Origin of the sequence: Mesorhizobium sp. M0074 (genome assembly GCF_040322975.1) — a bacterium.
Classification (GTDB): Bacteria; Pseudomonadota; Alphaproteobacteria; order Rhizobiales; family Rhizobiaceae; genus Mesorhizobium.
Genome location: NZ_JAMYUM010000025.1, coordinates 1 through 55,179, shown reverse-complemented (window position 1 = coordinate 55,179; position 55,179 = coordinate 1). Strand labels below are relative to the sequence as shown.

Genomic DNA, 55,179 nt, shown 5'->3' with positions numbered 1-55,179 from the left:
GAGACGGCCAGCTGCTGCGCGCCTTCGCTACGCCGGATGGCTACTGGCGGCTCGCTACCAGCCTGGACCAGGTCGACAAGCAGTTCGTCGACATGCTGGTCACCTATGAGGACAAGCGTTTCTGGGATCATCAAGGCGTCGACGTGCTGGCACTGGCGCGTGCCGCCGGCCAGTTCGCGACCAGCGGCCATATCGTCTCCGGTGGTTCGACGCTGCCGATGCAACTCGCCCGGCTGATCGAACCGCGCGACAGCCGCAGCCTCGGCTCGAAGATCAAGCAGATGCTGCGCGCCCTCCAGATCGAACGGCGGCTTTCCAAGCGCGAGATCCTCGAACGCTATCTGACGCTGGCGCCCTATGGCGGCAATCTCGAAGGTGTGCGCGCGGCTTCGCTTGCCTATTTCGGCAAGGAGCCGAAACGGCTGACGGTCTCGGAGGCGGCCCTGCTCGTCGCTTTGCCGCAATTGCCGGAAAAGCGGCGCCCTGACCGCAACCTCGACGTCGCCCATGCCGCCCGCGACCGCGTCCTGACCCGCATGGTCTCGGCAGGCCTGCTCGGCGAACGTGAGGCCGCGCGTGCCGCGCTCGACGATGTGTCGGGGCTCCGGCGGACCTTGCCGGCGCTCGCTGCCCATGCGGCCTATACGATGCTGTCCAAGGCCATTCCCGGCCAGAAGCTGCAACTGACGATCCGCAAGAGTGTCCAGGAAGGGCTGGAGCAGGTGGCCAAGGATGCGGCCGCCAGGCTCGGCCCTCGCCTCTCGGTGGCCATGGTACTGGCCGATGCCCGTACCGGCGATATTCTTGGTGAGGTCGGCTCTGCCGATTTCTTCGATGCCAGCCGTTCGGGCTGGATCGACATGACCAAGGTCGTTCGCTCGCCTGGCTCGACGCTGAAGCCGTTCATCTACGGCCTCGCCTTCGAACAAGGCCTGGTGGCGCAGGAGATGCTGATCGAGGACAGCCCAGCCGATTTCTCCGGGTATCGGCCGAAGAACTTCGACATGGGCTATCAGGGCGATGTCAGCATCAGGCAGGCGCTGCAATTGTCGCTCAACGTGCCGGCGATCCGCGTGCTCGACGCGGTCGGCCCGGCCCGGCTGATGGCACGCTTTCGCCAGGCCGATGTGACCCCTATCCTGCCCGTCAACGAAGCGCCCGGCCTGGCGATCGGCCTCGGCGGCGTCGGGGTGACCCTGCGCGACCTGGTCCAACTCTATGCCGGCCTTGCCAATGGCGGCAAGGCACACACGCTGCATGACGGCACCGAGCCGGCGAATGCCGAACGCTCGACCACCACCATCCTCGACGGGCAGGCGACCTGGCAGATCACCGACATCCTGTCAGGCGTCAAGCCTCCCCAGGGTGCCGCCCAACGCGGCATCGCCTACAAGACCGGCACCTCCTACGGCTATCGCGACGCCTGGTCGGTCGGCTTCGACGGCCGCTACGTGCTCGGCGTCTGGGTCGGCCGCCCGGACGCCGGCGCTGTGCCCGGCCTGTCCGGCTATGTCTCGGCTGCGCCCATCCTGTTCGAAGGTTTTGTCCGTTCCAGCCTGGCCGCCGTACCGCTGCCGAGCCAGCCATCCGGCGTCCGGCGGCCGACGCGCGTGGAGCGGCCGGTGACGCTGACGCGCTTCGGCGCCGGCGCCGATGGGCTGGTACAGGCGACGCCGACCGAACCTGCGCCAACCATCATCTTTCCGCCCGACGGCGCTCGCGTCGATCTCGGCACTTCCTCGGCCGACCCCTCGCCGCTGGTGCTCAAGCTGCAAGGCGGCCGCGCACCATTCCGCTGGCTGGCCAACGGCAAGCCGCTGGTCGGCATCGACCGGCGGCGCACCGCGACCTGGCAGCCGGACGGCGCCGGCTATTCGACCCTAACCGTGATCGACGCGGCGGGACGCGCGGCCAGTGTGAAGGTTTTCGTCGAGTGAAAGTTTCCCTTGAATAATTTCCGGCAGGTGATTCAGGGGATTGTGTTTTACGTCTTGCTTTCGGCCGCCGGTACTTTCTCGGCGTCTGCTGACGCGCTGCCCGCCAGCTTTGTTCGGCTAGCCGACATCGATCCCAATATCCGGCAGGATATCCGCTATGCCGGCCTCGAAAATTTCCTGCATCGCAAGGTAAGCGGCTACGATGCGCCGATATGCGTCCTCACCAGGCAAGCGGCGCAAGCGCTTTCGGCAGTGCAGAAAGCGATTGCCGCCGAAGGACTGACGCTGGTCGTGTTCGACTGCTATCGCCCTGCGCGGGCTGTCTCCGACATGGGTGACTGGACAAAAACGAGTGGACCACCGGACCCGCAATGGTACCCAAAGGTCAAGCGCAAGGATCTCATCGCCAAGGGCTATATCGGCGAACTGTCCACCCATTCGCGCGGATCGACGGTCGATGTCGCGATCGCGCGAGCCGACCGCAAGAGCGCTCCGAAACCGGCCTGCGGCGCGACCGATGCCGACACGCTCGATTTCGGCACGGGTTTCGACTGTTTCGATCCAGCGAGCGAAACGGCTCACCGACCGATAGCCCGTGAAGCGGCGGCTAACCGCAAAAGACTTGTCGAGGCGATGCGTGCCCGCGGCTTCAAGAATTACGCCCGCGAATGGTGGCACTTCACGCTGGAGAACGAGCCGTTTCCAAAAGAGCGCTTCAACTTTCCCGTTACCGCCGAATAGCCGGCCGAAACCTTCGGGCGCGACGCAGCCATTGCCGAAGAGCTAGCCGTCTCTAGATAATCGCGTCGGGAGCGCGATCATGGTCCATGCGGGAAAATAGTTTCTCGCATCGCCGAAACTAGGCGAAAAATTGCTTCAATAGGCCAAAAAAGGCAACATTGAATGCATCTAAATTCTATCAATTCGGTAGATTTGGCGCGAGTTCAACGGAGGCGGAAATGACCAAACCTCATTTCAGGAAACTGCTCGGCGCACTGGTCGCCACGTCTGTCCAGTTCGGCACGCTCGGTTTCGCGTTTGCCGACACCACCATTCTCAACGTGTCCTATGATCCGACGCGTGAGCTCTACAAGCAATTCGACGAGGCCTTCACCGCCCACTGGAAGGCCGAGACAGGCGAGACGGTCACCGTCCAGCAGTCGCATGGCGGGTCGGGCGCGCAGGCTCGCGCCGTGATCGACGGCCTCGACGCCGACGTGGTGACGCTGGCGCTCGAAGGCGATATCAACGCCATTGTCTCGAAAGCGAAGAGGATCAATCCCGACTGGCGGACGAAATTCGAAAACAATTCGGCGCCCTACACCTCGACCATCATCTTTCTCGTCCGCAAGGGAAACCCCAAGGGCATCCATGACTGGGGCGATCTGGTCAAGGACGACGTCCAGGTGATCACGCCGAATCCCAAGACCTCCGGTGGTGCGCGCTGGAACTATCTCGCCGCCTGGGCCTACGCCAGCGCCAAGGATGGCGGCGACGAGGCCAAGACCAAGGAATTCGTCGGCAATCTCTATGCGCATGTCCCGGTTCTCGACACCGGTGCGCGCGGCGCAACCGTGACCTTCGCGCAAAAAGGGCTGGGCGACGTGCTGCTCGCCTGGGAAAACGAGGCCTATCTGGCGCTCGACGAGTTCGGCGCCGACAATTTCGACATCGTCTACCCGCCGACCTCGATCCTGGCCGAGCCGCCGGTCGCCGTGGTCGACGCTAATGTCGACGCCAAAGGCACGCGGAAAGTTGCCGAAGCTTATCTGAGCTATCTCTATTCCAAGGAAGGCCAGACGCTCATCGCCAAAAACCATTATCGCCCTTCGAAGCCCGAGTTGGTGCCGGCGGAGGACTTGGCCAAGCTGCCTGAGATCAAGCTGATCACCATCGACGACCCGCTTTTTGGCGGCTGGAAGAAGGCACAGCCTTATCATTTCGGCGATGGTGGTATATTCGACCAGATCTACAAACCGGCCCAGTAGCATTTAGATCAGGACGACATGACCACAGCACCCGCCAAGGCGGGGTGGCGATTCAGGCAGCCGAGCGTCATTCCGGGTTTCGGATTGACGCTCGGCTTCTCGCTTGCCTACCTCACCCTCATCATCCTCATCCCCCTGTCCGGGCTGATCTGGCGCTCGGCGGCGCTCGGCTGGACCGACTTCTGGGCGATCGTCACCGACCGCCGCACCATCAACGCGCTTGAAATCAGCTTCGGCACCGCCTTCATTGCCGCCGCCGTCAACGTCGTCTTCGGCACGATCGTCGCGTGGGTGCTGGTGCGCTACAGCTTTCCAGGCCGCCGCATCGCCGATGCCATGGTCGACCTGCCCTTCGCGCTGCCGACGGCGGTTGCCGGCATCGCGCTGACCACGCTTTACGCACCGAATGGCTGGATCGGAAGCCTGCTGACGCCGCTCGGCATTAAGGTCGCGTATACGCCGCTCGGCATCGTCATCGCGCTGGTCTTCATCGGTCTGCCCTTCGTCGTGCGCACCGTGCAGCCGATCATGGAGGAGATCGACAAGGAGGTAGAAGAAGTGGCCGCCACGCTCGGCGCCAATCGCTTCCAGATCATCAGCCGCGTTCTACTACCCGGACTGGCGCCTGCCATCGTCACCGGTTTCGCGCTGGCCTTCGCGCGCGGCGTCGGCGAGTACGGTTCCGTCATCTTTATCGCCGGCAACCTGCCGTTCAAATCCGAGATCGCGCCGCTTCTGATCGTCATCCGGCTGGAGGAATATAATTACGCCGCGGCGACCGCGATAGCGGCGATCATGCTGGCGCTGTCCTTCGTCATGCTGCTGGTCATCAACCTGGTGCAGACCTGGAGCCGCAAGCGCTATGGCTGACCCGGAGATCAAATCCTACGCGCCGCACCATGAAAGCCAGTCGCCGGCGGTGACCGAGAGCCGCACGGCGAGAACCGTGCTGATGATCGTGACCTTTGCCTTCCTCGGCATTTTCCTGCTCCTGCCGCTGATCATCGTCTTCAAGGAAGCTTTCGCCAAAGGTATCGAGGCCTACACACAGGCGCTGAGCGAACCGGACACGCGCTCGGCGATCCGCCTGACGCTTCTGGTCGCGGCGATCTCGGTGCCGCTCAATGTGATTTTCGGCATCTCCGCCGCATGGGCGATCGCCAAGTTCGAGTTCAAGGGCAAGGCGTTCCTGACCACACTCATCGACCTGCCCTTTTCGGTCTCGCCGGTCATTTCCGGCCTGGTCTATGTACTTCTGTTCGGCGCGCAAGGCCTGCTCGGCGCCTGGCTCAAGGCGCATGGCATCGTCATCCTGTTTGCCGTGCCGGGCATCGTGCTGGCCACCGTCTTCGTCACCTTCCCCTTCGTCGCCCGCGAATTGATCCCGCTGATGCAGGAACAGGGCAATGGCGACGAGGAGGCTGCCCTGTCGCTCGGGGCCAATGGCTGGCAGGCGTTCTGGTACGTGACGTTGCCCAACGTCAAATGGGGATTGCTCTACGGCGTGCTGTTGTGCAATGCCCGCGCGATGGGTGAGTTCGGCGCCGTCTCGGTCGTGTCGGGCCACATACGCGGGCTGACCAACACCATGCCGCTGCATGTCGAAATCCTTTATAACGAGTACAATGCCGCCGCCGCCTTTGCCGTCGCTTCGCTGCTTGCCGGCCTGGCGCTCGTCACGCTGGTCTTGAAAACACTTCTCGAGATGCGCTACGGCGCCGAGATCGCCGCGACGCGCGGACACTGACAAATGCATGTCGCCCAAAAGTGTGTAGCGGTTTTTGGACAACGACATGCATAAAACAAAGATTTAATGTCGCCCAAAAGTGGGAACCGGTTTTGGGATAACGGCATGCATCAACTACAAAAGGGATTTGCATGGAAGTTCGCGTTGCCAACGTGCGCAAGGAGTTTGAGCGGTTTCCGGCCCTCCGCGACGTTTCGCTCGACATCAAGTCGGGAGAACTGATCGCCCTGCTGGGACCTTCCGGTTCCGGCAAGACGACGCTGCTCAGGCTGATTGCCGGCTTGGAGCGGCCGACCCGCGGAAAGATCTTCTTCGGCGAAGAGGATGCGTCCCAAAAGTCGATTCAGGAGCGCAATGTCGGCTTCGTCTTCCAGCACTACGCGCTGTTTCGCCATATGACGGTCGCCGACAATATCGGCTTCGGACTCAAGGTCCGGCACGGGCCGTCACGCCCGTCGGCGAAGGAAATTCGCCGCCGCGCCTCGGAACTCCTCAACCTCGTTCAGCTTTCCGGTCTGGAAAAACGCTATCCGGCACAGCTTTCGGGCGGCCAGCGCCAGCGCGTGGCGCTGGCCCGCGCCATGGCGATCGAACCGGCCGTGCTTTTGCTCGACGAGCCGTTCGGCGCGCTCGATGCGCAGGTGCGCCGCGAACTGCGCCGCTGGCTGCGCGACATCCACGACGCCACCGGCCACACCACGGTCTTCGTCACCCATGACCAGGAAGAGGCGCTGGAGCTTGCCGACCGCGTCGTAGTGATGAGCCAGGGCCGCATCGAGCAGGTCGGCACCGCCGACGAAATCTACGACACTCCGAACTCGCCCTTCGTCTACGGCTTCATCGGCGAATCGAGTTCGCTTCCGGTCAAGGTCGAGGACGGCCAGGTCTGGATCGCCGACCGGCCGATCGGGCTTTCCGCGCCGCACGCACCGCAAGGCGAAGCGACGCTGTTCTTTCGCCCGCACGACGTCGATCTGGTGGAAGAATGCAACGGCTGCATCGCCGGCACGGTCGCCGCCGGCCGCCGCGTCGCCGGCACCAGGCGGGTCGAGCTCGAAATCGGCGGCGAACGTCAGCGGGTCGAGATCGAATTGCCCGTCGATCATCCGGCGGCGCAGAAAAGTCGCGTGGCTTTTAGGCCGCGGCGCTGGAAGCTTTTTCCGGCTGCTTGATCCTCTATCAGGCGCTACAACAGCCAGTTCTCGACCTTCAGGCCTTTGATCCGGTTGAACTCCCCGGTGTTGGCGGTCACCAGGGTAGTTCCAAGCGCACGGGCGTGGGCAGCAATAAAAAGGTCATTTTGGCCGATGGTCTGGCCCCTGCCTTCCAGTTCTGCGCGAATCGCGCCGTACTCGGCATCCACCGGCACATCGAGCGGCAAGACGGGAATCTCAGCCAGCAATTCCTCGACCTTCTTGTGCAACTTGGCTGATCTTTTCTTGACGCAGCCATATCGCAGTTCCGACGCGACCACGATGCTGGTACACACGGCGGCGTCTCCCACGCGCAGGACAGCGCTTGCGGCTTTCCCGGCCGGATTTCGGATCATGTCGCTGACAATGATCGTATCCAGCATGAACCGCATCAAAAAAATTCCTCTGATTTGACAGGCATATCCTCGACTTCGGGAAAGTCTTCCTCGGCACCGGGCGGCGCCTCTTTCGCCCATTGCGCGAGCAGCGCCGTGAGGCCAGGTTTGCGGACCGGCTCGATGATCAGGCGGTCGCCTTCACGGCTGATCAAGACCCTTTCGCCGGGAAGTTCGAACTCGACAGGAATGCGTACCGCCTGGCTGCGATTGTTACGAAACAGCTTCGCCTCTTTCGGCGGGGTTGTTGAATGGCGGCGTTGGGGCATGGCGATGGCTCCTTGTATATACCGCTTGTATATGCCAGGCAGCGCCGCGATGCATTCGTCTTGCCACCGCGTTAGCCGGCCGGGAATCTTCGTGCACGCGAACCACGCCGGCACCCCTTCCAAGCTGCGCGGAAGACCCTTCTTGAAAGAAAAAACTAGAAATCGCCCACAACGGGACTACTTTTTCTCGCGATAATGTCGAGGGGCCGCTCTGCGTGCCTCGTCGCGCAAGATGCCTTGCCGCTATGGTCCGGCAATAAGCGTACCGCATTGGAGCCCTGTTTCATGAAGCGATTTTTGCTTGGCGTCGCCACATTGGCCGGCCTCTTCCTCGCATCCTCCCAAGCCTGGTCGGCCGACAGATTGCTGAACGCCTCTTACGATGTCGGCCGCGAACTGTTTGCGCAGGTCAACAAAGCGTTCGTCGCCGGGCACCCCAGTGTGACCATCGATCAGTCGCATGCCGGAACTTCGGCGCAGGCGCGTGCCATCGCCGAAGGCCTCGGCGCCGACGTCGTCACCTTCAACCAGGTCATCGACATCGACTTCCTAGTCAAGAAGGGCCTCATCTCCGCCGACTGGCAGAAGGACTTTCCCGACAACGCCTCGCCTTTCTATTCGCTGCCCTCCTTCCTGGTGCGCGCCGGCAATCCGAAGCACATCAAGGATTGGAGCGATCTCGTGCGCGACGACGTGCAGGTGATCTTCCCCAATCCGAAAACCTCGGGCAATGCGCGCTACACCTATCTTGCGGCCACCGCCTACGCCAAGGAAGCTTTCAAGGACGACGACGCCAAGGTGAAGGAGTTCGTCACCAAGCTGTTCAACAACGTGCCGGTTTTCGACAGCGGCGGGCGCGCCGCGACCACCACTTTCGTGCAGCGCGAAATCGGCGACGTACTCATCACCTTCGAGTCGGAAACGCGCGGCGTCCGCAAGGAGTATGGCGAGGACAAGTTCGAGCAGGTAACGCCTTCGGTCAGCCTGTTGGCGGAATTTCCGGTGGCGATCGTCGACACCGTTGCAGACGAGCATGGCACGCGCGATCTCGCCAAGACCTATCTCGACTTCCTCTATACGCCGGAGGGCCAGGACATCGCCGCCCGCAACGGCCTGCGGGCCCGGGACGCGGCGGTCGCCGCCAAATACAAGGCTGAGTTTCCCGACGTCCGCCTGCTGACGGTGGAGGACGTCTTCGGCGGCTGGGCCAAGGTCCAGGCCGAGCACTTTGCAGCGGGCGGCCTGCTCGACCAGACTTATGGCAGCCGCTGAGGCGATCTTCCAACTTTGACAGAAGCCGGCTTTGCCGGCTTCTCTGCTTTCGCGCCGCGAACGGTGATTTCTGGCACTTTCCGGGCGCATTCCGTCCAAAACGTTACAAAGAATCAACGCGTTTGTGCCTACCGTGAGAACGGACGGCTTGTTTTCGCGAACGGCTTCGCGTGATCAAACCGTCATGATTTGCACACAAACAGCCGCCAGACGCGGGTGGTTGGGGCTTCATGGGTTGACTCGGGGCATGCTTACCAAAAAAGGCAAATACGGCCTCAAGGCCCTCGTGCATCTGTCGGGCCTGCCGGTCGGCCAGCTCGCATTCGTCAACGACATTGCGGTCGCCAATAACATCCCCAAGAAATTCCTGGATGCCATCCTGGGCGAGTTGCGTAACGCCGGCTTCGTCCAGAGCCGCAAGGGCAAGGAAGGCGGTTACCGCCTTGCCCGGCCGGCTTCCGAGATCAAGATCGGCCATGTCGTGCGTGTCCTCGACGGGCCGCTGGCGCCGATCCCCTGCGCCAGCCGCACGCAATACCAGCGCTGCGAGGATTGCGACGAGGCGATCTGCCAGGTTCGGCACATGATGCTGGAGGTCCGGCAGGCGATCGCCGAGGTGCTGGACAACCGCAGCCTCGCGGCCATGCGCGACGCCGACAATGACGATTTCCCAGTCGAACTGACGTCGCAAATCTAGCGCGCGAGCAGGCTCAAGGCAGTCGCGACGGTGTCGGCGACCGGACGCGTGCCATCCAAGGTTATCGCCGCCTCGTCCGCCGCTGGCGCCTCGAGCGTGGCGAACTGGCTGTCGACCAGGCTTGCCGGCATGAAATGACCCTTGCGATTGCCGACGCGCTGTTTTGCTGTTGCCGGGTCGATCTCCAGGTAAACGAAAACGATATCCGGGCAAAAGCCGCGCAGGCGATCGCGGTAGCTGCGCTTCAGCGCCGAGCAGGCGGCGACCACACCTTGCCCGCTTGCGACCGACGCGGCCATCCGCAGGCCGATCGCGTCGAGCCAGCCCTCGCGCAGCGCGTCGGTGAGCGGCTGGCCGCTCGCCATGCGCGCGACGTTTTCGGGCGGATGCAGCCTGTCGCCTTCGATAAAGAGGGCGCCCAATGCCGCTGCAAGCGCTTCGCCGACGACCGACTTGCCGCAGCCGGCAACGCCCATCACCACGATGGCGGGTATCGTTCGAACAGTGCCCGCCCTCACGTCGTTCCCGGTCATGCAGGTCAGCGGCTTGCCGGCGCGCGGCCATAGAGCAGCAGCATGGCGACGATGACGACGCCGTAGATGATCTGCCGTCCCGCCTCCGGCATCTGCATGACAGAGAGAATGGACTGCAAGAGGGTGATCAGGATTACCCCGGCGACGGTGCCGAGATAGGAGCCGCGCCCGCCGAGGATCGAGGTGCCGCCGAGCACCACCGCGGCGATCGACGGCAGCAGATAGGCATCGCCCATCGACTGTGCCGCCTTGGAGGCATAGCCGGCCAACAGCACGCCGCCGAAGGCGGAGAGCCCGCCCGAAACCGCAAAGGCGATCATCACCACGCGCCTTGTATCGATGCCGGAAAGATAGGCGGCACGCTCGCGGTTGCCGATGCCGTAAACGGTGCGGCCGAAGCCGGTGCGGGTCAGCACGAACACCATTGCGGCGCCGATGAGCGCCCAGATGAGGACGGCGTTGGGCACGGCAGGAACGGCAAAGCCGGTCGCCAGATAGCGCATCGCACCGGTCGCCGAATCCTGCGGCGAGAAACCGCCCGTGTAGACCACCATCAGCCCCTGCGCGACGGCGTTGGTGGCAAGCGTGATGATCATCGAGGGAATGCGCAGATAGGCGACGCCGATGCCGTTGACGATGCCGATCAGAACACCGCAGAAGATGCCGAACGGAATGGCAAGCGCCACGCCGACGGTACCGTATGCGGCCGCGGCGCAGGCCATCATGGCGCCGGCAGCCACCGACCAGGGCACCGACAGGTCGATCTGGCCGAGCAGGATGACCAGCATCATGCCGGTCGCAATGACGCCGAGAAACGACGCCACCTTGAGCTGCTGCAAAAGGTATTCAGGCGACAGGAAGCTGCGCGAATAGAGGCTGCCGAGGAACAGCAGCAGCACGATACAGGCGAACGCCGTCAGCACCGCCGGGTCGGCGCGGCGGAGGAATTTCGGCATGCGGCCGGCGAGACCACTCACAGTCGTTTCGCTCACAGGAACCACTCCAGCCGGTTGCGGACCCGAAACAGGGCGAACGCGCCGAGGCTGACCGCGATCAGCAGAATGACGCCCTGGAACAGGGGCTGCCAGAGCGGATCGAAATCGAAGACGAACAGCAGGTCGCCGATGGTGCGGAAGGCAAGCGCGCCGAAGATCGCGCCGATGGCGCTGCCCTTGCCGCCGAACAGCGACACGCCGCCGAGCACGACCGCGGCAATCGAAAACAGCGTATAGGCGTTGCCGCTGGCATAGGCGGCATCACCGGTATAGGTGAAGAACGTCAGGAACAGCCCGCCGATCGCGGCAAGCAGCCCGGCAAGCGCATAGGCGGCGAACTTTCCACGCCGGATCGGCACGCCGGACATGTAGGCCGCCATCTCCGAGGAGCCGGCTGCATAAGCGGCGCGGCCGAGCACCGACCGGCTGAACGGCACCCAGACGACAAGCACGACCGCCAGCAGCGTCACCAGACTCGCCGGCACAATACCAAACAGGCGCCCGGTCAGCGCATCGGCGAGCCCTTCATTGACCGAGCCGCCGGGAAACGGCCGAAGCAGCAGCGCGATGCCGAAATAGACCGCGCCGGTGGCGATGGTGGCGACGATCGGCTGCAGGCGTCCATAGATGACGATCGCACCGTTGATTGCCCCGCACAGCAGCCCGGTGCCGAGCACAGCGAGGACGCCGAAGGCGGTCTCGATGCCGGTGCCGACGACCAGCCACGAGGCCAGGCAGTTGGTCAGCGTGAAGATCATACCGACCGAAAGGTCGATGCCGGCGGTGATCACCACCAGCGTTTGCGCCATGGCGACGAAGGCGAGCAGCACGCCCTTGTTCGAGGCCGTCTGTACGACGTTGGCGGTGAAGCCCGCCGGATGGTTCGAGGTGTAGATGACGAACATGACAACGAAGATGCCGAACGCCAGCAGCGTTCCGCGCTGTTCGGCAAGCCAGTAGCGCCAATCCTTCACGCGTCCGCTCCTTGCCTTGGCATCTCTTCGCGAATGTTGAGCGCGCTGGCGATCAGCGCCCGCTCGGTGATTTCGGCGCCAACCAGTTCGCGCTTGACGGCGCCGTCATAGAGCACCAGCACGCGGTCGCAGCAGCCGATCAGCTCGTCATAGTCGGTCGAATAAAACAGGATCGCCGCGCCCTGGTCGGCAAGCTTGCGCATCAACTGGTAAAGCTCCTGCTTGGTGCCGACATCGATGCCGCGCGTCGGATCGTTGAGCAGGATGATGCGCGGCTGCCGCATCAGCCATTTGGCGATGACCACCTTCTGCTGGTTGCCGCCGGACAGCGCGCCGACCGGAATGTCGAGGCCGGCGGTCTTGATCGCCAGGAGACCGACCATATCGTCGATCAGCCGCTGCTCGGCGGCGCGATCGATGATGCCGGCCCTGGACAGCCGATCAAGGGCGGCAAAGGAGAGGTTTTCGCGCACCGTCATCGGCAGCATCAACCCTTCCGTCTTGCGGTCCTCCGGGATCAACGCCATGCCGATCCGGTCATCGCGCGCGGCGGCCGGACTGGCGATCGCCACCGGCCTGCCGTCGATCAGTATCTGGCCCGACAGGCCGCGCAGTACACCGAAGAAGGCGAGCAGCAATTCGCGCTGGCCCTGGCCGTCGAGGCCGCCAAGCCCGACCACCTCGCCCGCCCCGACCGACAGCGAGACATCGTGCAGCCGATCCGTCCATGACAGGCTGCGCGCCTCGAGAGCCGGCGTTGCCGCAGCAGCCGCCCGCGCGGGCTTGGGCGGAAAGATGTGGCTGTATTCGCGCCCGATCATCAGCTCGACAACTTCATTGTCGCTCTTGGTGCCGGCCGCGTAGCTGGCGACATTGCGGCCATTGCGGAACACAGTGCACTGATCGGCCAGCTCGGCGATCTCATTCATGCGGTGAGAGATATAGAGCAGCGCCAGCCCTTCCGAACGCAGCCGCTTCAACACGGCGAAAACTCTGGCGACGTCAGCCGCGGTCAGCGCCGAGGTCGCCTCGTCGAGGATCAGGATGCGCGGCTTGCGCGCCAGTGCCTTGGCGATCTCGACCATCTGCCTTCTTGAAAGAGGAAGATCCTTGACCAGCGCCAGCGGATGGATATCGGAAGCGCCGGCGCGAGCCAGGGCTTCTTCGGCGATGCGGCGCTGCGCCTTGCGGTCGATCATGCCGAAACGCTTCGGCGGATCGGAAATGACGATGTTGTCGGCAACGCTGAGTTCGGGGACGAGCGACAGCTCCTGGAAGATGCAGACGATGCCGGCCTGGTTGGCGGCGGCCGGCGAAGCGAAGGTAACTTCGCTTCCGTCCAGCATCATGCGGCCCTCGTCGGGCGCAACGACCCCCGCCATGACCTTGATCAGCGTCGATTTGCCGGCGCCGTTCTCGCCGAGAATGGCGTGGATGCTGCCTGGAGTGACCGACAGTTCGGCCTTCTCCAGCGCCCGCACGCCGCCATAGCGCTTGGATATGCCTTCCATGCGGAAGAGCGGAACCGCACCGTCCATCGGCCCTCCCCAGGCGCTTGGCAATCAGGATGTCGAGCGCCGACGCCGCGGGATTCCCGCGGCGTCGGGCTGTCGGAGTTTACTGGTTTTCCTTGCTCTGGCCCATGATTTCCTGCGCCGTGAAATTGATGCCGCAGGTCGGGAAGGAATTGCCGACGAAGAAATTGTCGGACTGATCGGGGAAGAAATCCTGGCCTGCCTTGAAGTTCGGATCCTCGACGATCGCCAGCGGCAGCTTGACCGCTTGCGGCACGACCTGGCCTTCAAGTGCTGCAATCGCCGTCTTGATGGCAACCGCGACCTGAGCCGGGCCGGTGCCGGCCGACGAGCATTTCAGGCCGTCAGCGGCGAACTTGGCGCAGAATTTGCGGAAGCCGTTCTCCGTCTCGCCGCCGAACGGCACGAACGGATGCTTGGCATCGATCATCGCCTGCACGATGCCGGTATCGCCGCCCTGTCCGGTAATGCCGTCGAAGGGGCCGTTGGTGGCAATGGCATCGGCCGTAGCCTTTTGCGCAACGCCGTCATCCCATTTGCCGACGACCTCGGTGACATCCCATTTCTTGCCGGAAGCGTCGAGAACCTCGTGGATGCCGTTATGGCGATCGGTGTCGACGGACGTGCCGGCGACGCCGCGCACTTCCAGCACCTTGCCGCCGTTCGGCACGTGCTTGACCAGCCAGTTGGCCCACAATTCGCCAAGGCCTTTCTGGTCGACATTGACGTTGATGGCATCCTTGGTGTCGAGGATGTTGTCGAAGGCGACCAGCACCACGCCGGCTTCCTTGGCCCGCTTGATGACAGGACCGAATGCGGTCGGGTTCTGGGCGTTGACGACAATCGCGTCATAGCCGGAATCGATGAAATTGTTGATCGCCGAAATCTGGGCCGGCACGTCTTCGCCGGTCGAGACCACCTTGAATTCCTTGAGCTTGGCCGCGACGTCCGGCTGCGCTGCATAGGCCTTTGCCGTCTGCACCATCTGGATGCGCCAAGTGTTGGCGATATAGCCGTTGGCCAGAGCGATGCGGTACGGGCCGTCTTTCTTGGGGAACTTGAAGAACTGCGTATCGGCCGACCAGGGCGCGAAGCAGTCAGGCTCGGCCGATGGCCCCTTGACGATTTCAGGATCGGCGATCGCCGACGAGCTCAGCATGACGAAAGCAGTGGCGGCAACGATACCGCCAACGAGTGACTTGATCATCGATATTCCTCCCAGTTGCAGTTTTGTTTGTTGTTACGCCGATGAATTTGCGCGTTTCCGGCCCGGCACCTCCCGCCGTACCCGTCGCGCGTTCAGGTGGCCGAATGCCGACCCGATCCCCTCCTTTGCTGCCCGGCTAGTCCCACAAAAACTATCATATTATACATAATAAACAAGCATGAGCTGTCGCTTATGTATAATAAACAGCCTCCCATCGTCGGGGCGAAGTATCGCCCGGCGATAACTGGTAGCGCTACCATGACGTAGTGTAAAGCGCCATTGCGTCGAAGCTCGCTTCAGCGCGCCGTGCTCTCACGTCGCTTGAGTTCGAAGCCAAGGTCGACGACCCGCTGCTCTGGCCTGTTGCCTTCGATCGCCGCAAGCGCCATGGCGACCGCCCGCCGGCCGATCTCGTAGCGGTAGGTCCGAACGCTGGTGACCGACGGAAAGGCCACCTCCATCATGTCGAGATCGTTGAAGCCAACGATACCGATCGTCTTCGGCACGGCGATCGAAGCGCGGTGGCATTCGAACAGCACGCCAAGGGCGATATCGTCATTGTTACAGAACACCCCATCGAGGCTCGGCACCTTGGCCAGCGCGTCGCGGAACAATTCGCGGCCGAGGGTGACGCTGGAGGGCACCGGCGTCGTGGTGGTGAGCCTCGGATCGAACAGGCCGGCCGCCTCCATCGCCGCGCGATAGCCGGCAAGCCGCCGCTGCGAACGCGGATCCATGCGCGCACCGATGAAGCCGATCCGGCGATAGCCTGCCTCGATCAGATGTTCCGCAGCCGCCTTGCCGCCCTCGAAATGCGAGAAGCCGACCATCATGTCGACCGGATCGGGCCCGGTCTCCATCACCTGCACCACCGGACAGCCTGCCGTTTCCAGCAGTTTTCGCGACGCCGGCGTCTGGTCGATGCCGGCCACGATCAGCGCCGCTGGGCGTTGCGGGCCAAACACCTGCAGCAGCCGCTCTTCCTCGAGGCCGGAATAGTGGGTGTTGCCGAGCTGAATCCGGAAAGGGCCGTCCGACAGGCTGTCGTAGATGCCGCGCACCACTTCGGCAAAGACGTTGTTGGTAAGCGACGGCACCAGAACGCCAAAGACCTCGGCGCGCGCCGAAGCCAGCGCCCGCGCATTCGGGTCGGGCACATAGCCGAGCTCGTTCACGGCCGACTCGATCTGGCGGCGCAGATCTTCCGAGACACGCCCCGGCTCACGCAGGGCGCGCGATACGGTAATGGCGCCGACGCCGGCCTTGCGGGCGACATCGGCGATGGTCGGGCGGCCGCCGCCGCGGCGCGAGCGCGGCTTGATCACCGTACTCGTCCGGACGCCGGGCAACCGCCCACACGCGACCGTGAAACGATGTTCAGCGTTTTTGAAACTGCTGCCATGCCAAACTGGCCCGTTGCCACACCTTGTCTGGCGTCGCGCAGCCTTCGGCTGTTGTCAAGCGACGGCCGGAGAGACTGTATCCGTACCGCTGTGCTTCAGGCCGCCACAGCAGCGCTGCGCCGGGCCTTCCACAGCAGCAGCAGCATGGCCAAAATATTCAGCAGGTTCCAGGCAATGCCGTTGAGGAACGCGGCGGCATAAGAACCGGTCAGATCGTAGATCCAGCCCGACATCCAGCCGCCGATCGCCATGCCGAAAATGGTCGCCATCATGACGATGCCGACGCGCTGGCCAGCCTCCTTGGCTGGCATATATTCGCGCACGATGATCGCATAACAGGGCACGATGCCGCCTTGCGACAGGCCGAAGACCAGCGAGACGACATAAAGCGAGGCAAGCCCGTCGAACGGGATATAGAACAACAGCGACAGGCATTGCAGCACCGAGCCGATCAGCAGGGTTTTCACGCCGCCGATGCGATCGGCAAGGAAACCCGAGCCAAGCCGGCTGACGACGCCCGCCGCCAGCATGATCGACAGCATATCGGCGCCATGCGCCACGCCGTAGCCGAGATCCATGCAATAGGCGACGATATGGACTTGCGGCATCGACATCGCCACGCAGCAGCCGAGCCCGGCCACGATGAGCAGCGCCTGCAAGGCCGCCGGCGACAGGGAGATCGGCTGGACCACGCGGCTGCCCGGCGATCCCGGAGCCGCCTGGGGCGGTGCGCCGCGCCGGAGCAGCAGGATCAAGGGCACCATGGTGACCAGGCAGACGACGCCGATCGCGGCATAGGTGAAGCGCCAGCCTTCGGTCTGCATGACATAGGGCATCGCCGTCGGCCAGATCGCTCCGGCGAGATAGTTGCCGGACGCGGCAGCCGTCACCGCGACGCCGCGGCGACGGTTAAACCAATGCGAGATATCGGCGATCAAAGGGCCGAAGATCGCCGACGAGCCGACGCCGATCAACAGGCCCTGGACGAGGGTGAACTGCAGGATCGAACTGGTCAACGACGCCAGCAGGAAGCCGGCGCCAAGTGTAATCGCGGCAATCAGCGCCGGGATCCAATACCCCATGCGGTCGATGGCGCGGCCGAACAGCACATTGCCGGCGGCAAAGCCGACCATGGTCGCGGTGTAGGGCATCGAGGCAGCGGCGCGATCGACGCCGAATTCTGCCTGCACGGCAGGCAGCACCACCACCACCGCCCACATGCCGACCCCGCCGATCGTTGCCAGCAGCATCGAGATGCCCAGCCGTATCCAGGCATAGGCACTGTCGATGCCGGAACTTTCTGCCTGGCTTGAGACGATTGGGGTCAAGAGCTTTTCCTGTCCGCAGTTCTTGAATCGGCGGTTCTGACCACTATCGGCGCATTCGCATCGCCGAGCAGCGCCACGACAGGCAAATCCGTGGCTCCAGGGATTCGGGCCGAAGTGGAACAGGGGTGCGCCATAAGGCGTTTTCCGGCAACGACCTAGTGGAAGGAGTTTGCCATGACCGCGCAACGGAAATGGTCCGCCGACGTCACCGAGCACAGTGACGCGCTGGACCTCGAGGAACATATCTTCGAATCCCACGATCCAAGGAAAATCGCCGCCTCGTTGAAGCGATCGGCCGAGCACAGCGACCGACGCAAGGCAGGGCCGTTTCAATCCGCCATGTCGATGCTGAATTTCTACATCAACCGCGCCGGCAAGAACCTGCCGGCGGCGCAGAAGGAAGTGCTGGAGGACGCAAAGGATGAACTGCGCGTCCTTTTTGGCCGCCCAAAGGAAGACTAGAATCGGTCACCATTAATTGGTTCTGCCAAATTCGGCTGAACTGGACCTAGTGACAGGGCCTCTTTGTCGCCAGTCTGCAGGCTCGGCTTGTCTTCCCAAGCCCGCAAAAGCCTGGCGTCATGACGGTCAAGATCGGCATCAATCCCATCACCTGGAGCAATGACGACGTTCCGGCGCTTGGCGGGGATACGTCCTTGGAGACTTGCCTGTCGGAAACGGCGCTGGCCGGCTACCGCGGCACCGAACTCGGCGGCAAATTTCCGCGCCAGGCTGAAGTGCTTGGGCCGCTCCTGTCTTCCTATGGCCTGGAACTCGTTTCCGGCTGGTATGATGGCCGCATTCTCGACCGCACGGTCGACGAGGAATTCGCGGCGATCACCCCACATCTTCAGCTGTTGCGCGACCTTGGCGCCAGGATCGTCGTCTACGCCGACACCTCGCGCGGTCGCCATGACGGCATTTTCGCACCGATCTCCGAGCGTCCGCGCCTCGCCGACAGGGACTGGCCGTCCTATGGCAAGAAACTGACCGCCCTCGCCGACCGCATGGCTGCATTCGGGGTCGGCATGGCCTTCCACCACCACATGGGCACCATCGTCGAGACGGACGATGAAGTCGACAGGCTGATGGCGGCGACGGGCCGAAGCGTCGGCCTTTTGTTCGATACCGGCCACTGCCTGTTTTCGGGCGGCGACCCGCAATCGCTGCTGCAACGGCATCTCGACCGTATCGTGCATTTCCATTGCAAGGACGTTCGCAGGGCGGTGCTGGAACGGGCACGCCGCGAGGACATGAGCTTCATGGCGGCGGTAATGGACGGCATTTTTACCGTGCCCGGCGACGGCTCGGTCGATTTCCTGTCATTGCTGAAACCCCTCGCTGCGCGCGGCTATGAAGGCTGGCTCGTTGTCGAAGCCGAGCAGGATCCGGCCAAGGCGCATCCGCTGACCTATGCCAGCAAAGGCTATTTCTCGCTGCTCGCCACCGCCCGCGAGGCCGGCTTCGAAGTGGCGACTCGGAAGGCAGGCTGACCGGCCCGCATTGCGAGCCGGAGGAACATAATGGGCGCGCGCCTCGATGGGGTTAGCGACGCGAAAGCGCCCGGCGATCCGCGCCGCCTTGCTCCCTGCGCGGCGCGGATCGCAGAATCCCGGCTCTGGATTAAAACCCCGACTTTCAAGCTTGAGGCCGGCCGGAAGCCGTGCCTTGATGCAACCGAGGAGGAGCGACATGGCTTTCGAAGCTGCGCTTGGCATGGAACGGCTTTGCACCATCCGGGAGATTGCCGAGAAGGCGGAACTTGGCGCCGCCACCGTGCATCGCGCGCTGAAGAACAGCCGCGAGATCCGCCCCGAAACCAGGCGACTGGTGCTCGACACTGTCTGCCGGCTCAACGAGGAAAAGATCGCCCGCGCCGCCCGGTCCGTCGGGGGATAGTGCCGTGGCCGACCACATGCGCCTTTCCCTCGACATCATGTCGGTCGACCGCGCTTCGGAAGAACCGATGCATCGTCAGATCTACGGCGCCTTGCGACGCTTCATCCTTGACGGCCAAATCCCGCAGAACACGCTGCTGCCGTCGACGCGCTCGCTGGCCGAAGATCTGAAGGTCGGGCGCAACACGGTCATCGCCGCCTATGACCAGCTCCTTGCCGAAGGTTTTATCGAGGCGCGTGCCGGATCGGGCACCTGGGTGGCGCCGATCCAGCAGAACCGCCCCTTGGCATCCCTGCGCGCCGGACTGGCAGCGCCGCAAAAGCTGTCGCGGCGTGGCCAGACCATCGTCAACGGCCCGCAGCCGCCACGCAATGCCGGCGTCATCAATTTCCATCCCGGCGTGCCTGAAACGGCATCGTTTCCGTTCACCATCTGGTCAAGCCTTCTGGTGCGCAATGCACGCAGCCGCGACGAGAGCCTGCTTGGTTATCTCTCCTTTGCCGGCCACCCCGGCCTGCGTCAGGCCATTGCCTCGACCATCGGCCTGTCGCGCGGCATCAGCTGCACCGCCGACCAGGTGATCATCGTCACCGGTGCGCAGGCAGCGCTCGATCTGGTCTCGCGCGTGCTGATGGACGAAGGCGACCATGTCTGGATGGAGGAGCCCGGCTATCTCGGCGCCAAGAGCGCCTTTCTCGCCAGCGGTGCCAGGCTGGCACCGTTGAAGGTCGACCGGCGCGGCTGGCATCTTGCCGATCCGGAGCTGCCGCCGCCGCGGCTGATCTATGTGACGCCATCCTGCCAATGGCCGTTCGGCACAATCATGCGCATCGAGGAGCGGTTGCAGCTGCTCGACATCGCCGAACGCAACGGCGCCTGGATCGTCGAGGATGACTATGACGGCGAATACCGGTTCCGCGGCCGGCCGGTGCCGGCGCTACGCGGGCTCGATCATGCCGACCGCGTCGTCTATATCGGCAGCTTCGGCAAGACGCTGATTCCGGCGCTGCGCATCGGCTATCTGATCGTGCCGCGCGAATTGTCGGTTCCGTTCGACCGGGCGGTGAGCATCACCGGCCAGTTCGCGCCACTGATCCTGCAGGCAACGGTCAACGACTTCATCACGCAGGGCTATTTCGCCACGCACCTCAAGCGCATGCGCCGGCTCTATGCGCGCCGGCAGGCGAACTTCGTCAAGCTGTGCCAGGAGCATCTGGCCGAATGGCTGACCGTCACGGAAAACGATTCAGGCATGCAACTGCTGGCCAGCTTCGTCAGGCCCTATAAGGACAGCGACGTGGTCGCCGCCGCCGTCAAGGAGGGGCTCGACGTTCAGGGCATCTCCATCAACTACCACTCTACTGAACCCGAGCACGGCCTGCTGCTCGGCTACGCGGCAATGGACGAACGTCAGATCTTGCGCGCCGTTCTGGCGCTGCGCGCCGCGTTCCTAAGATTGGATAGAAGCTAGAGCCAGGCTCTCCATCTCGTTCACCGCGGGGTTGAGTCAATCGCCCGCAGTGATTAGGAATATGGGGCATCGGTCCTTGTTTTTCGGCGTTCGCGCAAAGCGCGCTTCCCAAGGCCGAACCTCCCCGAAAACCAGAAGCATGCCTACCGCCGGTATAGGCGGGCAACGCATTCATCTGAACCATGAGGATTGCCATGAGAACCGCATCCTGTGCCTGTGGGCAACTGAGGATCTCCTGTAACGGAGAGCCGCAGCTGGTCGCACAGTGCCACTGCCTCGACTGCCAGAAACGAACCGGCAGCACATACGGCGTCGCCGCCTTCTTTGCGCGCGACAAGGTAGAAGCCGAAGGCGACGCCAGTACCTACAGGCGATCGGCTCGGAGCGGCCATCACGTCACTTTCCATTTCTGCCCGGGCTGCGGCTCGAGCGTCTTCTGGGAGCCCGAGCGAAAGCCTGAATGGATCGCCGTCGCGGTCGGCTGCTTCGCCGATCCGGCCTTTCCGACGCCAGCGCACGTCGCCTGGGAAGAACGGCGTCACCCCTGGGTTTCCGGTTAGCGACTCCAACCCGCCAGGGCAGCGCTTTATCTTACTGGTTGATCTCGGGTTCAACGAGCTTCGCCAGATTTCGCAGCGACTCCTGCCAGCCGAGATAGCAGGCCTCAACCGGGATGGCGTCTGGAATACCTGTCTGCGTGATATTCACTTCGGTGCCGACCGACACTTTCTTCAATGTCACGGTCACCTCGATCTCGCCGGCCAGGTTGGGGTCGTCGAACCGGTCGATGTAACGCAGTTGCTCATTGGGCACGAGCTCGACATATTCGCCGCCGAACGAGTGGCTGTCGCCGGTGGTGAAGTTGCGGAAGGACATTTTGAACGTACCGCCGACTTTCGCCTCGAAGTGATGAACCGTGCAGGTGAAGCCGTTCGGCGGAAGCCATTTCGCAAGTGCATCCGCTTCGAGGAACGCGCGGTAGACTTTCTCCGGGCTGGTTGTCAGAACGCGGTGCAGCCGTACGGTGCCGGGCATATCGTTAATCCTCCGTGTTGGTGATCGATGCCCCCTAGGACGAGCGGAGCCCGGCCTATCCGACACGGGCCTGCGGATTTTTTGGCGACCGGTTATGCCGGCCGGAATCCTCGGCCGGCCACCGGACAAGGAACTCGACCGCAGGGTAGCAAACCGCGCCGAATCTGGTCTAGTTCACACTGTCGAACTTCTGCAGATCAACCGGTGCCGCCTTGCGCAATTCGATATCATCGAGCGAAGCATTCTCCAGCGCCACCCGCGCCGCCGCGTCGATGTTGTGGATCATGTCCTGAATGTCGGTATCGCTGTGCGCCGGGTTCATGGCGACCATCACGGTGCGGTTGAGGATGTCGAGAGAGTGCTTGCCGAGGTCGTCGGAATAATCCAGCCGCAGGCCCTGGTTCTCGGGCAGTGTGTAAGGATTGAGCGCCGGATGATGCGCGCCTTCATGCATCAGCACCTGGTCCCACTGGGTGAAATTGTGACGGCCGGTCTTGCCGGCAACGACGCTCGGAATGATCTTCGAAAAAGTCTGCGCCGCCTGCTCGCTCGGCAGCAGGTACATCACCTGTGCGGCGCAATCGTCGTCCGCGCTGTTCATCGGCGACGGCGTCAGCCCAAGATTGCTAAGGTGGCGGGTACCGGCCAGCACCGTCTTCTTCTCGGCTCGCATCGCCTCGATGATGCCGTCCAGCCGGTCGAGCTGGACGTTGAGCATCGCCCCCATCAGTTCGGAAGCACGCGCGCCGATGCCGGCGAAGGGTTTGATGCTGTCGCTTCTGCCCTGCCAGTAGAAATGGCAAGGGTCGATGGCGCAGCGCGCCCGCTCCGCCACTTTCGGGTCGCTGGTGGCGATGCCGCCGCCCTCACCCGAGGTCATATTCTTGAAATAGTTGAAGGAATAGGCGCCGGCATGGCCGATCGAACCGAGCTTGCGGCCCTCATAGCCGCCGCCGATGCCTTGGCAGACATCCTCCAGCACCAGCAAGCCGCGCTTGGCAGCAATGTCCATGATCGCATTCATGTTGCAGGCCGCGCCCCACATATGCACCGGGATGACCGCCCTGGTGCGCGGCCCGATGGCATCGCGCAAGGCGATGGGATCGATGGTCAGGCTCTCGTCGATGTCGACGATGACTGGAATGGCCCCTACCGACAGCACCGCGGTCGCGGTCGCCATATAGGTGTGCGCCGGCACCAGCACTTCGTCCCCCGGGCCGATGCCGAGGCCGATCAGGCCGGCGGCGAGCCCATAGGTGCCGCTGGCGGCCAGCGCGAAATGCTCGACGCCAAGATGCTGCGCATAGCGGGCCTCGAAGCGGTCGCATTCGCTGTCCTTGCCGTAACGAAACAGCGCGCCCGAGCGGATCACCCTGGCAATGGCTTCGATTTCCTCTTCGCCGGCGGTGTACATGACAGGCCTCCAGTCACTTGACAGTGTGGGTCACTTGATAATGTGGTCGCTTGATGGTGTGGACAGCTGTAGGCTTGTCGGCACAGTTTGAAAGAACCACTCCGCCGCTATTCGACCAAGCCATCTGCGCCCGGAAGACGGTTCCTATGACTGGTTTTGAACCGTGATTGGGGAAATCGGTAGCTAAGTGTCTCAGCCGGCAGGCAAATCGTACCCATCCGAATTCGCCAAAGTGGCCCTGTCGGAAACCCAGCTTTCGGCGTTCCATTCCGGCCAGTTGGGCAAACGGTTGGTTCCATGAAATACGGGACACACTTTGGAAGACCCTCGAAACCGGCGCGCCGGCGGGAAGGCGGCCGTTCGTGAACGCCGCCGGCTCCAGCAAACGGATCGTGCTCCACGAGGACGATGTCGGCATGTGCCACGGCGCCAACAGCGCCTTCCTCGGATTGAGCGGGCTGGGCGTCTGCAGTTCCGGCGCGGTGATGGTGCCATGCCCGTGGTTCCTCGAAATGGCCGAAAGCGCCGCCGCCAATCCTGGCCTCGACCTTGGCGTCCACCTGACGCTGAACAGCGAGAAGCAGCACTACAAATGGCGGCCCTTGACCGCGCCGTCGCGGGCGGCCGGCTTGACCGACGAGTTCGGCTTCTTCTGGCCGGATGTGGCGACCACGCGCCGCAAGGCGGTGCCGCAGGCGGTCGAGGCCGAGCTTCGCGCCCAGGTCGACACCGCCTATCGCGCCGGCATCGACGTCACCCATCTCGACGCGCATATGGGCGCGGCATTGTCGCCGGAATTTTGCGACATCTACATCAAGCTCGGGCTCGAATATCAGCTGCCCGTGCTGCTGACCAAGACCCTGTCCGCCTATTCCCCCAACGACAATCTGGTCGGCGTCACCGAGGAGGCGTTCCAGCGCGGCGTGGCGCTGGCCCGTGCCGGCGGCTTTGCCATTTTCGACGCCGCCATCCAGACGACCTGGGGCCGGCCGCGTTCCAGGCCGATCGAGCCGGCTTACAAAGCGCTCATCGAGGGCGTGCGCGAGGGCCTGACCTTCTTTTGCCTGCATTGCAACGCGCCCGGTGAACTCGAGCTGATCGAGCCGCGCTCCGCCTATATCCGCACCGAAGAGTACGAGCTGTTCCGCGACCAGGGCTTTCGCGACTGGCTCGCCGCACAGCCGATCGACGTCATCGGCATGAAGCCGTTGCGCGAGGAGCTTCGCGCCGCACTCTCGGCCGGGCGATTATCAACGACAGTCCGCGGCAACAACGCGGGCGAACAGCGATTGGCGTCGGCAAAGGCCCGCAAAGCGGCCACCCGATCCGCGACGTGAGCCGATCGTCGCGGCCGGAAAACGGCGCCAGAGGGATTGGAACTGCAACGACAAATGGGAGAATAAGATGAAAACTCTTCTGAAAGTGGCATTGGGCGCCTTCGTTTCGGCGGGCCTGATGACAGGCATTGCGTATGCTGCGGGGCTCAAGGATCCGAAGGACGTGCGCATCACCTTCGTGGTGCATGGGTCGGCGTCCGATCCCTATTGGTCGGTGGTCAAGCGCGGCGTCGACGACGCGGCCGCCCTTACCGGCGCCAAGGTCGAATATTACGCGCCGCAGGTCTTCGACGTGGTCGAGCAGGCCCGGCTTCTCGACGCCGCCATCGCCACCAAGCCGGACGGTATCGCCGTCTCCATCGCCGACGCCAATGCGCTCGGCAAATCGGTCAAATCCGGGCTTGCCGCCAATATTCCGATGGTGGTTCTGGATTCCGGCGAAAAGGAAGGCGCCGAGCTCGGCACGACGCTCTATGTCGGCACCGTTTCCGAATATGATTCCGGCAAGAAGGCCGGCGAGCGGCTGGCCAAGGAAGGCACGCTCAAGGTCGTCTGCATCAACCACGAGGTCGGCAATGTCAGCCTCGACCAGCGCTGCCAGGGCCTCAATGACGGGCTGAAGCCCTCCGGCGGCGGCACCGAGGTTCTGGCCGTGGCGCCGGATCCGGCCGACATCCAGCGCCGCACCGAGGCTTATCTGTCGGCGCATCCCGACACGCAGGCCGTCTTTGCGCTCGGCGCCACCGCCGCCAACCCGCTGATCCCGATGTTCCGCGACAAGGAACTGTTCGGCAAGCTCAAGCTCTACACATTCGACATCAGCCCGGAGGTTCTCGACTCGGTCGTGGCCGGCGAAATGGGCTTCGGCATGGACGCCCAGCAATATCTGATGGGCTATCTGCCGGTGATCTATCTGGTCGAGCAGGCGACGCACGGCTTCTGGCCGCAGAACAACGCCTATACCGGACCGCTGTTCATAGACTCGCCGGAAAAAGCCAAGGCGATCCTGGCGCTCGCCAAAGAGGGCATCCGCTAGGCAAGCGCTCCGACGGAACGGGAGAATGCGCCGAGCGCTCTCCCGATCCGTTCGAAGATTGCGAATTGAGTGATTGGAGAGCCTAATGGCGGTCGTGGAAGACAAGGCGATACCTCCGGGCGAACTGAAGGCGACCGACCGCTTCGGCATGACGTCGAAGCGGGCCGCCGGCGCCGACGAGCGGCTGGCCAGCACCGGCAAGCTGACCCAGTGGCTGCGCCGGCCGGAAGCCGGTGCCGCCGGTGGGCTGCTTGCGACGATCATCATCTTTGCGCTGCTGCCGGGCGCGGCCAACCTCTATTCGCTGCAGGGATCGATGACTTTCCTGACGCTGTCGGCGGAGCTCGGCATCGTCGCCACCGCGGCAGCACTCCTCATCATCGCCGGCGAGTTCGATCTTTCGGTCGGCTCCATGGTCGGCTTTGCCGGTGTCGTCATCGGGCTGACGGTGAAGTACTGGGGCCTGCCGCTATGGGGTGGCATCGCCTGTGCCTTCGCCGTTGCCATCCTCACCGGCTATCTCAACGGCCTGATCGTGGTGAAGACGCGCCTGCCCTCCTTCATCGTCACGCTCGCCACGCTCTATATCCTGCGCGGACTGTCGATCGGCATCACCCGCGCCGTCACCGGCCGCACCCAGATCCCCTACATACTCGAAGGCGCACCGGACCCGGCGACGGCCGGCATTTTCAACGGCCATCTGCTCACCAGCCTGTTCCGCTGGATGGGCGCGCAAGGCTGGATCGCCACCCGCAGCGACGGCATTCCCTTCGTCGCCGGCATTCCGATGTCGATCGTCTGGTGGCTCGGCCTGACGGCGCTGGCCGGCTACGTGCTCACCCAGACGAAATACGGCAACTGGATCTTCGCCACCGGCGGCGACCTGATCGCAGCCCGCAACGTCGGCGTGCCGGTCGATCGCGTAAAGATCAGCCTGTTCGTCTACACCGCTTGCGCGGCGACACTGCTTGCCACCATCCAGGTGATGGAGGCGGGCTCCGCCGACACCACGCGCGGCCTGCTCAAGGAATTCGAGGCGATCATCGCCGCCGTCATCGGCGGCGTGCTGCTCACAGGCGGTTACGGCACCGTCTATGGCGTGCTGTTCGGCGCGCTGATCTTCGGGCTGGTGCAGATGGGTATCTTCTACACCGGCATCGACACCGACTGGTTCAAGGTCTTCCTCGGCATCGTCATCCTGATGGCCGTGCTGGTCAACAACTACATCAGGCTGAAGGCGCTCGGCCGCGGAGGTGGCAAATGACCGAACCGGCCCAAATGACCGAACCGGCAATGGAACTGCGCGGCGTCAGCGTCAATTTCGGCTCGGTGCGCGCCCTCCAGGACATCGACATCAAGGTCTATCCGGGCGAGGTCCACTGCCTGCTCGGCGATAACGGCGCCGGCAAGTCGACGCTGATCAAGGTTTTGTCCGGCGTCTATCGGCCGAGCAAGGGCGAAATCCTGGTCGACGGCAAGCCGGTCACCTTCCGCAGCCCGCGCGACGCGCAGGAGCTCGGCGTGGCAACGGTGTTCCAGGACCTCGGCATGATCTCGCTGATGTCGATCACCCGTAATTTCTTCCTCGGCCGCGAGCCGACCAAAAGCAGCCTGCCCTTCTCGCGCATCGACAAAGAGCGCGCCAACACCATCGCCAGGCAGGCGATGGCCGATATCGGCATCGACGTGCGCGATCCGACGCAGGCCGTCGGCACGCTGTCGGGCGGCGAGCGCCAGTCGGTGGCGATCGCCCGCGCCGTGCATTTTGGCGCGCGCGTGCTGATCCTCGACGAGCCGACCTCGGCACTCGGCGTCCACCAGGCGGCGATGGTGCTGAAATTCATCATCGAAGCGCGCATGCGGGGCCTGGCCGTCATCTTCATCAGCCACAACATCCACCATGCCTATCCGGTCGGCGACACCTTCACGCTGCTCAACCGCGGCCGCAATCGCGGCACCTACGCCAAGTCCGAGATCTCACGCGACGAGGTCATCTCGATCATGTCGGGCGGCGAGGATCTGAAGGCGGTCGAGGCGGAGATTGCCGGCCTGCTCGCCCAGATCGGCAACCGGCCGCCTGCGGCGCCTTGAGCTGACAATCGGACATTGCGGGGAATGATCCAATGAGCAGGATACGCGTCGGGGTCGTCGGCGCCGGCATGATCTCGCAGGTCGAGCATATTCCCAATCTGCTGCGCCTCGGTGAATTGTTCGAGCTGGTCGGCGTCGCCGATCCCTCCAGGATTTCGCGGCAGTTCGTCACCGACACCCATGGCATTGCCAATTTCGAAACGATCGACCAGCTCTTCGACCAACGCCTCGACGCGGTGGTGATCGGCTCGCCGGACCCGCTACATCACGAACAGGTGCTGGCGACGCTGGCGCGGGGCCTGCATGTCTTTTGCGAAAAGCCGCTCTGCTATTCGCTGGCGGAAATCGCCGAGATCGTCGCCGCGCGCGATGCCGCCAGGAAAATCATGCAAGTCGGCTATATGAAGCGCTTCGATCCGAGCTACCGGCTGGCGCTCGCTTCGCTGCCTGGAACATCGAGCACGCTGCGCGCGGTCTCGGTGGAAGTGAACGATCCCGACGCCTGGCCGTTCATCGCCCATCAGCCCTACAGGCGCGGTACCGATATCCCAAAAGACATGATCGCCGCTGTCGCGGCCAAGCAGAAGCGCCAGGTCGAAGACGCCATCGGTGTTCCCGGGACCGACCTCGCTTTCCGTGGATTTACCGGTGCTTACAGCTCGGCCTTGATTCACGACGTCAATGCCGTCCACGGCCTGCTCGACGCGCTCGGCGTGCCGGACGGCGAGGTCGTCGGCGCGCAGATCTTTGCCAATGGCGACGGCGGCCAGGGCGCCGTCAAGCTGCTGGATGGGCAGGCGCTGTGGACCATGACCCACCTCACCGTGCCCAAGCTCGCCGACTACAAGGAGCGGATCACGCTGTTCTTCGACGATGCCAGCCTCGAGCTCGAATTCCCCTCGCCCTGGCTCAACCATCATCCGACCCGGCTGACGGTGACGACCTCGGACGGTCACACGCTGTCGAAGAAAGATTTGCGTGCCGGTTACGCCGAAGCCTTCGTCGAAGAGATGCGTGGCTTCTGGGCAGCGATCGTCAATGGCGATGCGGTCGTCAACCCAGCCGAACACGCCGCCCGCGACCAGGCGCTGCTGATCGGGCTGACCCGGCGGCATCTCGCGACCGCACCCTTCGACTGAGCACTCCACCTGTAGCCGAACGGCGCTATCTGGACTTGATGACGCTGTCGGTATTGGCCAGCAGCTTGCGCACCGCATTGCGCGCCGCGTCCGGCCGCTGCAGACGGATGCTCTTCTCGATTGCCTCATGCAGCCTCTGCGCATGCTGCAAATCGTCGAGTTCCCGCGTGGTATAAGCAAATAGATGATCGAATGCTGATTCGATCAGCACGCCGAGCGGCACCAGCAGGTCGTTGCCCGAGGCCCGCAGGATGGCGAGATGAAAACGCGTGTCGGCGCGCGTGCGCTCCTGCAGGTTGGTCGCCTCGCCCATCTCGCGGCAGGCCTGGCTGATCTCGGCCATCTGCTCGTCGGTGCGCCGCATGGCGGCAAAAGCGCTGGCCTCCGGCTCGATGATGTGGCGGAACTCCTGCACCGTCCGGAGGAACACCTCGCGGTCCGGCGAGGTCGCATACCAGGCCAGCACGTCGCGATCGAGCAGGTTCCAGCGTTCCTTCGGCTCGACCCAGCTGCCGATTTTGGGACGTGACGACAGCAAGCTCTTCGCCATCAGCATTTTTATGGCTTCGCGCACCGCCGAGCGGCTGACGTCGAAGGTCTCGGACCATTTGGCTTCGTTGGGCAGGATGGTTCCCGGCGGATAATCGCCGCGCACGATCCTCAGCCCGATTTCGTTGGCGAGCGACGCATGCACGCTCGAGCCCGGCATGCGCGCCGCATCGGCCCGGCGGATACCGCTCGTGCGTTCGGCGAACGCCTCGGCCGCTGTCTTTCCCTTATTCGGCTTCGCGTCCTGCATGGCTCCACAAAGTCCGGATTTGGAGGCGTGTCAAGGAGATGAAATCGCCGGCAATATCTCAGCTTGATTTTCCGCATCCGTCGCCTCGCCGACACCGCGCTTTGCCGAGCCTTCACGCCGGGGAGGCACGAACGGCTTCTCCTTGTCCCGACTGAATTCCTCGATCAGGAAATCAAGGAAGACGCGGATTTTCGGGGCGAGATGCTGGCGTGCCGGATAGACCGCGTAGAGCGTGGTTTCGACCTTGTCCCAGTCATCCAGAGCCGATTGCAGCCGGCCTGCTTTCAGGTCGCTTTCGACATAGAGATAAGGGATCAGGCTGACGCCGAAGCCGGCGCGCAGCGCATCGCGCACGGCAAGGCTTGACGAGACCGAATATCGTCCGTCGATGGCGATCCGCTCGGCTCGGCCGTCCTTGCGGAACTCCCATATGTCCGCATGCCCCGAGAGGCTGAACCGGATGCAATTGGCCGCCTTCAAATCGGCGGGCGTTTTGGGCCGGCCATGCTTCTCGAAATAGGACGGAGCTGCGCAAATCACATGCGGCATGATCGCAAGCTTTCGGGCGACCAGGCTGGAATCCTCGAGATTGTCGCTGCCGCGAATGGCAAGGTCAAATCCCTCCCGCACGATATCGACGCGCCTGTCGTCAAGGTGCAGATCGAGCTTCAAATCGGGATAGCGCGATAGAAACGCGGGCATGGCAGCCGAAAGCCGCGTCAACGTGACAGTCATCGGCGCGCTGACCCGCAACGTGCCGCTCGGCGCCGTCTTGATCGGGCCGAGCACCTGGTCGGCCCTGGCCAGCGCATCGAGCCCCTGCGTGACATGCTCCAGGTAGATCCTGCCCTCTTCAGTCAGCGCCATGCGCCGCGTTGTCCGGTTGATGAGCCGCACCCCCAGATCCGCCTCCAGCTCGGCGATATTCTTGCTGATCGCGGGAGGCGAGAGACCGAGCCGCCGTCCGGCTTCGGCAAAACTGTTCAGTTCCGCCACCTGGCGGAAAACCTGCAGCGCAGTCAGGCGATCCATCTCACCATTCTCTTCTAGTAAATAATGTCTTTCAATTATCGCATATTATCGCTCATTGGTAAATTCTCTATCTGCTATCCGAACGACTTTCTCAGTTTCGGAATGACATGATGACCAACCCCGCAATCTCCGTTATCGAGCGACGCATGTCGGCCAACCGGTTCGATGCCTCGCATACATTGACGGATGCCGAGATCGAGGAACTGGCACGTCTCGCAACACGTGCGCCAAGCGCCTACAACCTTCAGAATTGGCGGTTCATCGCCGTGCGGACGCCGGAAGCAAAGGCGCGGTTGCGAAGCGTGGCCCACGGCCAGGTGAAGGTGCAGGAAGCAGCGGTCACCTTCATCATCTGCGGCGTACTCCCCGAGCACGCTGCCCTCAATGCAAGGCTGCGTCCTTTCGTCGAAGCCGGCTTCATGCCGGCGGATATGGCTTCCGGCTGGCAGGAAGGCGCCCGCGCACAATATGCCGATCCTCGGGCGGCCCGCGACGAGGCGGTGCGCTCGGCAACGCTTGGCGCCGCAACGCTGATTTTCGCGGCCGAAGCGCTGGGGCTCGTCTCCGGTCCGATGGCCGGCTTCGACGCCGAAGGCGTGGCGCGCGAGTTTGGCCTTGCGCGCAATGAAGTGCCGGTGATGCTCATCGCGGTCGGCCGCGCCGCGCCCGGAAACTGGCCGCAAAAGCCGCGCCGCCCTCTTGCTGAAGTTCTGGAAATCTTATGAAAACGCGCCGTTCCGATCTGTTGCTGACAGCCATTGCACCCGCGATATGGGGCAGCACCTATATCGTCACCACCGAGTTCCTGCCGAACTTTTCGCCGATGACGGTCGCAATGCTGCGGGCCCTGCCCGCCGGATTGCTGCTGCTGGCGATCGTTCGGCAACTGCCGATGGGCATCTGGTGGCTGCGCAGTTTCGTCCTCGGAGCCCTCAACATCTCGATCTTCCTGAGCATGTTGTTTGTCGCCGCCTACCGGCTTCCGGGCGGGGTCGCGGCGACCGTGCTGTCGGTCCAGCCATTGATTGTGATTTTCCTCGCCGCTGCCCTGCTTGCCAGCCCTGTCCGCCGGTTGGCGATTGTCGCCGCCCTTGTCGGGATCGCCGGTGTTGCATTGCTGGTGCTGACCCCGAACGCGACGCTCGATGCGGTCGGCGTTGCCGCCGGCCTCGCCGGGGCGGCCTCAATGGCCTTCGGAAGCGTGTTGAGCCGCAAGTGGCAGCCGCCAGCATCGCTGCTCGCCTTTACGGCATGGCAACTGACTGCCGGTGGTCTCCTTCTCGTTCCGGTGGTCCTGCTTTTCGAACCACCCATCCCGTTCCCGACCGCGGCCAACCTGCTTGGACTGGTGTGGCTCGGCCTGATCGGTGCGGCGCTGACTTATGTCCTCTGGTTCCGGGGCATTGCGCGACTCGAATCTTCGGTGGTGTCATCGCTGCTTTTCCTCAGCCCGGTGACCGCCGTGCTGCTTGGATGGGTATTCCTGGATCAGACGCTGACCTTGCCTCAGATCGCCGGCGTCGTTTTCGTCATCGGCAGCATCTGGCTGGCTCAACGGCCTAGTCGCAACGAGGCATGAGCTTGGGTGGAGTGGGTCAGTTTGAAATATGCGAAAACGCCTGTCACGTTTGATTTGCCTAGGCGAAAGCGCCTATATGCTTAGCGGAAAGCAAGGAGGCTGACGTGCCGGTTCTTAGATCCAAGCAATTTTTTAAGCGTGAACATGGCCAAGGCGATGAGCATTGGTATCGGCTTTGTTTCGAAACCGAGACCGGAAAATTTTTCGTGCATGAGGAATTTTCCGTGAAGTCGGGCGGCGTATTTGTCGATGGTGAACGAGAAGTCGAAATGTCAGAATTCATGAAGGGTGGCGGCGACCGCCAGAATAGCCTGATTGAATTTGTGAAAAAGGGACTTTTCTGATGGACCGAAAGGCCAGAAGCACCCCGCTGACGCGACCGGCAATGCCGTCCGCATCATGCGCATTGCCACAGGCGAGGAAGCCGACGAAGTGCAGGACGACGGCAAGGACCCTGCCGCGAAGGCTCTTGGTGCGAAGGGGCAAGAAGCGCGCCGTGAACATGACGCCAGTGCGCCGCGCCGAGATCGCCTAGCAGGTTGCCAAAAAACGGTGGTCTAAGTAGGCGGCTCGCCTGGCATTTTACCTAGATACACCTTTTTTGAAAGCGCCACCGCACGGCCATAGCCAGTGGCCAACAAAATTACTTCGATTGTCGTATCGCTTTCGAGGTGAACGACAATGGACGGGATAGCGATGACCCCGGCGGATGTATTTACCGCTGCCAGCGTTATTTGACCCTTTACGACGGTATTTCCCCCTACCCGTATTTCAACTGAACCCTCATTTGACAATGAATTCTTTGCATTATGTAGTTCTATGTAAACCCCAAATTGAAGATCAGCAGGGAATTTAGATACTACAACGTCGCCGGAAAAAACGTTCACCAAAACGTGTTTATTGTTAGCTCCCTGCGCCACGTATTCACATAGCACGGCGTTTCCAAATTGTATCTTCTTCGCCATACTATTACTGCTTCATAATATGTAACGGTATATTTGACGATGAACTATAGGTCGGCGTTGCTTCTGGGGCTAACGGACGCTTCAGAATAACCGGTGCGGTAATTGTCGTGCTCTCCAACAAGTCCATTACAGTCATATTTTGGGGCGACAGGCCAAACAGTGGGCCAGACGATAGGACCGGCTCTTCGCCGGAAATACCCGCCAACAAGCGAGCTACCGTCGCAATCGTCCAATTTCCAGGCGATGCCAACAGCCGGTTCACTTGGTCCTGCCCGCGCTGTATGCGGCGGGCCAGCCTCGCCTTCGTGAGATTTGATTTGGATTCTTCCGCCTCAAACCGCGCCATCACATAGTCATAAAACTGGCTGAGCGCTCTTTGTTCAAGATAGGAAAGACTCGCCTCCGAGATTGGACCGTCGCCGGAAATTTCAGACTGCAACTGTGCGTGCTGTGACATAATCTTTAACTTCCTCACCGTGAATTGGTTCGTGTTTTGGGAACAGCATCCCCCACTGCCTCTCACATTCCTGCTTTGCGAAATCCCACTTTGGGTTGTGGCGATCCCCCATCGGTTCGCGACCATTCCAAGCAGTAGATCTGGGAGCCCACGTGAACGCTATGAATATGTTTGGCGCCGCAAATCTTCCAAATAGGCGCAGGCCCGGACTGGCTGTACGGCTTCTCATATCCCAGACTTCATCTTCCGGGCGGTCTAGTCTGCCTAGGAACGCTTCCTTTGCGGTGTAGGGTTTTAGGCATACTGAAACTCTTTCGCCCTTAACAAATGACTCCAGGTCGCCTCGCAGAAGCCCCACGCGCGAGCCGCACTTTGGCGAAGTCCAAGGCCCTTCCATGAGAGCCTCAACATCTGGCGAATAGAACAAACCTCTTTGGACGGGATCACTTGCAATCGTCATCTCCAAAGGGAAGAGCCGACCACCATGGACGTGCCGTTTTATTGCAGCGCGAATTGACATATAAGTCAATACCGCATTATGGCAAGGGGTGTGACATTTCGACTCAATAGCTTAACGGAGAATTCCCGTCGACCTGAGAAGTTCGACAACCATGTCCACATGGTCGCGATCTATACGGTTGCACAGGATGCTGAAAATGACGCCGACAATGGCGGCTGGCGTATCGCAGACGCGTTGGTCGATAGACGATTTGTGCGAGAAGATGGACGCCATTGCGCCGAAGCCGGGCAAGCGCGGACCTTATAAAGTGCAAGCCTAAGCCGCCTCCAATGCACCGTGCAGGCGAAAGAATTTGGCTAGACTTTTCGCCGCATCCTCCGATGCGAACTTGGCCAAAACGCGGCCCGGTGCCTTTGGGTCTTCTTTATCTACAGCAACCAGGTATAGGCCGAACTGATCGAAATCAGGGTTATCCTGCCGCGCAATGTCCGCCTCATGATCTGTTATTTCGCAGATACACAAACTCTCACGGTTCGATAGAGTAGCGACTGCTTGGAACGTCATGATTCGTCTCCTTCGTGGAAGGGTGGGCACCTGTGGTTAACAAACCTACAATTTCCGTCAACAAACTTGGCGAGTACATTATCAGCAAAGGGGCGAGGCAGCGGAAAATTCTGCATGACCGCAAGTATCCAGACCCCGATTTTCAAATGGGCATGTACCATAGGGAAGCGAGCGACGCGGTTGCGTCCTACATCGCCGCTGGCGCCATCAACCCCTCTCCCTTGGATACGGTCCTTCATTCTCTTGAACAGTTGACCCCGGATAAGGTCGGGACCGCGCGACGTATTAACGCCAACATCGACGCTTTGGAACGCTTCGGCACGATGTTGGACGACATCGACCTTATGGACGGTGAGCCAGAATTAGGCGCTCACGCGCCGGCAAAGCTGACCTTCCACAGTGTCGAAATCTCCGTACGCCCTGAAATCGTGTTGCGCGCCACGATCAAGGGAAAACTCTACATTGGTGCGCTGAAGTTCCATTTTTCCAAGTCGCATCCTCACACCGCTGAATCGGCCGGCTTCGTCTCGGCGGCAGTCAACGAATATTGCCGCCTTCATGTTGTCGGCTATGGTGACGGCGTCGTTAATGCGGCGTTTTGCCAAGTCATTGACGTTGCCTCTGGGACCGTTTTCCCCGGTGTGAAGGCAACCAAACAGCGCCTCAATGACATCTCTGCGGAATGCCAGAACATCACAGCACTTTGGCCAACGATCTGATTCAAATTTCAAACTGAGACACTACCGCCTAGGTTCTTGACTTGTGTCGGCGGATTGTTCGGCACTATGGTCAAGCGGCGGAGGATCTGCCGATGCCACAACGCCCCTATGACGAGCGCCTGCTCCGTCAGGCGTTCCAAGTCGCGCGCAAGGCCCGCGATGCTGGCGAACATCCCTTTGGTTCGCTGCTCGCTGACAAGGACGGCAATGTGTTGCGCGAGCAGCCCAACGCTTACAAAGCCGGCGGCGGCGACCGCACCGCTCATGCCGAAAGGCTGCTGGCCTCGTGGGCGGGGATGAATGTCAGTCTCGAAAAGCTGGCTTCCTGCACCCTCTACACGTCGGCCGAACCTTGCGCGATGTGCTCCGGGACAATCTATTGGGCGGGCATCGGACGGGTCGTCTTTGGGCAGAGCGAACATGACCTCAAGCGGCTGACGGGTGCACATGTCGAGAATCCCACGCTCGACCTGCCCTGCAGGATCGTCTTCGAAGCCGGGCAGCGTCCGACTGAAGTCGTCGGCCCGCTGCTTGCCGATGAAGCGGCGCAACTCCAGGCCGAATTCTGGAAGGACAAGTAGGGTCAGGACTCGTTGATACAGAGGCAGAGGTGACTGCCGACGTGGACAACGACCTGAAGCAATTCCAGGAAAAGTGTGAAACGATTTTCCGCCCGGAATTGCCTCAAAACAAAAAATATAGATCGGTTCGGCGTTTCCGTGAACGACAAAACAATTTCTAATTCAAAGGCCGGTGAGCAATTTCTTAAGTAGAGCGTTAAGAGTTTCCTGCTCCGACGGCGTCAGCACGGAGATTAATTGCTCTTCCAGCGCCACCATTGGACCGATCAAATCATCTATCGCGCGCTTGCCGCCAGTCGTCAGCGCAATTTGCTTGCCGCGCCGGTCGTTGGGATCGGGGCGTCGTTCAACCAGCCCAGCGCGCTCCAGCCGATCCAGGCGGCTCGTCATGCCGCCCGAGGAGATCATTGCCGATTCGTAGAGCTGTGTAGGTGAGAGCGTATAGGGTTCACCGGCGCGCCTGAGCGGCGTGAGCACATCGAACTCACCTACATTCAGGCCAGCTTCTTTGAGCAACGGGTTCATGTGATCGCGGATAACCCGCGCGGCGGCATCAAGCAGACGGCCTACCGTTTCAACAGGTAGCAACGGAAGATCGGGGCGCTCGCGGGCCCATTCCTTAGCTGCGGCCTCGGCGCGATCCATGGCAAATATTCCCTCGGCAAAATGTATCTTGCAATCAAGATACATTGCAACTACTTACATTGCGGCAAGACAATAGCGCAGCGCGCAGCCCTGGAGAAGGAGAAATCGATGCCCAAAATGATTTTCGTGAACCTGCCTGTCCGTGACCTGTCGGCCTCGACGGCGTTCTACGTGGCGCTAGGCGGCACTGTGAACCCGCAGTTTTCGGGCGAGAAATCCACCTCGCTCATGTTCTCGGACACGATCGGGGTGATGCTGCTGACCCATGACCACTACCGCGAATTCACCACACGCCCAATCGGCGACGCACAGCGCGACAGCCAGGCAATGATCGCCCTCACTGTCGATAACCGCGACGCCGTCGATGCAACACTGACCAGCGCGGTCGCGGCGGGCGGTCGCGCCGATCCCAACCCGGCACAGGATCTTGGCTTCATGTATAACCGCCACATTGAAGACCCGGATGGCTACGTCTGGGAAATCGTATGGATGAACCCGACGGCGAACGCCTGAACGCAGGGTGTGCGCGCATCGGTCGTAGCGGGGTGTGAGCCTGGAGTCATGACAAGCAATTCGGGGCTGGCCCAGTGCCGGTTCCGCGTCAGGTGCCCCGGTCAGGTAGTGTCTCAGTTTGAAATTCAGTCTGGGTCGGTCGGATAAATCTGATGGGTCGGGTCGAACCAGAGAATTTCAAATTTGTTGACTATACGATGGCCCCACAGCCGACGCTTATTCCCAAGGCGGAAGCGGAAAACCACGTCAGCATACCGCTCGATTTCAATCATTCGGCATTGGGCTTCATCGCAAATTTCGGCCGTGTCCATGTTGTGATGCATCTTGTGGCCGGAATCGGAAGATGGTCGGTCAATTTCTCCCCAAGTCAGTTTCGCCCATTCCGCGAGCTTTGGAAGGATAAGGCCATCCCAATCGGCATCTGACCAAGCCCGAGGGACGCCCCATGACCAAGAATGTTCGCGGTCAGGCTTCTCGCATGTCCAAGTCATTTGCATAGAGAATACGGACCCAGGATCGGCACCTGTGCGAACCTGCTTCGCGTCGGAGATGCCGACGCCTAGACGAACGCCACCAACCGGGATTCTCTCCCGGAGGCGCACAGATTTTTCCTGCTCTTTGAGTTTTGCCTCTACATCCCGAGCAATGCGAGCTTCACGCTTCGACATTTTTGGAAAGCGTAGAATAGTACTCCGAAATGCGGTCAAGAGTAATTTCGGTGTTGCGACCCCTCGCGTAAGCTTCGGCCCATGGTGCTTCCATGTGCGTCAGATCGCTAAGCCATTGAGCGTCTTTGTCGCCATAAAAGTCCAGCACAAGAGCAATGGTGTCTTGCTGAACACCTCGGACATTATCGCTATTCCCGCCGGGTACGCTGTCCACTCTGAAATGGCCTCGCGTCGCTTCCCACAGCGCTCTGACTACCGGACCATTATCCCATGCTTCGATTGGCTCGGGGAACATCTGTGCATCATCCCAAACGATGGACCAAGCTTGGCTGTAGTATACCAGCTTTTGCATTTTCATGACCGTCATCGGGCCACGATGTTCCAAAATATATTGCGCTACGTCGATAGTCGATGGCATCGCCCGTTCCCCCAGAGACATAGGATTCTACCTGATTTGGTTCTCATGTGGAACCGCAAGATGGCAGCAATGGTTACCCAATGTGCTTTTTGTATGGTCCGCGCTTGCCCGGCTTAGGCGCTACGGCGTCCATCTTCTCGCAAAGGTCGTCCATTGACTAGGTCCGGTGGGCATCAGAAATTCGTCTCAGAGTAATCTACGTAGATCGACCCGATTTTCTTCCCAACGTTATCTTTCGCGTCGCTGAACCCGTCTTCGAACTCTCCGCGCTCTAAGCGGTCGGCCAACGCGCGCAAGGCATCTGCTGCCCATTTGTTTAACGTGCCTACGTTAGGGCCGGTCAGTTCCAACTCTACAGCGCACTTCAAATGCGGGCTCAATTCCTGTGCGTTTTCCATCGCCACCACCTCATGCTTTCCGCTAAGCATATAGAGGGTCGGCCCGATATGGGAAATGCATATTGCATTCCGTCAGACTTCAAACTGAGACACTACCCCCGGTCAGCTCGTCTTGACGTATTTCCGCCAGCTGTGCTCCGGCCGGAAGCCGAGCATGTCCCGCGCCTTGCGGTTGGAGAGCAGCGTCTCGTAGTCGCCAAGTTCGGCCTTGACCGGCACATCGGGGTAAAACCGCTTCAGCAGTTCGGCTGTCGGCAGGTCGGACGAGGTGTCGTCGTTGGCGGCGTTGAACACCTGATAGCCGAGCCCGTCCTTCTCGATGGCGTGCAGCGTGATCTGGCCGAGGTCGCGCGCGTCGATATAGCTCCAGGCGATGCGCTTGCGGAAACCCGGATCGGCGAACCATTTCGGAAACAGCGAATATTCATGCGGCTCGATGACGTTGCCGATGCGCAAGGCATAAATGTCGAAGCCGCTGCGCAGGGCAAAGGCGCGCGCGGTCTTCTCGTTGACGACCTTGGACAGCGCGTAGCTGTCCATCGGGTCGACGTCGTACTCCTCGTCGAGCGGAAAATGCGTCGGGTTGCGCGGCTCGTTGGCGAATACCAGCCCGTAGGTCGTTTCGCTGGAGGCGATCACCACCTTGCGGATGCCGAGTTTCACCGCGGCCTCGATGACGTTGTAGGTGCCGAGCGCGTTGATGCGGAACACCTCATTGTCGGGCGTGATCATGATGCGCGGGATCGCCGCGAAATGCACCACGGCATCGACCGGCTGCGTACGCAGCGACGGGTCGAATTCGTGCAGGCCGATATAGCTCGACAGCGCATTGAACACCTGCCCGCTGTCGGTGATGTCGGTGATCAGCGTGCGCACCTTGGGATTGTCGAGCGGCTTGGTGTCGATGTTGAGCACCTGGCAGCCCTGCTCGACCAGATACTGCACGACGTGGCGCCCGGCCTTGCCGCTGCCGCCGGTGAACATGATCCGCTTCGTCATTTTGCTCTCCCTAAGATTCATGTGTATTGTCAGACAATATCGAACTCTGCAATCGCCTGCCATGGCGTGCGGCAAAAACCCGCTTCAACAATTCGCCGGCAAGGTGCAGCGCCGTCATCCATCATTGCAAAATAGGACGAAACGACATGAACACGACTGCCGCGAGCGAAAAGATCGGCTTCATCGGGCTTGGCCTGATGGGGCACGGGATCGCGAAGAACATCGTCGACAAGGGCTATCCGCTGACGTTTCTCGGCCGCAAGAACCGCACGCCGGCGGAAGACCTGCTCGGCCGCGGTGCCAGGGAAGCGGCGACCTCGCGCGACGTCGCGGCGGCATCCGATATCGTCTTCATCTGCGTCACCGGCTCGCGCGAGGTCGAAGCCATCATCCGCGGCCCAGGCGGTCTCAAGGAAGGCCTGAAGCCGGGATCGGTTGTCGTCGACTGCTCGACCTCTGATCCCGTTTCGACGGTGGCGCTGGCCGCCGAACTCAAGGGGCTCGGCGTCGCCTATGTCGATGCCCCGCTCAGCCGCACCCCGAAAGAGGCTTGGGAAGGCACGCTCGATGCCATGGTCGGCGCGCCCGATGCGGTCTTTGCCCGGCTGAAGCCGGTGCTCGAAACCTGGGCCGGGCGTATCGTCCATATCGGCGACACCGGTGACGGCCATCGCATGAAGCTGCTCAACAATTTCATCTCGCTCGGCTACGCCGCGATCTATTCCGAGGCGCTGGCGCTGGCGCAGAAGGTCGGCATCTCGCCGCCGCGCTTCGACAGCGTCATCCGCAACGGCCGCATGGATTGCGGCTTCTACCAGACCTTCATGCGCTGGACGCTGGAAGGCGACCGCGACGCGCACAAATTCACCATCGCCAATGCCTTCAAGGACCTCACCTATCTCGAATCGATGGCGGGTGCCGCCGGCATCGCCAACCCGCTCGGCAACGCCACCAAGAACGCCTTCGCCGGCGCCTTTGCCACCGGCCCCGCCGATCAGTACGTGCCGATGCTGGCGACGCATATCGGCAAGGTCAACGGCGTCGACCTCATGCCGACCAGGGATGGCAAGAAGCAGACGATCTGAGGCTTGTGCGATACGCCCGGTACACTGCCTTCAATCGAGGCCGGCGCTGCCCCTCATCACCCTGCCGGGTACTTCTCCCCGTATAGTGACGGGGAGAAGGACGCCTTCGCCAATGATTTCGCCAACTGCCTGCGTTGCAAGCCAACTGCCTGCGTTGCAAGAACAGCCCCTTCTCCCCGTCACTATACGGGGAGAAGGTGGCGGCAGCCGGATGAGGGGCAGCACCAACCTATATGACAAATCAATAGCGCAACCGGGCAGATGACGTCGTCGGTGTTGTCGAAAAGTCGGTGCATTGCAACACGCAACGTCCGATCGAAGAGAAAGCCAGAAACAAAAAACCCGCCTCGGTGGGCGGGTCGTTGGAGCCAATTAGCACCACACCGAAATTAGTAGCATAGCTGCCGGCACAAAGCAAGAACAAAATATGCCCCCCGGTCGCACAAAGCTCAACGGTGTCGACGTCATGCCGGCCAAGGATGCGAAAAATGCAGACGATCTAAGCGCATGGGCAATGCGCACGGCGCGCTATTTTTCAATCAACGCCAGCGCCGCCCCTCATCGCCCTGCCGGGCACTTCTCCCCATATAGTGACGGGGAGAAGGACGCTTTCGCTGATGATTTCGCCAACTATTTCCATTGCAAAAGAGTGTGCCAAGATCGCGGCCAGCCCCTTCTCCCCGTCACTATACGGGGAGAAGGTGGCGGCAGCCGGATGAGGGGCGGCGCCGGACTTTGCGGTATAAATCACCGCCGCGACCGGCCGATAACGTCGTCGGTGTTGGCAAGAAGCCTGTGCACCGCGGCACGGGCTGCGGCGGGCCGCTGCAGGCGGATGTTCTTCTCGATCGCCTCGTGCAGTGCCTGCGCCCGCCGCTGATCGCTGGTCTCGCGGGTGACGAACTGGAACAAATGGTCGAGCGCCGATTCGATCAGCACGCCGAGCGGCACCAGCAGATCGTTGCCCGAGGCGCGCAGGATGGCGAGGTGAAACCGCGTGTCGGCGCGCGTGCGCTCCTGCAGATTGGTTGCCTCGCCCATCTCGCGGCAGGCCTGACTGATCTCGGCCATCTGCTCGTCGGTGCGCCGCATCGCGGCAAAGGCGCTGGCCTCCGGCTCGATGATGTGGCGGAACTCCTGCACGGTCCTGAGGAACACCTCGCGGTCCGGCGAGGTCGCATACCAGGCCAGCACGTCGCGATCGAGCAGGTTCCAGCGCTCCTTCGGCTCGACCCAGCTGCCGATTTTCGGGCGCGAGGCAAGCAGGCTCTTGGCCATCAGCATTTTTATGGCTTCGCGCACCGCCGAGCGGCTGACGTCGAAGGTCTCCGACCATTTGGCTTCGTTGGGCAGGATGGTTCCCGGCGGATAATCGCCGCGCACGATCCTCAGCCCGATTTCGTTGGCGAGCGAGGCATGCACGCTCGAGCCGGGAAAGTGTGCGGCATCGGCACGCCGAACGACGGCCGGCCGCCCAGGCTCTGCCTTGAATTTGGCGGGTCGCTTTTTTGATGTCGCGTCCGGCATTGGTATTCCCCGGCAACTGCTTGTCGAAAGCCTGAACTCAGGGCACGACAAGGCAGCGGCCTACGCTCCAAAGCAGCGTCGCCTCGTGCGTTTTGTATGGACAGTGCGAACGGGGCGCCCGTCGAAGGGCGCCCCGCAATTGCCGACCTACTTCTGGATGCAGGTGTCGACGGTGTCCTTGGTGCATTCGTCGAGGCCGGTGAACACCGGATCGGCGACCGGCTTGCCGTCGACCAGGTCGATCATCACCGAGGGCGCCTTGTAGCCCATCTCGAACGGCCGCTGGCCAACCAGCGCGGTCACCAGTCCGTCACGGGCAATCGCCACCTCGTCGCCGATCGTGTCGGCGGCGCCGATGACGAAGGCGTTGCTGGCGATCTTGTCGGCCATCGGCTTGAACAGGTCGCGGTAGGGCTGCGGAGCGCCGAACAGCGGCCAGCCGCCCATGATGCCGAAGGCGTCGAGATCGGGATTGGCGGCGAGGATGTCGGTCATCGCCTGCACGCCCTTGGCGCCGTCGTCATTGGTGAACACCGGGCAGCCGGCAACTTCCGTCCAGCCGCCTTCGCCTGCCAGCGCCGCGAGGCCGTCCTTGCCCGACAGCGCGTCACGCATGCCCTGCGCGCGGCGCAGGATGTTGTCGGCGGCCGGATTGCCTTCGATGGTGCAGATCTTGCCGCCATTCGGCTTGGCCTTCTTGATGTATTCGCCGATCTTGTGACCCATCAGGTAATTGTCGGTGCCGAGATAGGTCTTGCGCAGCGCCGCATCTTCCTTGCTGAGGTCGGCGTCGAGGGTCATGATCGGGATCGACGGATTGGCGCTTTTGATCGTCTGCGCGATCAGCGGCGCGTTCGATGGCGAAATCGCCATTGCCACCGTATCGGGCTTGCTCAGCATGTCCTGGACGATCTGGGCTTCACCGGCCTCATCCGAGGTCGACGCTGGTCCGGTGTAGAAGCACTCATATTCCGAGCTGGCGTTTTCCTTGTTCCACTTCTCGCAACCCTGGTGGATGGCCTCGAAGAATGGATTGTCCAGACCCTTCACCACGATGACGAGCTGTTTCTTGGCCATAGCCGGCCCGGCACCCAACGCCATGACGGCGGCGGCAGCGAGCAATAGTGATTTCCTCATGTCAGTCCTCCCTTTGAAACAAACGGACACGGCGTGCCCGCCACACACAGACCGACCCGGAGCAAGATGACAGAGGACGTCGCACTCGTGTCGCCAAGCCAGGTCGATAAGCATTTTCATCTTCAGTCTCAGACCGGCACCGACAGATATTGCTGGCTGCCAAATCCCTGACCGACAAACCCTCACCGATTCCTTCCGGCAACCCGGGAGATCGGCGCAAGCTCCTCCGACACTTAGCTAATATCGCCTTGTCACCGACGTCAATGCTATTTGTCCTACAAAACTGATTTTTCGAAAGAAGCCGTGGTTGACGCCAAGGTGGCTTATGCGTAAATGGGCAAAATCGCTGCCTCCGGGAGGAACTGGGGAGAGCGAAAGGCCGCGGCAGAACCGCAGGCCGCAAAGCACGGGGAGGCAAGAAGGCTGGTGGCGGTTCTCGAACTCACCAACATCTCGAAGCATTTTGGCGCCATCCAGGCGGTCAACGACGTTTCGTTGTCGATCGAGGCCGGACAGGTTGTCGGTCTGATGGGCGACAACGGCGCCGGCAAGTCGACGCTGGTCAAGATGATCGCCGGCAATTTCCCGCCGAGCCATGGCACGATGCAGATGGACGGCAAGGAGCTGATCCTGCACAAGCCGGTCGAGGCGCGCCAGCACGGCATCGAAATCGTCCATCAGGATCTGGCACTGTGCAACAATCTTACGGCCGCCGCCAACGTCTATCTCGGCCGTGAATTGCGCCGCGGCCTCGGGCCGCTTCGCATCCTCGACTATGCCGCGATGTACAAGCGTGCCGGTCAGATCTTCGCCGAGCTGAAATCCGAAACGCGCCCGCGCGACCTGGTCAAGCAAATGTCGGGCGGCCAGCGGCAGGCGGTGGCGATCGCCCGCACCATGCTTTCGCAGGCCAAGATCGTGCTGATGGACGAGCCGACGGCGGCGATCTCGGTGCGCCAGGTCGCCGAGGTGCTGAACCTGATCCGCCATTTGCGCGACCAGGGCATCGCCGTCGTGCTGATCAGCCACCGCATGCCCGACGTCTTTGACGTCGCCGACCGCGTCATCGTCATGCGGCGCGGCCGCAAGGTCGCCGACAAGACGATCGCATCGAGTTCGCCGGAGGAAGTCACCGGGCTCATCACCGGCGCCATCGAACAGGTTTGATTGACGCCTCAACCATGAGTAAAACATGAGTAAAAAAGGTCGATAATGGCAGTCACCCTTGATCAGACGATCGCGCACAAGCAGCACACCTTGCTGAGCAAGGTGTTTGCCAGCCAGACCTTCTGGGTGGTGATCGCGGTCATCCTCGCCTGCCTGTTCCTGTCGGTGGCAACGGATTCCTTCGCCACGACCAAGAACCTCTACAACATCACCCGCAACGTCACCTTCGTCGCCATCGTCGCGCTCGGCATGACCTTCGTCATCATCACCGGCGGTATCGACCTGTCGGTCGGCTCGGTGCTTTGCCTGTGCTCGATGGTGCTGGCCGTGACCATGCATGCCGGCTACGGCATCGAGATCGGCATTGGCGCTGCGATCGCGACAGCGCTGATCATCGGCGCCTTCAACGGGGTTCTGATCGCCTATCTCGGCTTTCCGCCCTTCGTGGTGACGCTCGGCATGCTGTCGATTGCGCGCAGCCTAGCCATGGTCGCCTCCAACAACACCGTCGTCTTCCAGTTCGGGCCGGATCACGACAAGCTGCTGGCGCTGGGCGGCGGCGCCTGGGTGTTCGGCATCGCCAATCCGGTGCTCTACATGATCGTGCTGGCGTTGATCACCGGCTTTGTGCTGCGCTGGACGAAATTCGGCCGGCACATCTTCGCCATCGGCGGCAACGAGCATGCGGCAACGCTGACCGGCGTTCCGGTGCGCCAGATCAAGGTCGTCGTCTACATGATCTCGGCAATGGCGGCTGGCCTTGCCGGCATCATCCAGACCGGCTGGCTGGGCGCGGTCACCACCAATCTCGGCAACGGCATGGAGCTTCAGGTGATCGCCGCCACCGTCATCGGTGGCGCCAACCTGGCCGGCGGCATGGGCACCGCCTTCGGCGCGGTCGTCGGCGCGGCGCTGATCGAGGTCATCCGCAACAGCCTCGGCCTGCTCGGCATCAATGCCTTCTGGCAAGGCGTGTTCATCGGCGGCGCCATCCTGCTGGCGGTGCTGTTCGACCGCATCCGCAATTTCAGGCGCAACGACTGACGTTCAAGCGCAGCCTCCCCCTTCTCCCCTTGTGGGAGAAGGTGTCGCCGAAGGCGACGGATGAGGGGTGCTCCAGCTTGGCATCGCCTCATTTCTTCCAACACCCCTCAACCGTCTCGGCGCTAGCGCGCCGATCCACCTTCTCCCACAGGGGGAGAAGGGGACGCGCTCCTATCGCCGAGTCTGAAAATCCGCCGCTGCGGCGCATGGCCGGCGCCCGGACGTGCACATCCGTCTTGACGCAAGCCCGAACTGAGCCGCACAATCGCTCGCAGCAGGCGAAGGGAGGCCAGTCGCCTGCGGGAGGATATACCCATGACGGAAGCGATCAGGCTCTACTGGGGCCGGTTCGGACATGTTTCTGTCCTGAACGTCGCCAGCGACTTCGTCACCCATGCCCATGTCGAGGCGCATATCATCATCTGGCTGGAAGGCACCGCCGGCGAGATGACCATCGGCCGTGAGACGGTGCGGCTTGGACCGGGCACTGCCGCCGGCATCAATTCCTTCCAGCCGCACAGCCACGCTCTGTCCCGCGACGGCACGCCCGGCCTGTTCCTCGCCTTTTACATCGATCCGGACTGGGCTCGAAAACGCCGCGAGCTGCCTTCCGCCGCGCCGCTGTTCTCCGCCCCGGCAATCACGCTCGAGCCTTGGCTGCACAAGGCAGCGGCCAACCTTCTCGATCATCTCAGCGACAATGAGAGCATCGACGACATTGCCAACTACGAGATCGAGCGCTTCATCGACAGCGTACTCGACGCCGCCGATGCCTCCGCACCGCAGACGGTGCGCGCCCGCGTCAACACCATGCAGGACTTCCGCGTCCGCAAGGCGATCCGGCTGATGAAAGCCAATGTCTGCGAGCGTATCTGCTTCGACGACGTGGCGCGCAGCGTCGGCCTGTCGCGGCCGCATTTCTTCGCCCTGTTCAAGGAACAGACCAATCTGACGCCCAACGTCTATTGGAACACGCTGCGCATGGAGGAAGCCGTGCGGCAGTTGCAGTGGTCGCAGGAGCCGCTGATCTCGGTCGCCTGCAATCTCGGCTTCACCACGCAAGGCAATTTCTCGCGCTTCTTCCGCGACCATGTCGGCGTCCCGCCGACGCTTTACCGCGAGGCGGCGCGGGCGATCAGCTGAGCGCCCGTTTTTTCAGACTAATTGATAGGCGTTCAAGACGCATTGATAAGCGCCGCCAAGTCCGCCGCCCTACCCTCCCAAGCAGCTGATTTGCAAGGGAACGATCATATGGCGAAAGTCACCATCTCCAGCGTCATCGACGCACCGGTCGAAAAGGTCTGGGCGCGCATACGCGACTTCAACGGTCTGCCGACTTGGCACCCGCGCATGGTCGAAAGCCATATCGAGGACGGCAAGGATGCCGGCACGATCGGCTGCGTGCGCAATTTCCAGCTCGCCAGCGGCGCCCGCCTCCGCGAAAAGCTGCTCGATTTCTCCGACGAGAACTTCCTCGTCAGCTACGCCATCCTGGAGACGCCGCAGCCGCTGACCAATCACAAGTCGACGCTGCAGTTGCGGCGGGTGACGGACGGCGACCGCACCTATGCCGAATGGACCGCCAGCTTCGACGCCGCTCCCGAGGAAGCCGCTAAATTGGCCGAAGGCATGGGCGCCAATGTTTTCCAGGGCGGGTTCAACGCCCTGAAGAACCACTTTGCCGGCCAGAGTTGAATGACGGACTAAGCCCGAAAAAGGGAGCGTTCCATGGCGCTTGCACTGCAGACTTTCCCAACGGTGAAGGACGCCGGCGCGGCGCTGAAAGCCGCCGGCACCCACTATCTCGGTGGCGGCACACTGGTCGTGCGCGCCGTCAATGAAGGCGACGTGTCGATCTCCGGTTTCGTCAGGTCGACCGACCCGGCGTTGTCGGCCATCAGCGTCTCCGGCGGCACGGTCCGCATCGGCGCCTCGGTGACCATGGCGGCGATCGCCCGTCACCCGGATCTGGCCACTCTTGCCCACGCCGCGCGCGCCGTCGGCGGCCCGGCGATCCGCAACATGGCGAGCGTCGGCGGCAATCTCTTCGCGCCAACGCCTTACGGCGATTTCACCGTTGCGCTGCTGGCTTTGGATGCAACTGTCAGCGCCGATGACGGCGAGCTGCCGATTGAGACATTCCTCGCAAAGCGCGAAAGCAACCACGCCATCGTCACTGCGGTCGGCTTCACGATTCCGAAGGAAGGCGGCTTTCGCTTCCTGAAAGTGTCGAGGGTCAAGCCAAAGGGCATTTCGGTGCTGAGCATCGCGACCGTGCTGGAGCACGCACCGGACGGCACCGTGTCGTCAGCGCGGATCGCGTTCGGCTGCATGGCCGACCGGCCGATCCGTGCCAGGGCGGCGGAGAAGGCCCTGATTGGCCGGGAACTCACGAGCGAGGGCATCGCACCGGCACTGGCTGTTGCCCGCGACGGCACTTCGCCGCGAACCGATCCGATCGCCAGTGCCTGGTATCGCAACGAAGTCCTGCCGGTCCATCTCGGCCGGCTGCTGCTCGCCTGAAAGACCGTGGCGCGTATGTCCGCCTGGCTGCGGCGCAAGGAGTAAAAAGATGGCAAAGGTCCCGGTTCAGTTCACGCTCAATGGTGCCGAAAAGGCCGAATTCATCGACAGCGGCACAACGCTGCTTCATGCGCTGCGCGACAAGATCGGCGACACCTCGCCGAAGGGCGGCTGCCATCAAGGCACCTGTGGCGCCTGCTCGGTCATCATCGACGGCGAGCTCAGGCTGTCCTGCCTGACGCTGGCCGAGACCTGCAACGGCGCAACCGTCACCACCACCTCGGGACTGGCGGAAGGCGGCGTGCTGCATCCGCTGCAACGCGCTTTCCTCGATGCTTTCGCCACGCAATGCGGTTTCTGCACGCCGGGCATGATCATGGCCGCCAAGGTGCTGCTCGACCAAACCCCGAACCCCAGCCGCGAGGACGTGGTCGAGGCGTTGTCGGGCAATATCTGCCGCTGCACCGGTTACGAGCCGATCATCCAGGCTGTGCTGAGCGCCGCGCGCTCCAATTCGCAGAACGCGGCTTGAGGGGAGTCAAGAAAATGGAACTCCGCAAGAGCTATTTCGCCGACCAGCGCAAGGACGATCTGCACGAGATCGGCCAGCCGCGGCCGCGATCGGATTCGCCCGGCCATGTCACCGGCAAGACCGCCTATTTCGCCGACCGCAATTTTCCCGGCATGCTGCACCTGAAGATGGTGCGCAGCCCGCATCATCACGCCCGCATCCGCAGCATCGATACGTCAGAGGCGGAAAAGCACCCCGGCGTCGTCAAGGTGCTGACCGCCAAGGATGTGCCGCACAATGTCTACACCATCCTGATCCTGATCCAGATCGGGCCGGAGGACGAGACGGTGCTGGCCGACGGCAAGGTGCGCTGGAAGGGCGAGGCCGTGGTGGCGGTGCTGGCCGAGACCGAGCGCGCCGCGCAGGAAGCCGCCGCCAAGGTCAAGGTCGATTACGAAGTGCTGCCGGCCGTCTTCGACATGGAGGAAGCGCTGAAGCCCGGCGCGCCGATCGTCAATGAGTACCATGGCCGGAATTATTACCTCTACGACAGCGGCGAATGCCGCAAGGTGCGCTTCGGCGATGTCGAGGCAAGCTTTACAGGAGCCGACCACGTGCTCGAACAGACCTACCAGTCTTCACCGATCGAGCATGCGCCGACCGAAACGACCGGCTGCATCGTCGCGCCGGAGGGCAACGACCGCTTCACCTGCTACACCAACACGCAGGCGATGTTCTTCACTCTCGATAACGCCTCGATCATCCTGCAGATGCCCGGCAACAAGTTGCATTTCGTCGGCGGCACTGTCGGCGGCGGCTTTGGCGGCAAGGTCGACGTCATCGTCGAGCCGATCGCCATCCTTGGCGCCAAAATAACAGGACGACCGGTCTGTTTTATCTACAGCCGCGAGGAAGAGATGCAGATTTCCTCGCCGCGCGCCGCCGAGAAAGTCGTCATCAAGGACGGCGTCATGAACGACGGCCGCATCGTCGCGCGCAAAGTGACCGGCTACACCGACGCCGGCGCCTATTCGCGCCATTCGCCCTACGGCGCGCAGAAGGGCGCCGGGCATTATCCCGGCCCGTATACGATCCCGAATGTCTGGATCGACACCTACTGCGTCTACACCAACCGCACCCCGTCCTCTGCGATGCGTGGCTTCGGCGTGACGATCGGCGATTTCGCGCTGGAGGTACAGATGGACAAGCTCGCCCGGCTGATCGGCATGGACCCGCTCGAATTCCGTTTCATCAACGCCTATCGCGATGGCGACATGAAAGCACATCGGCAGCCGACCGAGGGTGCTGCGCTGATCGAGTGCATGCAGGAAGCCTCGCGCGCCGCCAACTGGCCCGTGGCAGAAAAATTCATGGCGATGTCGTCTTACGCGAAGGGAGTTTGAGATGGCGATCAGGCGCGGACGCGGCGTCGCCGCGATCAACTATCCGACCGGCATGAATCTCGGCGGCGACCCGACCCAGGCGCTGGTCCATTCGACGCCGACCGGCAATTTCATGGTGACGCTGTCGAGCGTCGATCTCGGCCAGGGCATGAAGCAGATCATGGCGCAGATCTGCGCCGAGACGATCGGCGTGCCGACCGACCGCGTCGTCGTCGACACCGCCGACACCGACACCGGCCCGCATTGCATGGGCACCTTCGCCTCGCGCGGCACGCACCGCGCCGGCAATGCAGTCATCCAGGCGGCCAGGGAAGCCCGCCAGGTGATGCTGGAAGTGGCGGCCGAGGAGCTTGAAGTCAATGCGTCCGACCTCGAGACCGATGGCCAGGGCAACATCCTGGTCAAGGGCGCGCCGCAGAAATCGATCTCGATCTTCGATGTCGCGCTGTCGGCGCATTTCAAGCGCGGTCGTTCAATTTCCGGCCGCGGCATGTTTTTGATCCCCCGCTCCTATCCCGAAAAGGAAACCGGCGCGATGAAGCCGTCGACCTGCTACGCCCACGCCTGCACGGTTGCCGAGGTCGAGGTCGACGACGAGACCGGCGAGGTCACCGTGCTGACCGTGAAGAACGTCTTTGAGATCGGCCGCGCGCTGAACCCGAAAATGGTCGAGCAGCAGCTCGTCGGAGGCTCGTGGATGGGCATCAGCCATGCGCTCTACGAAACGACCGAACCCTATTATCCCAATCGCGACCATGGCGGCACCGACTTCAACCAATATCTGATGCCGGGTCCTGGGGATCTCGCTCAAACCGAGATCATCGTGCTGGAACGGCCCTCGGCGGACGGGCCGTATGGCGCCAAGGGGCCGGGCGAAATGTGCGCCAACCCGCAGATCCCGGCGGTCGCCAATGCCGTCTTCGACGCCGTCGGCGTGCGCATCGACACGCTGCCGATCACGCCGGAGCGCATCCTGCGGGCGCTGAAGGCGCAAGCCCCGAACTGAGTGCTGGAAATGCCCAAGAGAAGCGCCCGGACTTCAAGCGCAGAGACAGTCGCGACCTCGCCGGAGGCGATGGCGTCCCGCCTCGCCGCCTCGCACTATCTCGCCGATGAAAGCCTGGCCACCGCAATCTTCCTGGCGATCCGGCTGGGCAAGCCGCTGCTGCTCGAAGGCGCGCCTGGCGTCGGCAAGACCGAAGCGGCGAAGGCGATAGCCGAACTGCTCGGGCGCGATCTGGTGCGGCTGCAATGCTATGAAGGCATCGACGCCGCACATGCGCTATACGAGTGGAACTACCAGCGCCAGCTGCTCGCCATCCGCCATGCCGGCGAGCACGAGGTCGACATCTATGACGACCGTTTCCTTATCGCGCGGCCGCTGCTGCAGGTGCTGAAGGCGCCGGAAAAGCGCGTGTTGCTGGTCGACGAAATCGACCGTTCCGACCATGAATTCGAAGCGCTGCTGCTGGAATTCCTGTCCGATTTCCAGATCAGCATTCCCGAGCGCGGCACCATTCGCGCGACGGCGCAGCCGATCGTCATCCTGACCTCGAACCGCACCCGTGAACTGGCCGAAGCGCTGCGGCGGCGCTGCGTCTACCACTCGATCACCTATCCCGACGCCATTCGCGAGGCCGAGATCATCATGCTGCGCGCCGGCGACGTCGCCGAGGCCACGGCGCGCGCCGTGGCTTCCGCCGTGCGCGACATCCGCGCGCGTCCGCTGGCCAAGCCGCCAGGCATCGCCGAGGCGGTCGAATGGGCCAATGCCGCCACCATCCTCGAAAAGGGCGGCAGCCCCTGGCCGGAAGCCTTCCGCCGGGCCATTGGCGTGCTGATCAAAGACGAGGAGGACCTTTCCTGCATCGCGCCCGAGCTCGGCAAGATTGTCGAGGAGGCGCTGGCGTGATGCGCAATCGACCCGCCTCTTTCCACAATACTGGCGCTCTACGGCGCCCCCCTCTGTCCTGCCGGACATCTCCCCCTCGAGGGGGGAGATTGGCAGTCACGAATGCTTTCGCCAATCTCCAATGTTGCAGGAAGGGCGACGCCAACGAAACTGCCAATCTCCCCCCTCGTGGGGGAGATGTCCGGCAGGACAGAGGGGGGCGCGAAGGATCGCGACGCCGAAGACCTGTCAGCCATGTGTAACAAAGTCAGCTTGCCGCGCGCCGCAACCCCAATGCTCGGCTTCGGCCGGCTGCTCCGCCGCTATGGCTTTGCTGTCGCGCCGGAGCAGGTATTAGACTTCATGCAGGCCGTAACCCTGCTCGGTCCCCGTTCGATGGCCGACATCCGCGAAGCGGCCCTCGCCACGCTGGCGCCGCCGCCCGACCGCCGCGACGAATTCGAGGCGCATTTCCGGAGCCATTTCTATGGCGACGCCGCGGCGCTGGTCGAAGGCGAGGCCGACGAGGAAACCCGCATCAAGGACGATGGTGCAACGGGCGACGAAGAAATCGAGGTGGTCCGCCAGGAGCAAGGCGGCGAATTGTCTTCGGCCAGCGAACAGTTGAGCGTCCGCGAGTTCCATCGCGACAGCGACGGGCTTGCCGCCTTCCGCCGCAAGCTCGCCACCGCTTTGCCCGCGCGCCGCTCCTTCCGCACCGTACGCACGCATGCGCGCGGCAAGCTCGATCTGCGCCGCTCGCTTCGCGAAATCGTCAGCGCCGACGGCGATATCCCCTCGCCGCTGCTGCGCCGGCGGCAGGCGGTGCCGCGCAAGCTTCTCATCCTCATCGATGTATCCGGCTCGATGAAGCTCTACACCTCGGACTATCTCAAGCTGGCGCATGCGGCCGTGCAAGGCGCCGACCGGGCGGAGGTCTTCACTTTCGGCACACGGCTGACCCGCATCACCTCGCCGCTGCGCATTCGCGACCGCGACCAGGCGCTGGCCCGCGCCGCTGCCCAGGTCGACGACTGGGACGGCGGCACCCGCATGGGACCGACGCTGCTCGCGTTTCTATCGGTGCCGCGCTTCTCCGCCTTTGCACGCGGGGCGGCAATCGTCATCCTGTCGGATGCGCTGGAGCGCGGCGACCATTCCGAGCTGGAGACGGCGATACGCCGGCTGAGCGCCCGCGCCTTTCGGCTTTCGCTGGCGACGCCATTGGCCGGCGATCCGCGTTTTCGGCCGGCCACGGCAGCACTTCGCACCATCCTGCCGGTGCTCGACGATCTGGTCGACGGCTCGTCGATCGCCGGCCTCACCGAGTTCATCCTGTCGCTCGCCCGCCCCGCCCCTGCGGCCGCGGCAATCTGGAAGAGGGTTTCGTGATGCAGAAGGCGATCGACGCGCATTTCCACATCTGGCGCCAAAAGGACCAGCCATGGCTGGTCGGGCCGATGGTGCCGCGCATCTTTGGCCCTTACGAGCCGATCCGCCGCGACTATCCGATCGAGGAATTCCTCGCCGACCAGCAAGGCTCGGGCGTCGAGAAGGCGGTCTATGTCCAGACCAACTGGGCCAAGGAGGATTTCGAGAACGAGGTCGCGTTCCTGCAGAAGACCGCGGAAGAAACCGGCTGGCCGCACGCCATCGTCGGCTATGCCGACATGACCGTGGACGACGTGCGTTCCCGGATCGACCGGCTGATCAAATACCCTCTGCTGCGCGGCGTGCGCATGCAGCTGCACTGGCACGGAACGCCGGCCTTCCGCTTCGCCGCCTCGGCCGATCAGGTCATCGACCCGAAGGTGCGGGCCAATGTCGCGCGGCTCAAGGATTACGGCCTATCCTTCGACCTGCAGCTTTTCCCCGCCCAGATGAAGGATGGGCTGACGCTCGTCGGCGACAACCCCGAGACCAATTTCATCCTCACCCACGCCGGCATGCTGACCGACATGGAGCCGGAGACCACCGAGGCGTGGAAGTCCGGCCTGCGCACGCTGTCAGCGGCGCCCAACCTCTATGCAAAGCTGTCCGGCCTCGGCACCTTCGTCCACCGCAACGACCCGGCGCTGATCGGCTATATCGTCGACAACGCCATCGACATCTTCGGCAGCGACCATTTGATGTTCGGCTCGAACTTCCCGATCGAGAAGCTGTGGACCAGCCATGCCGAGCTGATCAGGGCGCACCGCGCAGCCGTAGGCAAACATGGCGCGGCCGCCGAGGCGGATATTTTCTGGAACACTGCGGCGAAGGTTTATCGGCCGGTGTAGCGCGCATCCCTTCTCCCGTTGTGGGAGAAGGTGGATCGGCGCGTAGCGCCGAGACGGATGAGGGGTGCTGGAAGAAACTTGGCGGAGAAAATCCAAGCGATTTGAAGCACTTACGTCTCCAAGGCCGCGATCCGTCCAGCACCCCTCATCCGACCGAGCTTCGCTCGGCCACCTTCTCCCACAAGGGGAGAAGGGAAGGCGCCGCGCCTCACCTCACTTCACCTCGAATTCCGGATCGACCGGGATCTGCAGCGCTGTCACCATCTGGTTGGTTTGCCCGGCCAGCCCGATGATCGAGACCAACTCGCCATGCTGCGCGTCGGTCATGCCTTTGGCCCGCGCTGCGGCGGTGTGCGAGTGGACGCAATAGGAGCAGCCATTGGCGGTCGAGACGGCGATGTAGATCATCTCCTTGGTCAGCGGATCGATGGCGCTGTCAGCGACCATCACCGCCTTGAGCTGCTCCCAGACCCGCTTCAGCGAGACCGGATCATTGGCCAGCCCACGCCAGAAATTGTTGACGAAATCGGATTTGCGCGTCGCGCGGATGTCGTCGAACACAGCCTTCACGGCGGGAATCGCCTGGACCTCGGCATCGGTCAGAAGTTTCGTCGTGGCCATGGCTTGGTCCTTTCGTTTGGATCGTTATGCGAGGTCGTTGAATCAGGTCGGGAGAAAAGGCGGCTAACCGCCTTGGATGAATCAGCAATTGACGCGCTGAGGCAAGACCGTAAGGCTGGCCGAGGCCCCTCACCTTCGTCATCCCTGGGCGAAGCAGGAGCGAAGCTCCGTCGCGGAGACCCTGGGATCCATGCCGTGACCTTAGCCGAAGCGTGATAGTGTGCTGAAGGTTCTGCAAAAAGTTTTGGAGAGAGAACGGCGCCTGCTCTGAGGGGCGAGCGGCCATGGCACGGTGGTGA

General features: G+C 62.4%; 60 protein-coding genes (1 of these 60 only partly in view). 37 read left to right on the top strand and 23 right to left on the bottom strand.

Features of this window, described 5'->3' with window-relative positions; translation table 11 throughout:
- The 6 genes from pbpC to NKJ73_RS27655 all read left to right on the top strand — a co-directional run.
- Positions 1-1,937, top strand: the 3' portion of a protein-coding gene (gene pbpC / locus NKJ73_RS27680) for a penicillin-binding protein 1C (protein WP_352571776.1). Its footprint begins 154 nt before the window's first position; the window shows 1,937 of its 2,091 coding nt (coding positions 155-2,091); its start codon lies beyond the left edge, outside the window; the stop codon is at positions 1,935-1,937.
- 42 nt (positions 1,938-1,979) lie between these two features.
- Positions 1,980-2,678, top strand: a complete 699-nt coding sequence (locus NKJ73_RS27675; protein ID WP_352571775.1) for a M15 family metallopeptidase — start codon at positions 1,980-1,982, stop codon at positions 2,676-2,678.
- A 218-nt stretch (positions 2,679-2,896) separates the two neighbouring features.
- Positions 2,897-3,925: a sulfate ABC transporter substrate-binding protein gene (locus NKJ73_RS27670; protein ID WP_023675840.1), complete on the top strand. Its 1,029-nt coding sequence runs from the start codon at positions 2,897-2,899 to the stop codon at positions 3,923-3,925.
- A gap of 18 nt (positions 3,926-3,943) precedes the next feature.
- The gene (gene cysT / locus NKJ73_RS27665) at positions 3,944-4,795 is read left to right on the top strand and encodes a sulfate ABC transporter permease subunit CysT (RefSeq protein ID WP_023675839.1); all 852 of its coding nucleotides are present in this window, start codon (positions 3,944-3,946) and stop codon (positions 4,793-4,795) included.
- Entirely contained in the window at positions 4,788-5,672 is an 885-nt protein-coding gene (cysW, locus tag NKJ73_RS27660) for a sulfate ABC transporter permease subunit CysW (protein ID WP_352571774.1), read from the top strand. Before cysT ends, cysW begins: the two co-directional genes overlap by 8 nt.
- 131 nt (positions 5,673-5,803) lie before the next feature.
- The gene (locus NKJ73_RS27655; RefSeq protein WP_352571773.1) at positions 5,804-6,844 is read left to right on the top strand and encodes a sulfate/molybdate ABC transporter ATP-binding protein; all 1,041 of its coding nucleotides are present in this window, start codon (positions 5,804-5,806) and stop codon (positions 6,842-6,844) included.
- A gap of 14 nt (positions 6,845-6,858) precedes the next feature.
- Here the strand turns inward: NKJ73_RS27655 and NKJ73_RS27650 are convergent, their stop codons facing one another.
- Positions 6,859-7,257, bottom strand: a complete 399-nt coding sequence (locus NKJ73_RS27650) for a type II toxin-antitoxin system VapC family toxin (protein ID WP_502894632.1) — start codon at positions 7,255-7,257, stop codon at positions 6,859-6,861.
- Positions 7,257-7,529, bottom strand: a complete 273-nt coding sequence (locus NKJ73_RS27645; protein WP_352571771.1) for an antitoxin — start codon at positions 7,527-7,529, stop codon at positions 7,257-7,259. The genes NKJ73_RS27650 and NKJ73_RS27645 overlap by 1 nt, the downstream gene beginning before the upstream one ends.
- A 285-nt stretch (positions 7,530-7,814) precedes the next feature.
- Between NKJ73_RS27645 and NKJ73_RS27640 the strand changes: the two genes are divergently transcribed.
- Both NKJ73_RS27640 and NKJ73_RS27635 read left to right on the top strand, forming a co-directional pair.
- Positions 7,815-8,801: a sulfate ABC transporter substrate-binding protein gene (locus tag NKJ73_RS27640; RefSeq protein ID WP_352571770.1), complete on the top strand. Its 987-nt coding sequence runs from the start codon at positions 7,815-7,817 to the stop codon at positions 8,799-8,801.
- A gap of 247 nt (positions 8,802-9,048) precedes the next feature.
- The gene (locus tag NKJ73_RS27635; protein ID WP_352571769.1) at positions 9,049-9,498 is read left to right on the top strand and encodes an RrF2 family transcriptional regulator; all 450 of its coding nucleotides are present in this window, start codon (positions 9,049-9,051) and stop codon (positions 9,496-9,498) included.
- Here the strand turns inward: NKJ73_RS27635 and NKJ73_RS27630 are convergent.
- The 7 genes from NKJ73_RS27630 to NKJ73_RS27600 all read right to left on the bottom strand — a co-directional run bounded on the left by NKJ73_RS27630 (position 9,495) and on the right by NKJ73_RS27600 (position 17,395).
- The gene (locus NKJ73_RS27630) at positions 9,495-9,974 is read right to left on the bottom strand and encodes a gluconokinase (RefSeq protein ID WP_352571768.1); all 480 of its coding nucleotides are present in this window, start codon (positions 9,972-9,974) and stop codon (positions 9,495-9,497) included. The two genes, NKJ73_RS27635 and NKJ73_RS27630, sit on opposite strands and share 4 nt — an antisense overlap.
- Positions 9,975-10,036: 62 nt before the next feature.
- Complete coding sequence (locus tag NKJ73_RS27625; protein ID WP_352456242.1) at positions 10,037-11,023, bottom strand: ABC transporter permease; 987 nt, start codon at positions 11,021-11,023, stop codon at positions 10,037-10,039.
- Positions 11,020-12,000, bottom strand: coding sequence for an ABC transporter permease (locus NKJ73_RS27620; RefSeq protein WP_352571767.1), 981 nt, complete (start codon positions 11,998-12,000; stop codon positions 11,020-11,022). Before NKJ73_RS27620 ends, NKJ73_RS27625 begins: the two co-directional genes overlap by 4 nt.
- Positions 11,997-13,538 (bottom strand): sugar ABC transporter ATP-binding protein, encoded by a 1,542-nt coding sequence (locus tag NKJ73_RS27615; RefSeq protein ID WP_352571766.1) that lies wholly within the window; start codon positions 13,536-13,538, stop codon positions 11,997-11,999. Before NKJ73_RS27615 ends, NKJ73_RS27620 begins: the two co-directional genes overlap by 4 nt.
- A gap of 79 nt (positions 13,539-13,617) precedes the next feature.
- Entirely contained in the window at positions 13,618-14,742 is a 1,125-nt protein-coding gene (locus tag NKJ73_RS27610) for a sugar ABC transporter substrate-binding protein (protein ID WP_352571765.1), read from the bottom strand.
- 296 nt (positions 14,743-15,038) lie between these two features.
- Positions 15,039-16,067 carry an HTH-type transcriptional regulator GntR gene (gntR, locus tag NKJ73_RS27605; protein WP_352571764.1) on the bottom strand — a complete coding sequence of 343 codons (1,029 nt, stop codon included), beginning with the start codon at positions 16,065-16,067 and terminating at the stop codon, positions 15,039-15,041.
- A gap of 173 nt (positions 16,068-16,240) precedes the next feature.
- Positions 16,241-17,395, bottom strand: coding sequence for an MFS transporter (locus tag NKJ73_RS27600; RefSeq protein WP_502896742.1), 1,155 nt, complete (start codon positions 17,393-17,395; stop codon positions 16,241-16,243).
- Between the two features lie 252 nt (positions 17,396-17,647).
- Between NKJ73_RS27600 and NKJ73_RS27595 the strand changes: the two genes are divergently transcribed.
- From NKJ73_RS27595 to NKJ73_RS27575, 5 genes are all read left to right on the top strand, one after another.
- Positions 17,648-17,935 (top strand): DUF3175 domain-containing protein, encoded by a 288-nt coding sequence (locus tag NKJ73_RS27595; RefSeq protein WP_352505533.1) that lies wholly within the window; start codon positions 17,648-17,650, stop codon positions 17,933-17,935.
- 119 nt (positions 17,936-18,054) lie between these two features.
- Positions 18,055-18,966 (top strand): myo-inosose-2 dehydratase, encoded by a 912-nt coding sequence (iolE, locus tag NKJ73_RS27590; protein ID WP_352505532.1) that lies wholly within the window; start codon positions 18,055-18,057, stop codon positions 18,964-18,966.
- Positions 18,967-19,165: 199 nt separating this feature from the next.
- The gene (locus NKJ73_RS27585; RefSeq protein WP_023675823.1) at positions 19,166-19,372 is read left to right on the top strand and encodes a LacI family DNA-binding transcriptional regulator; all 207 of its coding nucleotides are present in this window, start codon (positions 19,166-19,168) and stop codon (positions 19,370-19,372) included.
- Positions 19,373-19,376: 4 nt separating this feature from the next.
- The gene (mocR, locus tag NKJ73_RS27580) at positions 19,377-20,843 is read left to right on the top strand and encodes a rhizopine catabolism transcriptional regulator MocR (protein ID WP_245274662.1); all 1,467 of its coding nucleotides are present in this window, start codon (positions 19,377-19,379) and stop codon (positions 20,841-20,843) included.
- A gap of 194 nt (positions 20,844-21,037) precedes the next feature.
- Positions 21,038-21,403, top strand: coding sequence for a GFA family protein (locus tag NKJ73_RS27575; protein WP_352571762.1), 366 nt, complete (start codon positions 21,038-21,040; stop codon positions 21,401-21,403).
- Positions 21,404-21,434: 31 nt separating this feature from the next.
- Here the strand turns inward: NKJ73_RS27575 and NKJ73_RS27570 are convergent, their stop codons facing one another.
- Positions 21,435-21,878, bottom strand: coding sequence for an SRPBCC family protein (locus tag NKJ73_RS27570; protein WP_352571761.1), 444 nt, complete (start codon positions 21,876-21,878; stop codon positions 21,435-21,437).
- 169 nt (positions 21,879-22,047) lie between these two features.
- Positions 22,048-23,292 (bottom strand): DegT/DnrJ/EryC1/StrS family aminotransferase, encoded by a 1,245-nt coding sequence (locus NKJ73_RS27565; RefSeq protein WP_352571760.1) that lies wholly within the window; start codon positions 23,290-23,292, stop codon positions 22,048-22,050.
- Positions 23,293-23,654: 362 nt separating this feature from the next.
- Here NKJ73_RS27565 and NKJ73_RS27560 point away from each other — a divergent pair, with 362 nt between their 5' ends.
- The 5 genes from NKJ73_RS27560 (at position 23,655) to NKJ73_RS27540 (ending at position 28,895) form a co-directional block, all read left to right on the top strand.
- Positions 23,655-24,629, top strand: coding sequence for a polysaccharide deacetylase family protein (locus NKJ73_RS27560; protein ID WP_352571759.1), 975 nt, complete (start codon positions 23,655-23,657; stop codon positions 24,627-24,629).
- 67 nt (positions 24,630-24,696) lie between these two features.
- Entirely contained in the window at positions 24,697-25,665 is a 969-nt protein-coding gene (locus NKJ73_RS27555; RefSeq protein ID WP_352571758.1) for a rhizopine catabolism ABC transporter substrate-binding protein, read from the top strand.
- Between the two features lie 148 nt (positions 25,666-25,813).
- Positions 25,814-26,929, top strand: a complete 1,116-nt coding sequence (locus NKJ73_RS27550) for an ABC transporter permease (protein WP_023675816.1) — start codon at positions 25,814-25,816, stop codon at positions 26,927-26,929.
- Between the two features lie 14 nt (positions 26,930-26,943).
- The gene (locus tag NKJ73_RS27545; RefSeq protein ID WP_023675815.1) at positions 26,944-27,756 is read left to right on the top strand and encodes an ATP-binding cassette domain-containing protein; all 813 of its coding nucleotides are present in this window, start codon (positions 26,944-26,946) and stop codon (positions 27,754-27,756) included.
- Between the two features lie 32 nt (positions 27,757-27,788).
- Entirely contained in the window at positions 27,789-28,895 is a 1,107-nt protein-coding gene (locus NKJ73_RS27540) for a Gfo/Idh/MocA family protein (RefSeq protein ID WP_023675814.1), read from the top strand.
- 25 nt (positions 28,896-28,920) lie between these two features.
- On the opposite strand, the gene NKJ73_RS27535 is transcribed toward NKJ73_RS27540, so the two are convergent.
- Entirely contained in the window at positions 28,921-29,694 is a 774-nt protein-coding gene (locus NKJ73_RS27535; RefSeq protein WP_352453268.1) for a FadR/GntR family transcriptional regulator, read from the bottom strand.
- A gap of 30 nt (positions 29,695-29,724) precedes the next feature.
- A complete protein-coding gene (locus tag NKJ73_RS27530; RefSeq protein WP_023675813.1) occupies positions 29,725-30,726 on the bottom strand; it encodes a LysR family transcriptional regulator in 1,002 nt (333 codons plus the stop codon).
- A gap of 110 nt (positions 30,727-30,836) precedes the next feature.
- Between NKJ73_RS27530 and NKJ73_RS27525 the strand changes: the two genes are divergently transcribed.
- From NKJ73_RS27525 to NKJ73_RS27515, 3 genes are all read left to right on the top strand, one after another.
- On the top strand, positions 30,837-31,451 hold the full coding sequence (locus tag NKJ73_RS27525; RefSeq protein ID WP_352571757.1) for a nitroreductase family protein: 615 nt from the start codon (positions 30,837-30,839) through the stop codon (positions 31,449-31,451).
- A complete protein-coding gene (locus NKJ73_RS27520) occupies positions 31,448-32,305 on the top strand; it encodes an EamA family transporter (protein ID WP_352571756.1) in 858 nt (285 codons plus the stop codon). Before NKJ73_RS27525 ends, NKJ73_RS27520 begins: the two co-directional genes overlap by 4 nt.
- Before the next feature lie 104 nt (positions 32,306-32,409).
- A complete protein-coding gene (locus tag NKJ73_RS27515) occupies positions 32,410-32,649 on the top strand; it encodes a hypothetical protein (protein ID WP_352571755.1) in 240 nt (79 codons plus the stop codon).
- Between the two features lie 213 nt (positions 32,650-32,862).
- On the opposite strand, the gene NKJ73_RS27510 is transcribed toward NKJ73_RS27515, so the two are convergent.
- The 3 genes from NKJ73_RS27510 to NKJ73_RS27500 all read right to left on the bottom strand — a co-directional run bounded on the left by NKJ73_RS27510 (position 32,863) and on the right by NKJ73_RS27500 (position 34,751).
- Complete coding sequence (locus tag NKJ73_RS27510; protein ID WP_352571754.1) at positions 32,863-33,270, bottom strand: hypothetical protein; 408 nt, start codon at positions 33,268-33,270, stop codon at positions 32,863-32,865.
- 4 nt (positions 33,271-33,274) lie between these two features.
- Positions 33,275-33,727: a hypothetical protein gene (locus tag NKJ73_RS27505; protein ID WP_352571753.1), complete on the bottom strand. Its 453-nt coding sequence runs from the start codon at positions 33,725-33,727 to the stop codon at positions 33,275-33,277.
- 775 nt (positions 33,728-34,502) lie between these two features.
- The gene (locus tag NKJ73_RS27500) at positions 34,503-34,751 is read right to left on the bottom strand and encodes a hypothetical protein (RefSeq protein WP_352571752.1); all 249 of its coding nucleotides are present in this window, start codon (positions 34,749-34,751) and stop codon (positions 34,503-34,505) included.
- Positions 34,752-34,783: 32 nt separating this feature from the next.
- On the opposite strand from NKJ73_RS27500, the gene NKJ73_RS27495 reads away from it, so the two are divergent.
- The gene (locus NKJ73_RS27495) at positions 34,784-35,470 is read left to right on the top strand and encodes a hypothetical protein (RefSeq protein WP_352571751.1); all 687 of its coding nucleotides are present in this window, start codon (positions 34,784-34,786) and stop codon (positions 35,468-35,470) included.
- A gap of 92 nt (positions 35,471-35,562) precedes the next feature.
- Complete coding sequence (locus NKJ73_RS27490) at positions 35,563-36,051, top strand: nucleoside deaminase (RefSeq protein ID WP_352571750.1); 489 nt, start codon at positions 35,563-35,565, stop codon at positions 36,049-36,051.
- A gap of 162 nt (positions 36,052-36,213) precedes the next feature.
- On the opposite strand, the gene NKJ73_RS27485 is transcribed toward NKJ73_RS27490, so the two are convergent.
- Positions 36,214-36,696, bottom strand: coding sequence for a MarR family winged helix-turn-helix transcriptional regulator (locus NKJ73_RS27485; RefSeq protein WP_352571749.1), 483 nt, complete (start codon positions 36,694-36,696; stop codon positions 36,214-36,216).
- Between the two features lie 108 nt (positions 36,697-36,804).
- Between NKJ73_RS27485 and NKJ73_RS27480 the strand changes: the two genes are divergently transcribed.
- Positions 36,805-37,209, top strand: a complete 405-nt coding sequence (locus tag NKJ73_RS27480) for a VOC family protein (RefSeq protein WP_352571748.1) — start codon at positions 36,805-36,807, stop codon at positions 37,207-37,209.
- Between the two features lie 152 nt (positions 37,210-37,361).
- Complete coding sequence (locus NKJ73_RS27475) at positions 37,362-37,634, top strand: hypothetical protein (RefSeq protein WP_352571747.1); 273 nt, start codon at positions 37,362-37,364, stop codon at positions 37,632-37,634.
- Positions 37,635-37,863: 229 nt separating this feature from the next.
- Here the strand turns inward: NKJ73_RS27475 and NKJ73_RS27470 are convergent, their stop codons facing one another.
- From NKJ73_RS27470 to NKJ73_RS27460, 3 genes are all read right to left on the bottom strand, one after another.
- A complete protein-coding gene (locus tag NKJ73_RS27470) occupies positions 37,864-38,295 on the bottom strand; it encodes a Panacea domain-containing protein (RefSeq protein WP_352571746.1) in 432 nt (143 codons plus the stop codon).
- Between the two features lie 173 nt (positions 38,296-38,468).
- Complete coding sequence (locus NKJ73_RS27465) at positions 38,469-38,693, bottom strand: hypothetical protein (RefSeq protein WP_352571745.1); 225 nt, start codon at positions 38,691-38,693, stop codon at positions 38,469-38,471.
- Between the two features lie 102 nt (positions 38,694-38,795).
- The gene (locus tag NKJ73_RS27460; protein ID WP_352571744.1) at positions 38,796-39,692 is read right to left on the bottom strand and encodes an NAD-dependent epimerase/dehydratase family protein; all 897 of its coding nucleotides are present in this window, start codon (positions 39,690-39,692) and stop codon (positions 38,796-38,798) included.
- 146 nt (positions 39,693-39,838) lie between these two features.
- Between NKJ73_RS27460 and NKJ73_RS27455 the strand changes: the two genes are divergently transcribed.
- A complete protein-coding gene (locus tag NKJ73_RS27455; protein ID WP_352571743.1) occupies positions 39,839-40,777 on the top strand; it encodes an NAD(P)-dependent oxidoreductase in 939 nt (312 codons plus the stop codon).
- Between the two features lie 747 nt (positions 40,778-41,524).
- Here the strand turns inward: NKJ73_RS27455 and NKJ73_RS27450 are convergent.
- A complete protein-coding gene (locus tag NKJ73_RS27450) occupies positions 41,525-42,304 on the bottom strand; it encodes a FadR/GntR family transcriptional regulator (RefSeq protein ID WP_023675806.1) in 780 nt (259 codons plus the stop codon).
- 147 nt (positions 42,305-42,451) lie between these two features.
- Positions 42,452-43,441 carry a sugar-binding protein gene (locus tag NKJ73_RS27445; RefSeq protein ID WP_023675805.1) on the bottom strand — a complete coding sequence of 330 codons (990 nt, stop codon included), beginning with the start codon at positions 43,439-43,441 and terminating at the stop codon, positions 42,452-42,454.
- A gap of 426 nt (positions 43,442-43,867) precedes the next feature.
- Here NKJ73_RS27445 and NKJ73_RS27440 point away from each other — a divergent pair, with 426 nt between their 5' ends.
- The 11 genes from NKJ73_RS27440 to NKJ73_RS27390 all read left to right on the top strand — a co-directional run bounded on the left by NKJ73_RS27440 (position 43,868) and on the right by NKJ73_RS27390 (position 54,259).
- Entirely contained in the window at positions 43,868-44,608 is a 741-nt protein-coding gene (locus NKJ73_RS27440; protein WP_023675804.1) for an ATP-binding cassette domain-containing protein, read from the top strand.
- A gap of 45 nt (positions 44,609-44,653) precedes the next feature.
- Entirely contained in the window at positions 44,654-45,652 is a 999-nt protein-coding gene (locus NKJ73_RS27435; protein WP_352453761.1) for an ABC transporter permease, read from the top strand.
- Positions 45,653-45,967: 315 nt separating this feature from the next.
- A complete protein-coding gene (locus tag NKJ73_RS27430) occupies positions 45,968-46,795 on the top strand; it encodes a helix-turn-helix domain-containing protein (protein ID WP_352571742.1) in 828 nt (275 codons plus the stop codon).
- Positions 46,796-46,903: 108 nt separating this feature from the next.
- Positions 46,904-47,347: an SRPBCC family protein gene (locus tag NKJ73_RS27425; RefSeq protein WP_352571741.1), complete on the top strand. Its 444-nt coding sequence runs from the start codon at positions 46,904-46,906 to the stop codon at positions 47,345-47,347.
- A 33-nt stretch (positions 47,348-47,380) separates the two neighbouring features.
- Entirely contained in the window at positions 47,381-48,175 is a 795-nt protein-coding gene (locus NKJ73_RS27420; RefSeq protein ID WP_352571740.1) for an FAD binding domain-containing protein, read from the top strand.
- A gap of 49 nt (positions 48,176-48,224) precedes the next feature.
- Positions 48,225-48,707: a (2Fe-2S)-binding protein gene (locus NKJ73_RS27415; protein ID WP_352503850.1), complete on the top strand. Its 483-nt coding sequence runs from the start codon at positions 48,225-48,227 to the stop codon at positions 48,705-48,707.
- A 14-nt stretch (positions 48,708-48,721) separates the two neighbouring features.
- Entirely contained in the window at positions 48,722-50,089 is a 1,368-nt protein-coding gene (locus NKJ73_RS27410; RefSeq protein WP_352571739.1) for a xanthine dehydrogenase family protein molybdopterin-binding subunit, read from the top strand.
- Between the two features lies 1 nt (position 50,090).
- Positions 50,091-51,095, top strand: a complete 1,005-nt coding sequence (locus NKJ73_RS27405; RefSeq protein ID WP_352571738.1) for a xanthine dehydrogenase family protein molybdopterin-binding subunit — start codon at positions 50,091-50,093, stop codon at positions 51,093-51,095.
- 69 nt (positions 51,096-51,164) lie between these two features.
- Positions 51,165-52,001, top strand: a complete 837-nt coding sequence (locus NKJ73_RS27400) for an AAA family ATPase (RefSeq protein ID WP_352571737.1) — start codon at positions 51,165-51,167, stop codon at positions 51,999-52,001.
- Positions 52,002-52,235: 234 nt separating this feature from the next.
- A complete protein-coding gene (locus NKJ73_RS27395) occupies positions 52,236-53,372 on the top strand; it encodes a vWA domain-containing protein (RefSeq protein ID WP_352571736.1) in 1,137 nt (378 codons plus the stop codon).
- Positions 53,372-54,259, top strand: coding sequence for an amidohydrolase family protein (locus tag NKJ73_RS27390; RefSeq protein ID WP_352571803.1), 888 nt, complete (start codon positions 53,372-53,374; stop codon positions 54,257-54,259). Before NKJ73_RS27395 ends, NKJ73_RS27390 begins: the two co-directional genes overlap by 1 nt.
- Before the next feature lie 213 nt (positions 54,260-54,472).
- On the opposite strand, the gene NKJ73_RS27385 is transcribed toward NKJ73_RS27390, so the two are convergent.
- The gene (locus NKJ73_RS27385) at positions 54,473-54,880 is read right to left on the bottom strand and encodes a carboxymuconolactone decarboxylase family protein (protein WP_352571735.1); all 408 of its coding nucleotides are present in this window, start codon (positions 54,878-54,880) and stop codon (positions 54,473-54,475) included.
- Positions 54,881-55,179 lie beyond the last annotated feature (299 nt).

Bases quoted from the DNA above. Each gene is read 5' to 3' on its own strand.
- NKJ73_RS27390 (WP_352571803.1), top strand. From the start codon at position 53,372: ATGCAGAAGGCGATCGACGCGCATTTCCACATCTGGCGCCAAAAGGAC.
- NKJ73_RS27505 (WP_352571753.1), bottom strand. From the start codon at position 33,727: ATGTCACAGCACGCACAGTTGCAGTCTGAAATTTCCGGCGACGGTCCA.
- NKJ73_RS27585 (WP_023675823.1), top strand. From the start codon at position 19,166: ATGGCTTTCGAAGCTGCGCTTGGCATGGAACGGCTTTGCACCATCCGG.
- NKJ73_RS27540 (WP_023675814.1), top strand. From the start codon at position 27,789: ATGAGCAGGATACGCGTCGGGGTCGTCGGCGCCGGCATGATCTCGCAG.
- NKJ73_RS27480 (WP_352571748.1), top strand. From the start codon at position 36,805: ATGCCCAAAATGATTTTCGTGAACCTGCCTGTCCGTGACCTGTCGGCC.
- iolE (WP_352505532.1), top strand. From the start codon at position 18,055: ATGACGGTCAAGATCGGCATCAATCCCATCACCTGGAGCAATGACGAC.
- cysT (WP_023675839.1), top strand. From the start codon at position 3,944: ATGACCACAGCACCCGCCAAGGCGGGGTGGCGATTCAGGCAGCCGAGC.
- NKJ73_RS27570 (WP_352571761.1), bottom strand. From the start codon at position 21,878: ATGCCCGGCACCGTACGGCTGCACCGCGTTCTGACAACCAGCCCGGAG.
- NKJ73_RS27645 (WP_352571771.1), bottom strand. From the start codon at position 7,529: ATGCCCCAACGCCGCCATTCAACAACCCCGCCGAAAGAGGCGAAGCTG.
- NKJ73_RS27610 (WP_352571765.1), bottom strand. From the start codon at position 14,742: ATGATCAAGTCACTCGTTGGCGGTATCGTTGCCGCCACTGCTTTCGTC.
- NKJ73_RS27595 (WP_352505533.1), top strand. From the start codon at position 17,648: ATGACCGCGCAACGGAAATGGTCCGCCGACGTCACCGAGCACAGTGAC.
- NKJ73_RS27430 (WP_352571742.1), top strand. From the start codon at position 45,968: ATGACGGAAGCGATCAGGCTCTACTGGGGCCGGTTCGGACATGTTTCT.
- NKJ73_RS27630 (WP_352571768.1), bottom strand. From the start codon at position 9,974: ATGGGCGTTGCCGGCTGCGGCAAGTCGGTCGTCGGCGAAGCGCTTGCA.
- NKJ73_RS27460 (WP_352571744.1), bottom strand. From the start codon at position 39,692: ATGACGAAGCGGATCATGTTCACCGGCGGCAGCGGCAAGGCCGGGCGC.
- NKJ73_RS27395 (WP_352571736.1), top strand. From the start codon at position 52,236: ATGTGTAACAAAGTCAGCTTGCCGCGCGCCGCAACCCCAATGCTCGGC.
- NKJ73_RS27525 (WP_352571757.1), top strand. From the start codon at position 30,837: ATGACCAACCCCGCAATCTCCGTTATCGAGCGACGCATGTCGGCCAAC.
- NKJ73_RS27635 (WP_352571769.1), top strand. From the start codon at position 9,049: ATGCTTACCAAAAAAGGCAAATACGGCCTCAAGGCCCTCGTGCATCTG.
- NKJ73_RS27455 (WP_352571743.1), top strand. From the start codon at position 39,839: ATGAACACGACTGCCGCGAGCGAAAAGATCGGCTTCATCGGGCTTGGC.
- NKJ73_RS27520 (WP_352571756.1), top strand. From the start codon at position 31,448: ATGAAAACGCGCCGTTCCGATCTGTTGCTGACAGCCATTGCACCCGCG.
- NKJ73_RS27655 (WP_352571773.1), top strand. From the start codon at position 5,804: ATGGAAGTTCGCGTTGCCAACGTGCGCAAGGAGTTTGAGCGGTTTCCG.
- NKJ73_RS27405 (WP_352571738.1), top strand. From the start codon at position 50,091: ATGGCGATCAGGCGCGGACGCGGCGTCGCCGCGATCAACTATCCGACC.
- NKJ73_RS27510 (WP_352571754.1), bottom strand. From the start codon at position 33,270: ATGGCGAAGAAGATACAATTTGGAAACGCCGTGCTATGTGAATACGTG.
- NKJ73_RS27490 (WP_352571750.1), top strand. From the start codon at position 35,563: ATGCCACAACGCCCCTATGACGAGCGCCTGCTCCGTCAGGCGTTCCAA.
- NKJ73_RS27465 (WP_352571745.1), bottom strand. From the start codon at position 38,693: ATGGAAAACGCACAGGAATTGAGCCCGCATTTGAAGTGCGCTGTAGAG.
- NKJ73_RS27535 (WP_352453268.1), bottom strand. From the start codon at position 29,694: ATGCAGGACGCGAAGCCGAATAAGGGAAAGACAGCGGCCGAGGCGTTC.
- NKJ73_RS27530 (WP_023675813.1), bottom strand. From the start codon at position 30,726: ATGGATCGCCTGACTGCGCTGCAGGTTTTCCGCCAGGTGGCGGAACTG.
- NKJ73_RS27500 (WP_352571752.1), bottom strand. From the start codon at position 34,751: ATGACGTTCCAAGCAGTCGCTACTCTATCGAACCGTGAGAGTTTGTGT.
- NKJ73_RS27600 (WP_502896742.1), bottom strand. From the start codon at position 17,395: ATGCTGCTGGCAACGATCGGCGGGGTCGGCATGTGGGCGGTGGTGGTG.
- NKJ73_RS27420 (WP_352571740.1), top strand. From the start codon at position 47,381: ATGGCGCTTGCACTGCAGACTTTCCCAACGGTGAAGGACGCCGGCGCG.
- NKJ73_RS27450 (WP_023675806.1), bottom strand. From the start codon at position 42,304: ATGCCGGACGCGACATCAAAAAAGCGACCCGCCAAATTCAAGGCAGAG.
- NKJ73_RS27385 (WP_352571735.1), bottom strand. From the start codon at position 54,880: ATGGCCACGACGAAACTTCTGACCGATGCCGAGGTCCAGGCGATTCCC.
- NKJ73_RS27615 (WP_352571766.1), bottom strand. From the start codon at position 13,538: ATGGACGGTGCGGTTCCGCTCTTCCGCATGGAAGGCATATCCAAGCGC.
- NKJ73_RS27415 (WP_352503850.1), top strand. From the start codon at position 48,225: ATGGCAAAGGTCCCGGTTCAGTTCACGCTCAATGGTGCCGAAAAGGCC.
- NKJ73_RS27650 (WP_502894632.1), bottom strand. From the start codon at position 7,257: ATGCGGTTCATGCTGGATACGATCATTGTCAGCGACATGATCCGAAAT.
- NKJ73_RS27435 (WP_352453761.1), top strand. From the start codon at position 44,654: ATGGCAGTCACCCTTGATCAGACGATCGCGCACAAGCAGCACACCTTG.
- NKJ73_RS27470 (WP_352571746.1), bottom strand. From the start codon at position 38,295: ATGCCATCGACTATCGACGTAGCGCAATATATTTTGGAACATCGTGGC.
- NKJ73_RS27475 (WP_352571747.1), top strand. From the start codon at position 37,362: ATGGGTCGGGTCGAACCAGAGAATTTCAAATTTGTTGACTATACGATG.
- NKJ73_RS27425 (WP_352571741.1), top strand. From the start codon at position 46,904: ATGGCGAAAGTCACCATCTCCAGCGTCATCGACGCACCGGTCGAAAAG.
- NKJ73_RS27485 (WP_352571749.1), bottom strand. From the start codon at position 36,696: ATGGATCGCGCCGAGGCCGCAGCTAAGGAATGGGCCCGCGAGCGCCCC.
- NKJ73_RS27555 (WP_352571758.1), top strand. From the start codon at position 24,697: ATGAAAACTCTTCTGAAAGTGGCATTGGGCGCCTTCGTTTCGGCGGGC.
- NKJ73_RS27545 (WP_023675815.1), top strand. From the start codon at position 26,944: ATGACCGAACCGGCAATGGAACTGCGCGGCGTCAGCGTCAATTTCGGC.
- cysW (WP_352571774.1), top strand. From the start codon at position 4,788: ATGGCTGACCCGGAGATCAAATCCTACGCGCCGCACCATGAAAGCCAG.
- NKJ73_RS27670 (WP_023675840.1), top strand. From the start codon at position 2,897: ATGACCAAACCTCATTTCAGGAAACTGCTCGGCGCACTGGTCGCCACG.
- NKJ73_RS27640 (WP_352571770.1), top strand. From the start codon at position 7,815: ATGAAGCGATTTTTGCTTGGCGTCGCCACATTGGCCGGCCTCTTCCTC.
- NKJ73_RS27400 (WP_352571737.1), top strand. From the start codon at position 51,165: ATGGCGTCCCGCCTCGCCGCCTCGCACTATCTCGCCGATGAAAGCCTG.
- NKJ73_RS27565 (WP_352571760.1), bottom strand. From the start codon at position 23,292: ATGTACACCGCCGGCGAAGAGGAAATCGAAGCCATTGCCAGGGTGATC.
- NKJ73_RS27575 (WP_352571762.1), top strand. From the start codon at position 21,038: ATGAGAACCGCATCCTGTGCCTGTGGGCAACTGAGGATCTCCTGTAAC.
- NKJ73_RS27550 (WP_023675816.1), top strand. From the start codon at position 25,814: ATGACGTCGAAGCGGGCCGCCGGCGCCGACGAGCGGCTGGCCAGCACC.
- NKJ73_RS27410 (WP_352571739.1), top strand. From the start codon at position 48,722: ATGGAACTCCGCAAGAGCTATTTCGCCGACCAGCGCAAGGACGATCTG.
- NKJ73_RS27445 (WP_023675805.1), bottom strand. From the start codon at position 43,441: ATGAGGAAATCACTATTGCTCGCTGCCGCCGCCGTCATGGCGTTGGGT.